This window comes from Erwinia sp. 198, from assembly GCF_003937915.1.
GTDB lineage: Bacteria > Pseudomonadota > Gammaproteobacteria > Enterobacterales > Enterobacteriaceae > Erwinia > Erwinia aeris.
In genome coordinates this window covers 1-55,079 of record NZ_RHUM01000009.1, presented here as the reverse complement: position 1 = coordinate 55,079, position 55,079 = coordinate 1, and the positions used below count along the sequence as shown (strand labels likewise).

General features: G+C 53.0%; 62 protein-coding genes and 5 pseudogenes (1 of these 67 running past the window's edge). 31 read left to right on the top strand and 36 right to left on the bottom strand.

Annotation, left to right across the window (positions count from 1 at the left end):
* A protein-coding gene (emtA, locus tag EGK14_RS13840; protein WP_125289821.1) for a membrane-bound lytic murein transglycosylase EmtA crosses the window boundary here: on the bottom strand, positions 1–463 show its 5' portion. 137 nt of this gene lie to the left of the window's left edge; only the first 463 of its 600 coding nucleotides appear in the window; its start codon is at positions 461–463; its stop codon lies off the left edge, out of view.
* Between the two features lie 314 nt (positions 464–777).
* On the opposite strand from emtA, the gene ldcA reads away from it, so the two are divergent.
* Together ldcA and EGK14_RS13830 are read left to right on the top strand one after the other, a co-directional pair.
* Positions 778–1,698, top strand: a complete 921-nt coding sequence (ldcA, locus tag EGK14_RS13835) for a muramoyltetrapeptide carboxypeptidase (RefSeq protein ID WP_125289679.1) — start codon at positions 778–780, stop codon at positions 1,696–1,698.
* Positions 1,695–2,357 (top strand): MBL fold metallo-hydrolase, encoded by a 663-nt coding sequence (locus tag EGK14_RS13830; RefSeq protein ID WP_125289678.1) that lies wholly within the window; start codon positions 1,695–1,697, stop codon positions 2,355–2,357. Before ldcA ends, EGK14_RS13830 begins: the two co-directional genes overlap by 4 nt.
* Before the next feature lie 14 nt (positions 2,358–2,371).
* Here the strand turns inward: EGK14_RS13830 and EGK14_RS13825 are convergent, their stop codons facing one another.
* The 3 genes from EGK14_RS13825 to EGK14_RS13815 form a co-directional block, all read right to left on the bottom strand.
* On the bottom strand, positions 2,372–2,785 hold the full coding sequence (locus EGK14_RS13825; protein WP_233598503.1) for an N-acetyltransferase: 414 nt from the start codon (positions 2,783–2,785) through the stop codon (positions 2,372–2,374).
* 70 nt (positions 2,786–2,855) lie between these two features.
* Positions 2,856–3,260 (bottom strand): hypothetical protein, encoded by a 405-nt coding sequence (locus tag EGK14_RS13820; RefSeq protein ID WP_233598502.1) that lies wholly within the window; start codon positions 3,258–3,260, stop codon positions 2,856–2,858.
* Between the two features lie 90 nt (positions 3,261–3,350).
* Positions 3,351–3,566, bottom strand: coding sequence for a YgdI/YgdR family lipoprotein (locus EGK14_RS13815; protein WP_125289677.1), 216 nt, complete (start codon positions 3,564–3,566; stop codon positions 3,351–3,353).
* A 193-nt stretch (positions 3,567–3,759) separates the two neighbouring features.
* Between EGK14_RS13815 and EGK14_RS13810 the strand changes: the two genes are divergently transcribed.
* Together EGK14_RS13810 and EGK14_RS13805 are read left to right on the top strand one after the other, a co-directional pair.
* Positions 3,760–4,005, top strand: coding sequence for a DinI-like family protein (locus tag EGK14_RS13810; protein ID WP_125289676.1), 246 nt, complete (start codon positions 3,760–3,762; stop codon positions 4,003–4,005).
* 294 nt (positions 4,006–4,299) lie between these two features.
* Positions 4,300–4,536 carry a hypothetical protein gene (locus tag EGK14_RS13805; RefSeq protein ID WP_125289675.1) on the top strand — a complete coding sequence of 79 codons (237 nt, stop codon included), beginning with the start codon at positions 4,300–4,302 and terminating at the stop codon, positions 4,534–4,536.
* On the opposite strand, the gene EGK14_RS13800 is transcribed toward EGK14_RS13805, so the two are convergent.
* The 3 genes from EGK14_RS13800 to EGK14_RS13790 form a co-directional block, all read right to left on the bottom strand.
* Positions 4,537–4,746, bottom strand: a complete 210-nt coding sequence (locus EGK14_RS13800) for a hypothetical protein (protein ID WP_125289674.1) — start codon at positions 4,744–4,746, stop codon at positions 4,537–4,539.
* 544 nt (positions 4,747–5,290) lie between these two features.
* Entirely contained in the window at positions 5,291–5,578 is a 288-nt protein-coding gene (locus EGK14_RS13795) for a phage holin family protein (protein WP_125289673.1), read from the bottom strand.
* The gene (locus tag EGK14_RS13790; protein ID WP_125289672.1) at positions 5,565–5,945 is read right to left on the bottom strand and encodes a putative holin; all 381 of its coding nucleotides are present in this window, start codon (positions 5,943–5,945) and stop codon (positions 5,565–5,567) included. Before EGK14_RS13790 ends, EGK14_RS13795 begins: the two co-directional genes overlap by 14 nt.
* Before the next feature lie 521 nt (positions 5,946–6,466).
* On the opposite strand from EGK14_RS13790, the gene EGK14_RS13785 reads away from it, so the two are divergent.
* The 5 genes from EGK14_RS13785 (at position 6,467) to EGK14_RS13770 (ending at position 8,744) form a co-directional block, all read left to right on the top strand.
* Positions 6,467–6,850, top strand: a complete 384-nt coding sequence (locus EGK14_RS13785; RefSeq protein ID WP_125289671.1) for a chlorhexidine efflux transporter — start codon at positions 6,467–6,469, stop codon at positions 6,848–6,850.
* 63 nt (positions 6,851–6,913) lie between these two features.
* A complete protein-coding gene (locus EGK14_RS21605) occupies positions 6,914–7,054 on the top strand; it encodes a hypothetical protein (RefSeq protein WP_233598501.1) in 141 nt (46 codons plus the stop codon).
* Positions 7,055–7,133: 79 nt separating this feature from the next.
* Positions 7,134–7,352, top strand: coding sequence for a hypothetical protein (locus EGK14_RS13780; RefSeq protein ID WP_125289670.1), 219 nt, complete (start codon positions 7,134–7,136; stop codon positions 7,350–7,352).
* 10 nt (positions 7,353–7,362) lie between these two features.
* Positions 7,363–7,848 carry a GNAT family N-acetyltransferase gene (locus EGK14_RS13775; RefSeq protein WP_125289669.1) on the top strand — a complete coding sequence of 162 codons (486 nt, stop codon included), beginning with the start codon at positions 7,363–7,365 and terminating at the stop codon, positions 7,846–7,848.
* A 131-nt stretch (positions 7,849–7,979) separates the two neighbouring features.
* A complete protein-coding gene (locus EGK14_RS13770; protein ID WP_125289668.1) occupies positions 7,980–8,744 on the top strand; it encodes an SDR family NAD(P)-dependent oxidoreductase in 765 nt (254 codons plus the stop codon).
* Here the strand turns inward: EGK14_RS13770 and EGK14_RS13765 are convergent.
* Positions 8,731–9,054 (bottom strand): hypothetical protein, encoded by a 324-nt coding sequence (locus EGK14_RS13765; protein WP_125289667.1) that lies wholly within the window; start codon positions 9,052–9,054, stop codon positions 8,731–8,733. The two genes, EGK14_RS13770 and EGK14_RS13765, sit on opposite strands and share 14 nt — an antisense overlap.
* 62 nt (positions 9,055–9,116) lie before the next feature.
* Entirely contained in the window at positions 9,117–9,794 is a 678-nt protein-coding gene (locus EGK14_RS13760; RefSeq protein WP_125289818.1) for an SOS response-associated peptidase family protein, read from the bottom strand.
* Between the two features lie 259 nt (positions 9,795–10,053).
* On the opposite strand from EGK14_RS13760, the gene EGK14_RS21750 reads away from it, so the two are divergent.
* Entirely contained in the window at positions 10,054–10,188 is a 135-nt protein-coding gene (locus tag EGK14_RS21750) for a hypothetical protein (protein WP_255416545.1), read from the top strand.
* A gap of 442 nt (positions 10,189–10,630) precedes the next feature.
* On the opposite strand, the gene EGK14_RS13755 is transcribed toward EGK14_RS21750, so the two are convergent.
* From EGK14_RS13755 to EGK14_RS13730, 6 genes are all read right to left on the bottom strand, one after another.
* Entirely contained in the window at positions 10,631–12,040 is a 1,410-nt protein-coding gene (locus EGK14_RS13755) for a 6-phospho-beta-glucosidase (RefSeq protein WP_125289666.1), read from the bottom strand.
* A 106-nt stretch (positions 12,041–12,146) separates the two neighbouring features.
* The gene (locus EGK14_RS13750; RefSeq protein WP_125289817.1) at positions 12,147–13,022 is read right to left on the bottom strand and encodes an ROK family protein; all 876 of its coding nucleotides are present in this window, start codon (positions 13,020–13,022) and stop codon (positions 12,147–12,149) included.
* Positions 13,023–13,087: 65 nt separating this feature from the next.
* The gene (locus EGK14_RS13745; protein WP_125289665.1) at positions 13,088–14,527 is read right to left on the bottom strand and encodes a 6-phospho-beta-glucosidase; all 1,440 of its coding nucleotides are present in this window, start codon (positions 14,525–14,527) and stop codon (positions 13,088–13,090) included.
* Positions 14,528–14,547: 20 nt separating this feature from the next.
* A complete protein-coding gene (locus EGK14_RS13740; RefSeq protein WP_125289664.1) occupies positions 14,548–14,889 on the bottom strand; it encodes a PTS lactose/cellobiose transporter subunit IIA in 342 nt (113 codons plus the stop codon).
* Positions 14,889–16,208 (bottom strand): PTS sugar transporter subunit IIC, encoded by a 1,320-nt coding sequence (locus EGK14_RS13735; protein ID WP_125289663.1) that lies wholly within the window; start codon positions 16,206–16,208, stop codon positions 14,889–14,891. Before EGK14_RS13735 ends, EGK14_RS13740 begins: the two co-directional genes overlap by 1 nt.
* An 8-nt stretch (positions 16,209–16,216) precedes the next feature.
* Positions 16,217–16,528: a PTS sugar transporter subunit IIB gene (locus tag EGK14_RS13730; protein ID WP_125289662.1), complete on the bottom strand. Its 312-nt coding sequence runs from the start codon at positions 16,526–16,528 to the stop codon at positions 16,217–16,219.
* A 285-nt stretch (positions 16,529–16,813) separates the two neighbouring features.
* Between EGK14_RS13730 and EGK14_RS13725 the strand changes: the two genes are divergently transcribed.
* The gene (locus tag EGK14_RS13725) at positions 16,814–17,842 is read left to right on the top strand and encodes a LacI family DNA-binding transcriptional regulator (RefSeq protein WP_125289661.1); all 1,029 of its coding nucleotides are present in this window, start codon (positions 16,814–16,816) and stop codon (positions 17,840–17,842) included.
* A gap of 91 nt (positions 17,843–17,933) precedes the next feature.
* Positions 17,934–18,703: pseudogene (locus EGK14_RS13720) on the top strand (hypothetical protein); the annotation flags it as partial.
* A 421-nt stretch (positions 18,704–19,124) separates the two neighbouring features.
* Here the strand turns inward: EGK14_RS13720 and EGK14_RS13710 are convergent.
* Positions 19,125–19,484, bottom strand: a complete 360-nt coding sequence (locus EGK14_RS13710) for an antiterminator Q family protein (RefSeq protein ID WP_125289660.1) — start codon at positions 19,482–19,484, stop codon at positions 19,125–19,127.
* Positions 19,485–19,826: 342 nt separating this feature from the next.
* Between EGK14_RS13710 and EGK14_RS13705 the strand changes: the two genes are divergently transcribed.
* Together EGK14_RS13705 and EGK14_RS13700 are read left to right on the top strand one after the other, a co-directional pair.
* On the top strand, positions 19,827–20,195 hold the full coding sequence (locus tag EGK14_RS13705) for a tlde1 domain-containing protein (RefSeq protein ID WP_125289659.1): 369 nt from the start codon (positions 19,827–19,829) through the stop codon (positions 20,193–20,195).
* Entirely contained in the window at positions 20,192–20,629 is a 438-nt protein-coding gene (locus EGK14_RS13700; protein ID WP_125289658.1) for a hypothetical protein, read from the top strand. The genes EGK14_RS13705 and EGK14_RS13700 overlap by 4 nt, the downstream gene beginning before the upstream one ends.
* Before the next feature lie 113 nt (positions 20,630–20,742).
* Here EGK14_RS13700 and EGK14_RS13695 read toward each other — a convergent pair whose 3' ends face one another.
* Entirely contained in the window at positions 20,743–21,303 is a 561-nt protein-coding gene (locus tag EGK14_RS13695; RefSeq protein WP_125289657.1) for a glycoside hydrolase family 19 protein, read from the bottom strand.
* Between the two features lie 18 nt (positions 21,304–21,321).
* Here EGK14_RS13695 and EGK14_RS13690 point away from each other — a divergent pair, with 18 nt between their 5' ends.
* The gene (locus tag EGK14_RS13690) at positions 21,322–21,771 is read left to right on the top strand and encodes a hypothetical protein (RefSeq protein ID WP_125289656.1); all 450 of its coding nucleotides are present in this window, start codon (positions 21,322–21,324) and stop codon (positions 21,769–21,771) included.
* Positions 21,772–21,861: 90 nt separating this feature from the next.
* Here EGK14_RS13690 and EGK14_RS21885 read toward each other — a convergent pair.
* Positions 21,862–22,140: pseudogene (locus tag EGK14_RS21885) on the bottom strand (antitermination protein); the annotation flags it as partial.
* 51 nt (positions 22,141–22,191) lie between these two features.
* A complete protein-coding gene (locus tag EGK14_RS21170) occupies positions 22,192–22,491 on the bottom strand; it encodes an antitermination protein (RefSeq protein WP_255416547.1) in 300 nt (99 codons plus the stop codon).
* A gap of 484 nt (positions 22,492–22,975) precedes the next feature.
* Between EGK14_RS21170 and EGK14_RS13680 the strand changes: the two genes are divergently transcribed.
* Positions 22,976–23,986, top strand: a complete 1,011-nt coding sequence (locus tag EGK14_RS13680; RefSeq protein ID WP_125289655.1) for a hypothetical protein — start codon at positions 22,976–22,978, stop codon at positions 23,984–23,986.
* A 442-nt stretch (positions 23,987–24,428) separates the two neighbouring features.
* Here the strand turns inward: EGK14_RS13680 and EGK14_RS13675 are convergent.
* Together EGK14_RS13675 and EGK14_RS13670 are read right to left on the bottom strand one after the other, a co-directional pair.
* Positions 24,429–24,787 (bottom strand): annotated as a pseudogene (locus EGK14_RS13675) (antiterminator Q family protein).
* Positions 24,788–24,834: 47 nt separating this feature from the next.
* Positions 24,835–25,071, bottom strand: a pseudogene (locus tag EGK14_RS13670) (nuclease domain-containing protein); the annotation flags it as partial.
* A gap of 561 nt (positions 25,072–25,632) precedes the next feature.
* Here EGK14_RS13670 and EGK14_RS13665 point away from each other — a divergent pair.
* Entirely contained in the window at positions 25,633–26,049 is a 417-nt protein-coding gene (locus EGK14_RS13665; protein ID WP_125289654.1) for a hypothetical protein, read from the top strand.
* A gap of 567 nt (positions 26,050–26,616) precedes the next feature.
* On the opposite strand, the gene EGK14_RS13655 is transcribed toward EGK14_RS13665, so the two are convergent.
* A complete protein-coding gene (locus tag EGK14_RS13655) occupies positions 26,617–27,282 on the bottom strand; it encodes an autoinducer binding domain-containing protein (RefSeq protein WP_125289652.1) in 666 nt (221 codons plus the stop codon).
* 432 nt (positions 27,283–27,714) lie between these two features.
* Here EGK14_RS13655 and EGK14_RS21600 point away from each other — a divergent pair.
* A pseudogene (locus EGK14_RS21600) lies at positions 27,715–28,048 on the top strand (integrase); the annotation flags it as partial.
* Between the two features lie 110 nt (positions 28,049–28,158).
* Here EGK14_RS21600 and icd read toward each other — a convergent pair.
* Positions 28,159–29,409 carry an NADP-dependent isocitrate dehydrogenase gene (gene icd, locus EGK14_RS13645; protein ID WP_125289651.1) on the bottom strand — a complete coding sequence of 417 codons (1,251 nt, stop codon included), beginning with the start codon at positions 29,407–29,409 and terminating at the stop codon, positions 28,159–28,161.
* A gap of 131 nt (positions 29,410–29,540) precedes the next feature.
* Here icd and rluE point away from each other — a divergent pair, with 131 nt between their 5' ends.
* The 8 genes from rluE to EGK14_RS13605 all read left to right on the top strand — a co-directional run bounded on the left by rluE (position 29,541) and on the right by EGK14_RS13605 (position 37,405).
* Positions 29,541–30,173, top strand: coding sequence for a 23S rRNA pseudouridine(2457) synthase RluE (gene rluE / locus EGK14_RS13640; protein WP_125289650.1), 633 nt, complete (start codon positions 29,541–29,543; stop codon positions 30,171–30,173).
* Positions 30,174–30,190: 17 nt separating this feature from the next.
* Positions 30,191–30,667: an NUDIX domain-containing protein gene (locus EGK14_RS13635; RefSeq protein WP_125289649.1), complete on the top strand. Its 477-nt coding sequence runs from the start codon at positions 30,191–30,193 to the stop codon at positions 30,665–30,667.
* A gap of 58 nt (positions 30,668–30,725) precedes the next feature.
* On the top strand, positions 30,726–31,823 hold the full coding sequence (gene mnmA, locus EGK14_RS13630) for a tRNA 2-thiouridine(34) synthase MnmA (protein ID WP_125289648.1): 1,098 nt from the start codon (positions 30,726–30,728) through the stop codon (positions 31,821–31,823).
* A 50-nt stretch (positions 31,824–31,873) separates the two neighbouring features.
* Positions 31,874–32,515 (top strand): high frequency lysogenization protein HflD, encoded by a 642-nt coding sequence (gene hflD, locus EGK14_RS13625; protein ID WP_125289647.1) that lies wholly within the window; start codon positions 31,874–31,876, stop codon positions 32,513–32,515.
* A gap of 18 nt (positions 32,516–32,533) precedes the next feature.
* On the top strand, positions 32,534–33,904 hold the full coding sequence (gene purB / locus EGK14_RS13620) for an adenylosuccinate lyase (RefSeq protein WP_125289646.1): 1,371 nt from the start codon (positions 32,534–32,536) through the stop codon (positions 33,902–33,904).
* A 148-nt stretch (positions 33,905–34,052) separates the two neighbouring features.
* Positions 34,053–34,721, top strand: coding sequence for a two-component system response regulator PhoP (gene phoP / locus EGK14_RS13615; protein WP_125289645.1), 669 nt, complete (start codon positions 34,053–34,055; stop codon positions 34,719–34,721).
* Positions 34,721–36,181 carry a two-component system sensor histidine kinase PhoQ gene (phoQ, locus tag EGK14_RS13610; protein WP_125289644.1) on the top strand — a complete coding sequence of 487 codons (1,461 nt, stop codon included), beginning with the start codon at positions 34,721–34,723 and terminating at the stop codon, positions 36,179–36,181. Before phoP ends, phoQ begins: the two co-directional genes overlap by 1 nt.
* Positions 36,182–36,277: 96 nt before the next feature.
* On the top strand, positions 36,278–37,405 hold the full coding sequence (locus tag EGK14_RS13605) for a cupin domain-containing protein (RefSeq protein WP_125289643.1): 1,128 nt from the start codon (positions 36,278–36,280) through the stop codon (positions 37,403–37,405).
* A gap of 37 nt (positions 37,406–37,442) precedes the next feature.
* On the opposite strand, the gene pepT is transcribed toward EGK14_RS13605, so the two are convergent.
* A complete protein-coding gene (pepT, locus tag EGK14_RS13600; RefSeq protein ID WP_125289642.1) occupies positions 37,443–38,678 on the bottom strand; it encodes a peptidase T in 1,236 nt (411 codons plus the stop codon).
* A 68-nt stretch (positions 38,679–38,746) separates the two neighbouring features.
* Complete coding sequence (locus EGK14_RS13595; RefSeq protein ID WP_125289641.1) at positions 38,747–39,352, bottom strand: helix-turn-helix domain-containing protein; 606 nt, start codon at positions 39,350–39,352, stop codon at positions 38,747–38,749.
* Positions 39,353–39,445: 93 nt separating this feature from the next.
* On the opposite strand from EGK14_RS13595, the gene EGK14_RS13590 reads away from it, so the two are divergent.
* Complete coding sequence (locus EGK14_RS13590; RefSeq protein ID WP_125289640.1) at positions 39,446–40,621, top strand: benzoate/H(+) symporter BenE family transporter; 1,176 nt, start codon at positions 39,446–39,448, stop codon at positions 40,619–40,621.
* Between the two features lie 209 nt (positions 40,622–40,830).
* A complete protein-coding gene (locus EGK14_RS13585) occupies positions 40,831–41,139 on the top strand; it encodes an EthD family reductase (RefSeq protein ID WP_125289639.1) in 309 nt (102 codons plus the stop codon).
* A gap of 373 nt (positions 41,140–41,512) precedes the next feature.
* On the opposite strand, the gene cobB is transcribed toward EGK14_RS13585, so the two are convergent.
* The 5 genes from cobB to lolC are packed head-to-tail and all read right to left on the bottom strand — an operon-like array spanning position 41,513 to position 46,407.
* Positions 41,513–42,343, bottom strand: coding sequence for a Sir2 family NAD+-dependent deacetylase (cobB, locus tag EGK14_RS13580; protein WP_125289638.1), 831 nt, complete (start codon positions 42,341–42,343; stop codon positions 41,513–41,515).
* A 10-nt stretch (positions 42,344–42,353) separates the two neighbouring features.
* A complete protein-coding gene (nagK, locus tag EGK14_RS13575; protein ID WP_125289814.1) occupies positions 42,354–43,265 on the bottom strand; it encodes an N-acetylglucosamine kinase in 912 nt (303 codons plus the stop codon).
* A 1-nt stretch (position 43,266) separates the two neighbouring features.
* Positions 43,267–44,511, bottom strand: coding sequence for a lipoprotein-releasing ABC transporter permease subunit LolE (lolE, locus tag EGK14_RS13570; protein WP_125289637.1), 1,245 nt, complete (start codon positions 44,509–44,511; stop codon positions 43,267–43,269).
* Positions 44,511–45,215, bottom strand: coding sequence for a lipoprotein-releasing ABC transporter ATP-binding protein LolD (lolD, locus tag EGK14_RS13565; RefSeq protein ID WP_125289636.1), 705 nt, complete (start codon positions 45,213–45,215; stop codon positions 44,511–44,513). Before lolD ends, lolE begins: the two co-directional genes overlap by 1 nt.
* Entirely contained in the window at positions 45,208–46,407 is a 1,200-nt protein-coding gene (gene lolC / locus EGK14_RS13560) for a lipoprotein-releasing ABC transporter permease subunit LolC (protein WP_125289635.1), read from the bottom strand. Before lolC ends, lolD begins: the two co-directional genes overlap by 8 nt.
* 247 nt (positions 46,408–46,654) lie before the next feature.
* Between lolC and EGK14_RS13555 the strand changes: the two genes are divergently transcribed.
* Both EGK14_RS13555 and mfd read left to right on the top strand, forming a co-directional pair.
* Entirely contained in the window at positions 46,655–46,864 is a 210-nt protein-coding gene (locus EGK14_RS13555) for a hypothetical protein (protein WP_125289634.1), read from the top strand.
* A 77-nt stretch (positions 46,865–46,941) separates the two neighbouring features.
* Positions 46,942–50,385, top strand: coding sequence for a transcription-repair coupling factor (gene mfd, locus EGK14_RS13550; protein ID WP_125289633.1), 3,444 nt, complete (start codon positions 46,942–46,944; stop codon positions 50,383–50,385).
* 127 nt (positions 50,386–50,512) lie between these two features.
* On the opposite strand, the gene gvpU is transcribed toward mfd, so the two are convergent.
* Complete coding sequence (gene gvpU / locus EGK14_RS13545; RefSeq protein ID WP_125289632.1) at positions 50,513–50,941, bottom strand: gas vesicle accessory protein GvpU; 429 nt, start codon at positions 50,939–50,941, stop codon at positions 50,513–50,515.
* 432 nt (positions 50,942–51,373) lie between these two features.
* Between gvpU and EGK14_RS13540 the strand changes: the two genes are divergently transcribed.
* Complete coding sequence (locus EGK14_RS13540; RefSeq protein ID WP_125289631.1) at positions 51,374–51,721, top strand: SymE family type I addiction module toxin; 348 nt, start codon at positions 51,374–51,376, stop codon at positions 51,719–51,721.
* A 105-nt stretch (positions 51,722–51,826) separates the two neighbouring features.
* Here the strand turns inward: EGK14_RS13540 and EGK14_RS13530 are convergent, their stop codons facing one another.
* From EGK14_RS13530 to EGK14_RS13510, 5 genes are all read right to left on the bottom strand, one after another.
* Entirely contained in the window at positions 51,827–52,387 is a 561-nt protein-coding gene (locus EGK14_RS13530) for an immunity 42 family protein (RefSeq protein ID WP_125289630.1), read from the bottom strand.
* A 94-nt stretch (positions 52,388–52,481) separates the two neighbouring features.
* Positions 52,482–53,045 (bottom strand): Ail/Lom family outer membrane beta-barrel protein, encoded by a 564-nt coding sequence (locus tag EGK14_RS13525; protein WP_125289629.1) that lies wholly within the window; start codon positions 53,043–53,045, stop codon positions 52,482–52,484.
* Between the two features lie 398 nt (positions 53,046–53,443).
* Complete coding sequence (locus tag EGK14_RS13520) at positions 53,444–53,863, bottom strand: VENN motif pre-toxin domain-containing protein (RefSeq protein ID WP_158616054.1); 420 nt, start codon at positions 53,861–53,863, stop codon at positions 53,444–53,446.
* Positions 53,864–54,085: 222 nt separating this feature from the next.
* A complete protein-coding gene (locus EGK14_RS13515) occupies positions 54,086–54,334 on the bottom strand; it encodes a hypothetical protein (RefSeq protein ID WP_125289627.1) in 249 nt (82 codons plus the stop codon).
* Positions 54,324–55,079, bottom strand: a 756-nt coding sequence (locus tag EGK14_RS13510; protein WP_199746438.1) for a VENN motif pre-toxin domain-containing protein, incomplete at its 5' end; no start/stop codon positions are given. The genes EGK14_RS13515 and EGK14_RS13510, both read right to left, overlap by 11 nt.

Genomic DNA, 55,079 nt, shown 5'->3' with positions numbered 1-55,079 from the left:
GTGAGAACGTTCTCAGCAGCGCGCCTGCACCATTGGCATAGGAAACAATAGTGGCGTAGCGCAGCGTTTTCGGATCGCGGATCCCCGACAGCGAACTATCCTGCAAAATTTTCAGATAAGCCGTACCGATATCGATATTTTTCACCGGATCGCGCAGCTCCGAGGTGCTTGGCTGCCCGCGACGGCCCTGTACCCGATAGACTTCCCGGCCCGCCGTAGAGGCTTTTATCTGCATCAATCCAATGGCATTCGACTTGCTGACTACCGTTGGATTGCCGCCCGATTCCACAGAAATGATCGCCTCAACCAGCTTCTGATCGACGCCATAGTTATGCGCGGCGTTTTCCGTAAACAGCGACCAGGCCTGAGCGACCTTCCCCGGCGGCGCCTTGGTGAGCGGGGTTTGCCGCTGATGTTCATTCGGTTTATGCGGCTGGCTCGCGCACCCTGCCAGCAGGAGCATACTCACGATCGCCACTGTTTTTATGCTCTTCACGCTATTTTATTCCTCTCAGCTTTAGCTTCGCGTTTTATCATAGCGGCGATTTGCCGGGATAATATTACCGAAACTCTTAATTTAGCGCAGCGGTGGATGACTTCAGCTGCGCTTTTCGTCATTATCAGCCGTATTGGACCCTGTATTGCGTAAAATGATTCATTAACCCTGCGCAAAAAACAGATGTCCCGCCTGAAAGTACAAGGCTAACAGCTTTACCGCGACGAAAAACCGTTGAATAAGGGCCAAAATTTAGCCAATTAAGGATAAAAGTGAAGATTATGTCCGTTACTCCACGCACTTTTCATTTGATCGCGCCTTCCGGCTATTGCCAGAATCAGGCGGCAGCGCAGCTTGCCGTGCGGCGGTTGCAGGAGCAGGGTCATCAGGTGAATAACCTGCAAACGATCGCCCGTCGCAGCCAACGCTTTGCCGGTAGCGACGAGCAACGGCTACAGGATTTGGATTTACGACAGGTCGAAGCGGATATTGTGCTGGCGGTGCGCGGCGGCTACGGCGCGACCCGGCTGCTTCCCGGTTTCGATGCCGCCGCGCTGGCGGCGCGTCTGCGCGAGCGTCCGCTGGCAATTTGCGGCCACAGCGACTTTACCGTGATCCAGATGGCGCTGCTGAAGGCGGGCGGACAAACCTTCAGCGGCCCGATGCTGGCAGGCAATTTTGGCGCGGAGGTCGTTTCTGATTTCACCCTCGATCATTTCTGGCGGGCGCTAACCTCGCCTGAATTCACGCTGGAATGGCCCACTGCGCCACAGGATGTAAAGGTTTCGGGCACGGTTTGGGGCGGAAATCTGGCGATGCTGACTTCGCTGATTGGTACGCCGTGGCTGCCGGATATTGACGGCGGTATCCTGGTGATTGAGGATATTAACGAGCACCCTTTCCGCGTGGAGAGAATGCTGCTGCAGCTGGCGCAGCACGGCGTGCTGGCACGGCAGAAAGCCATTGTCACCGGTAGTTTTACCGGCGTAAAACTCAGCGAGTACGACAACGGCTATGACTTTGACAGCGTGTGGACGCTGATACGCGAGCTGACCGGCCTGCCGGTAGTGACCGGGCTGGAATTTGGCCATCACTGGAACACCGTCACGCTGCCGCTTGGCGCGCATGGCCAGCTGCGGGTCGCAGGCGATGTCGGCAGGCTGACTCTGTCAGGGCATGCGGTACTGCGGGAGCATCCATGAAGCAGCTGTATGACGATCTGTGGATCTCGACGCCGGAGTTTCCGCCGGGCGAACGCGATCCGGAAGTGATGATGCACGGTTTTCTGCTGAAGCTTTCACGTGGCAACGTGCTGATTTCACGCGTCGAGGATCATGAAGACCATAATATTATCAGCGATCTCGGCGGGATTTTTCGCCACTATCTGACCCACTGGCACGAGGCAGGCCCGGGCACGCGACTGCTGCAGCAGCGCTTTAATTCGGCGCTCTATTGCCATAACCGCGCGCTCGGCCCCGTCAGTTCGTTCGCCGAAGCGGACGACACCTTTAATCAGGCGGAAGTACACTGCGGCAGCCTGCACGTGGTGCCCACGCCGGGTCACACGCCGGGCAGCACCACCTACCTTTATGCTTCACCCTATGGCAAAACCTACCTGTTTGTCGGCGATACCATTAGCCTTAGCCACCAGCGCTGGGTAACCGTGCTGGTGCCGGAAAGCAACGAGGCCGATCTGAAAAAAACGCTGGAGTTTTATCGGGCGCTGCGCCCGGACGTGGTGCTGATGGGAACCACAAAAGGCCATCTGTCCTGGCAGGAAGTAACGATGCGGGATTGGCTGGCGCTGCTGGACGAGGCGGAGAACTCGCCGCTGGATCTGCGTCAGCGGCCCGGAGATTAATCGCTTTTTGCTGGCTACAGCGTTTTCGTCAGGTAAAACCGCTGGTGCACGCGCGGATAGTTATCCAGCACCAGCCGGACGACGTAGCCCTGTTTTTCATAGAAAGGCCGGGCCTGGAAGCTGGCGGTATCGACCTGAGCGTAGAGGCAGCCGCGTCGACGCGCCTCTTCTTCCACCGCCTGCATTAGCGCCGTGCCTGTCCCCTGCCCACGCAATGCTTCGCTTACCCAAAGCATATTGATGCGCAACCAGTTGCCCGCCGTTGAACCCGTCAGGCCAGCCAGTTTTTTGCCGCTGGCATCTTCAATAAATGCGCCAATGCTTTTTAACTCGCCGATAGCCATAAACTGCGAGTTATAAGCCCGCAGGCCGGCTTCAATTTCCGCCAGTTCGTCCGCCCCAGGCTGGTGCGTTATTCTGATAGTCACAGGCTCCTCTTTTATACGTAAAAGGTTGCGGCTCGCTCAGGCCCTCCGGCAAGATTGCCCGGCTGACTACTCAGGATTCGACCTTTCCCGACGCATCGGTACGTTGCAGCGTTACCGTACTGTTTTCACGTTCGCCGGTGCGGCTACAGGAAACCAGGGTTTTCCTGCCCTCATACGAGAAAAAAGTCTCGTTAGTGCTTTTGTTCATCACCATCTGGTCACCGTTGCGAAACAGTACGATAGCCACTTTATCGCCGTTATCGGTGCGGGACTGCTGGCTGCCCGACGCAATCTGGAAATTATCACCCGCCCACAGTACCGTGGTCAGACCATACTGGGCGTTGGTGACGGTCATGGTCGGCCTGCCAGGGCAGGTGATCTGATATTCGCTGTTTTGCAACGGCGCCGTGCCTTCAGAGGATTGAGCGAAAAAGGAACAGGCGCAAAGGCCGCCGAGGGCAAGTAAACGAAGCATGAGCATTCTCCGGGCAAGTGTCTGACAGATCTGGCACAGTATCCTGCCCGCATCGTGGTTGGGCCGCAATCGGAAGTGGCCTGGTCTGCGCTACAGGCTGCTCATCTCTTTAATATCCGCCTGGTTTACCGCCTGCTGCCTGCCGGATTCATCGGTATAGATAACCATACCGGTCGCCTTATCGATTTCCGGCTTTCCTTCAACAACCTTTGTGCTGCCGTCGCGCATATGGATGATATGGTCATTTGCACAGCCGCTCAGCAAAGTGGCGGCAGCAATCAGTGGAAAAAGTAACAATTTTTTCATCTTTTCTCTCCTTAAGTTAACCGAGGGAAGTGTAGTCTATGTGCACAGCAATTTTTGATAATTGCTGCGCAGCGGGAGGGGTCGCAAGTCTCGACCAGATAAGGAAAGTTATCGCCGCCATCAACAAATTTCGGTTGAAGCCAGGCAGATTTAACTGTATTTTTATCCAGCACTGATAACCAGGACCCCTCTCATGTTTGTTGAACTGATTTACGATAAGCGCAACGTTGCGGGCTTACCAAACGCGCAGCAGCTGATTTTAGATGAACTGGAAAAGCGCATTAAGCGAGTTTTCCCCGATGCCGATGTCAAAGTAAAACCTATGCAGGCAAACGGCGTGAAAACGGACGCCAGCAAAAGCGACAAATCGGTAATGTTGAGAATTATTGAAGAAATGTTCGATGAAGCGGACCAGTGGCTGATTGCAGAAGAATTTTGATAACCCTCGCACTTCAGGCGTTATTATAACGATTTTTGCCCCTTGACGGTTGCGTTTTACCGTCTTCATGCCACTATTCTTCTATCAAGTTTCCCTGGTGTTGGCCCGTGATTATCCTCTTTGCGGGCATTTTTTTATCCGAAAACTGAAACCGCACTGATATATCCCCCCCCCCTCTTTTATTACTTTAATGAGTTGTTAAAATTTATTTAAATAAATTTAAATTTCGTAACAACCTAAAGTTTTCTCCGGGCGAGCCGACGATCTGAGCAGGCAATTAATTGAGACGCAACTATGGCAGTTATATCGGTTCCTGCGCTGGGAGGGCTACTGGCGAAGGCTGAATGGCGTAAAGGCTCGCCGTTAACGGAAGAAGAAGTGGAAAAGATTCGGGATATCACCACGCTGGTTCAGGTACCGGATAATATAGCCCGCACTCTGGATCCTTTTTGCGGATACGCTAATGTCGATCCGCAAAAATGCTGGGAAACCTGGCAACGCTATCGGGCCGGCTCGCTGGCCCGAAGGTAATTAGCGGTTTTCCTGCGCTTTTTGATGCTCAGCGATTTCGGCGTAAAGCAGATCGTAAACCTGTGCAGCGTAGGCCGAGCTGTCTCGCAACATTTGAATAGCATCCTCAAGCGTTTGCGGCTCCATCTGGCCCACAATTCGCCACCCCAAAGCGATATTCTTCGCTTCTTCCAGCCGTTCCGGATGATAGACATACGCAGCTTCTGACACGAAATTCTCCTGATTTGAGTTTTGGCCCTATTTTACTGAGCAATGGCTTAGCATCTCAACCCTTGATTTAAACAGATTTAACTTTTTTGCCATTTTTACCCCTCTTTTACCGGAAAATGTTTCTTTATCCGGCAAATCTGCAGGGGATTAAAGGGAAAAACAGACTAATCCTGGCAGAAGAAAGTTGTAAACCCAATGAAGATTAGCTACCACGGGTAAATAATGTAAGGAAATCGCTGGTTTTACCATTATTAATGAAACTTTCCCGTAACAGAACATTTCTGGCGGATTTGGCTTTATTCCCATGGCAAAAGGAAACGATTTATTAATAGCGAAGTCGGGGATTGTCGGCCTTTTAATACAGCAAGTTATGTCTGAGAGGAACGTGCAACACATTTGTAGATAAGCGGCAGAGTAAACATGTATTTATTACACTAATTTAGCTTAGGTAAGAATAATATATTAATACCACGTATAACCTTAACAGTGCCGTTCAAAAAAAGAACTCCTGCCAGTAAGACAAGCTGACCGGCAGGCGAAGATTTCATCTACCGGGGCGCAGCACGGCAAGGATCTCCGCTACATTGCCTTTTGAGCGAAATACCGCCGCGCAGAACACCAGATTGATGATGAGAGAGGCCCAGCTGCTGTGATTGTAATCATCGAAGAAATAACGAAACGGAACCGACCCATAGGCCAGCACCAGCAGATAGGCCAGCCATGATGCCCACCATTCATGGTGCGCGCCGGGCTTACGGAAAAACATTAGCCGCAGGGCAATTGCCGAGCAGGTGATCACATTGGTAATCACCATAGGATCATTTGTGACCATGAAAGCCTCCTTTGATGCGGGCCAGCCAGGCGGCCGGATCCTGCTGATTAAAGAATGTTAAGGTTTTAATGGCCAGCGCCGAGAGCAGTACCGCTCCAAGCCCATCCAGCGGCCTGTCGCTATACCCCAACAGGCCAGCCAGTTTGGCGCCGACAACATCGGCGCCGAACACGCCCACGATCCATGAGACAACAAAATAAGCAGCCCGCACGCGCAAAGCGATGTCAGCTGCGCCGGCAACATAAAACACCGCTCCGGCAAAGGAGCCAAACAACACGCTGTAGTTCATGCCACCTAACTGACTCGCCACACTCGCTCCGGCTGAAGATACCACACCAATCCTCACTACCATTTCATGAATGAACATAGAGCCCCCTTTCTGCTTCAGCGTCTTCTCAAATGGACGAGAAAAAATCCCGGTCTGCGCCAGGAATAGAAAATTCGATTTAGCACAGCTGGAGTAGTTGATATTTTTACATTAGTGCGGGAAATGCGTACGCGTGAGGGTCCTGTAAATTTATTTGGTGCTGATTCGGAAAAGCCAGGCAATGAAACGGACGACCCGTGAGTGTTGATAAGGGAACCATGCGGTTCAACGCTATGACGCTGCCTGTAGAGCGATGAGGCCGCAAAGAAAAGGTAGCCAGCGCAGCATTTATCCTGTGAAAGACGTCGCTTCTGCTGTGACCAGCAGTTTATCAAGTTTTTTCCGCTTTTAGTCTCAGAAATGACGCCATAGGGTGCGTCAACCTGTTTTATGCGTTCGGGAGCGCGCGATAAAGACAAGAAATGATGGCAGACAAAGTTTCCGCTAAGCAGGATTGCTACCCTACCGGCCCGTAACCGCCTGCCTGCCGGACGCAGCCGTTGAGATTATCGGAAACTTTAATGGAAACAGTGTTAAACAAAACGTTGAAAGAAAGGGTTTTTCACTCAATACTTTTTGAGGTGGTGGCTAATGCCCCGATTGCGCTCGTGCTGGCGGCGAGATTAGCCGTGCCCGCAACGCAATCCGTCGCGCTGGCGAAGCTGTACGCCATCACGGCAATGCTGAGTAAGGTTATTTTTAATCGCCTGTTTGATGCTGTTCAAATAAAATCGGGTTTCAGGCGGAGCCTGCCCTTCAGGATCCTTCACGCGGTTCTTTTTGAAGCCGGACTGCTTGCCGTTCCGATCCCGATAACGCCCGGTGGTTTACCGCTTATTGTTAAAAGCCTTTATGTTGCAAATAGCGCTGGTTGCCTTCTTTTTGCCTTATATCGTCGTGTTTAACTATGTTTACAACTTTTTCCGGTTCCATTGGGTTTGCCGCTCCAGGGGCGCAGAGAGGTGATAATGCCACGTATTATAACAAGCTGCGTAATTTTACTGATTTTAGCCGTACTGGTTATCAACTGTTCGGTGCCCATCAGGTTCGCCGTAGAAGATCTGCTTTACCATCTGGCGCTGTTTTTAATGCATCTTCGCTCGTCCTGAACGGTTTGCTGTAAAAAGGGCAACGGGCACTTCCGTAGCGCTTGATTTTCCGGCGAATACGCTTGCGCAACGTCAGTGGATGAAACGCATTGTCGAGCAGGCCCGCTGTATGCACATCCTGCATTTCCTGGATGAGCCAGACAGCTTGTGCAAAGCCCGGCTGGCGTTAAGAAATCAGGTCAAAAGTCATGACTTTGCCGTTACAGAGAAAGAATATGAGCTTACCAGCCGCTATTTTGTCGCGCCGGTAAAAGAAGAAGGTTTTAACATCAAACGTTATTCCAGCGACGCTGGCTAAGGTCAAGCCGATGATCAGACGGGCACGCCCGGAAGAAGCGCGGGCGCTATGGCAAATACGTAACCTGGCTATCCGTGCCGGTTGTAGAGCATCCTACGGTGAAGAGAAGGTCATGGCCTGGACGCCAGACAAGATGCCTGCTGGCTATCTTCAGGCCATTGTTCAGCATCCCTTTTTTGTGGCAGACGCGCCGGGATTTCCCGTGGCAACAGGCTTTCTCGACAATAAAACGCACAGCGTGGAGGCCATTTTTACTCTGCCGGGCCATATGGGCAAAGGGTACGCCACGCAAATTTTGACGGCTATAAAAAATGAGGCCCTCTCAAGGGGTATTACCACGCTCACCCTTTCTTCCACGCCGGACGCCATGACATTTTACCAGCGTCATGGCTTCACGCTGCTCAGACAATCGGTTTATCACTCTGCGCTGGCAGGCGATCTGCTCTGCATGGAAATGCAGGCCGATCTGTTACATTCAAAAAAAGTTACATTCTGAATTTACTGAAAAAAAAGATTAATAACAGCAAGTTAAGCTCATACGCTTTTTGCGAGGCTTGCGATCCTTCGCGGGGCTGCCAGGGTTAACGGAGCGTTTTAACAAGAGATTCATTTCAACAGGAGGTTAATATGGCCCGTTTTCAGCAAAAAGTCGTGGTGGTAACCGGTGCAGGTTCCGGTATTGGTCAGGCTGCGGCAGAACGCTTCGCCAGCGAAGGTGCTTCCGTGGTGCTGGTAGGCCGCACGAAAGAAAAGCTGGATAAGACGCTGGCGAAACTGGCTCAGGGTGAGCATCTGGTCGCAGCCTGCGACGTGGGCGAGGCGGAACAGGTAGAACGGCTTGCCAAAAACGTGCTGGATAAATATGGCCGGGTGGACGTCCTGGTGAATAATGCCGGCCAGATCGTTCAGGGCCGAATTCATGAGATCGCGCTGGACGACTGGAAAAATCTGATGAAGGTTGACCTGGACGGCGTGTTTTACTGCGTGCATTACTTTATGCCCGCGCTGCTGAAAAGCAAAGGCAACGTGGTTAACGTCTCTTCCGTGTCCGGGCTGGGTGGCGACTGGGGAATGAGCGTTTATAATGCCGCCAAGGGCGCGGTCACCAATTTTACCCGCTCGCTGGCGCTGGACTATGGTGAAGACGGCGTACGCGTAAACGCCATCTGTCCCGGTTTTACCTTTACCGATCTGACGGAAGAGATGAAAGATAACCAGCAGCTGCTGAATAAGTTCTATGAGCGCATTCCGCTGGCGCGTGCAGGTGAACCGGAGGATATCGCCAGCGCTATTGCCTTTATTGCCAGCGATGACGCCCGCTATATCACCGGCGTTAATCTGCCGGTCGATGGCGGTATCATGGCATCCAACGGTCAGCCTAAACAGGCCTGATGTTTCCGGCGGCACGGCGTGCCGCCTGATCCTCGTTATGGGCTGCTCGCCATTGATTAATCATTTCCGCCGTCACTTCTTTTACATAGCAAATCGGCGCCTCACCGCCCTGTCTGCTCCAGGCGCTTCGTTTACCACAGCGACTGCCGTTTCTGGCTGAATTAAACGGGCAGGCGCAGCTGCCGGAATAATCTGCAATGGACTCGGCTACGATCCGCTGCTGCACCTCCTCGTCCGACAGCCGGGCAGCCAGCGCCGGGCCTGCACAAAAAAATATTACCGCCAGGCTAAGTAACAATTTTAATTTCATAGCGCCTGCCCTTGCGATTTTCTTGCTGTTTGCAGCGGAAAGGGATGTTTTAGGGTGTGAACTCAGGCCGTTTCAACCTCATCAATCAGCCCGGGACGCTGATTTTTGATATTGCCTACGGCCTTACTAACCGGATGCCAGGCGAATTCGTCAATCGGGACGGCCCCCTCTTTTACTATCCCGCTCGCCTGTTCCGGGGTGGTTTTCTCACTCATCCAGGCAAGCGCGGCTTCGGGCGTCAACACCAGCGGCCGACGATCGTGAATATCCAGCAGTCCTTTATCGCTGGCGGCCGTTACGATCAGGAAGCCCTCATGTTCGTCCTCTTTGTTAAAAGGCGCTTTGCCGATGGCCGCAAAAAAAAGCGGCTCGCCGCTCTGATGATAAATAAAGTAAGGCTGCTTGTTACTGCCGTCGCGTTTCCATTCGTACCAGCCGTCGGCCATAACTATCGCCCGCCCGCTGCGCCAGAGCGGCTTAAACATTTTGCCCGTCGCCGCCGTTTCCGATTTAGCGTTAATCAGCGGCTGCTTGTGCCACCATACCGGGCTGTATCCCCAATGAACAGGATCAAGATGAAGCGTCGCGTCACGTTCATTCAGCAACGGTACGCGCGTTCCTGGCGCCACGTTATAACGGCCAAGCGGTTCTGGATCGTAAGCGATATCCCGCTCGATGCCGTTACTCAAGGCTTCCAGATAAGCCTCACGGGATCGGTATTGAGTAAAACGTCCGCACATAATCTCCTCCTTTCCGATAAGCGTAGCAGCGAAAAACGGCAGGCCGCCCATGCCTGTTCCTTTTTTCACGCGCCCCAGGCAGCCATGACCCATCCTTTTATGACGAAACTTTATTAGTTACCGTTGCTTATATTAGCGCCCCAGGCTGAGCCAGACAGCACCAGCTGAAAGAGCATGGCAGTACTGTTTTTTTATCAGGATCCTTATTGCAATTTATAAGCGTATATTATCTTTGCTTCGTTACTTACAGAGAACAGAGATGAAAAAAACGACCCTGCTTTTGCTGGCTTCCCTGCTGGCCGTGCTGTCTGCTTCAGCATTCGCCTGCCCTAAGGGACAACATCCCCATGGCGGTACCGGTTCCCATCATAAAGGCGGCTATTGCTCTTACTGAGTCTTATTTTCAGAGCACCGCCCGGGTGATTTTTATCAAGGCGCAAGCATTTATCAGCATGGCAAAGACCTGACACAGCAACCTTGCGCCTTTTATAACGGTTTCAGATGAACAGGTTCAGCGTTCGCCATCGCCGACCACAAACAGTACTCCCCCACCACAGACCGCCAGGTTCCCTGTCAGCAGTGAATTTAAAAAAGAACAGCATGATTGCCGTCAGAAATCAGAGGACAATAAACCGATAGCGCGCTAAAACCTGTAACGGCGCTGAATAAAGAGCTGATCGGCCTCCGGGGAGAAGGGATCTTTGCGCCTTTGAGCAGGCGTGGCTTCACCTTATTTTAAAAAGGGCAGCGATGGCAGCAGGAGGATATCAGGTATACGGGCTGCCGCCCGACACGGGCGGCAGGTGCTGGCCGACACGGGCGGCAGGTGCTGGCCGTCAGGCATGCGCTTTGCGGTCCGCCAACAGCTGGTCGACAAACGCGACGATTTCCGGCTTATCCCGCTCTATTTGCGCTATTTTTTCGGCAAATTTCGGCAGATATGCCTTATGGGCATACAGCAGCGAATCCAGCAATTTGATGGCCGTATCGCCAGCCGGGATCAGCGGATTGATAGTAAACGCATGCAGCGCCGCGCCATAATCGCCGGTCACGGCCGCTTCGATAGTGGTTTCCTCCATCGCCTTCATCAGCTGGATCATGCCTCGCGCCGCAGGCGGCAGCGCTCCCCAACGCAGCGGCTTCGGGCCATGCGCGGTAATAGCTGCCGTCACTTCCACAATACAGTCGAAAGGCAGATCGGCAATGGCGCCTTTATTGCGCGTTGACACCACCATCTGTTTACCGGTGTTATTCTGGATAGCGGCGATCAGATCGCAGGCCGCATCGCTGTAGTGGGCGCCGCCGCGCTGGCTCAGCTCTTCCGGTTTGTAGTTAAGATTGACATCCTTATAGAGTTCAAACAGCCGCTTTTCGGTTTTTTTCACCACCTCGGCACGCGTTTCATACTGCCTGAATTCTTCAATAGCGTGCGCCAGCATCGGCTCCTGTAAATAGTAATAGCGATGATAGCCGCACGGCAGGATGCCAAGGTGTTTGACCTGCTCATAGTGGAAAGGGATCTGGTGAATATTTTTCAGTCCTTCATCAGAGCGATCGCGCTGTTCCGGCGCATAGATTTTATCGATCAGCTCGGCGGTGCGTTCATTTCCTTTGTTGTCCCAGACGCGGTGCCAGTGAAAATGGTTAAGCCCGGCGAACTTGAAGTTTAGTTCGGCCTCGGGGATCGCCAGCAGCTCGCAGGCCTGGGTGATATGGCTGAAAGGCACGTTGCACAGCCCCACCGTTTTTTCCCATTGTCCGTATTTTATCGCGGCTTCCGTCACCATCCCGGCCGGATTGGTAAAGTCGACCAGCCAGGCGTTGGGGCAAAGCACACGCATATCGTCAATAATTTCCAGAATAACGGGAATGGTGCGGAACGCTTTAAACAGCCCGCCCGCGCCGTTGGTTTCCTGCCCCAGCAGGCCGTTGGCCAGCGGGATAACCTCATCCTTCAGGCGAGCATCCAGCAGCCCTACACGAAACTGCGTGGTCACGTAGTCGGCATCTTTCAGCGCTGCTTTACGATCGAGCGTCAGATGAACCTGCCAGTCCAGTCCGGCCGCCGCAATCATACGCTTCGCCATATTGCCGACGATTTCCATTTTTTCGGCGCCGTCCGCAATATCCACCAGCCAGAATTCCGCTATGGGTAACCGATCCTTGCGCAGGATCAGCCCTTCGATCAGTTCCGGGGTATAGCTGGATCCGCCGCCGATGGTGACAATCTTTATTTTGTTTTGCATACAAAAAGCTCCTTGAATGAGCGGACAGACAGAGAGTGGGCTGAAAGCAGGTAGCCCTGCCCCTCACCGCATGGATGATGAATGACTGAATAAAACCCGCTGGGCTTTATTTATGCTGGCTGTTCAGGTAGTGATACACCGCGCCCGTCAGCCCCGCGCTGTTGCCATGGCTGGCTCTGGCGACACACACCGTCAGGCCATACCAGCCCAGATGCGCTTTGATCTCGTCGATAAAGCCTGGCCGTTCGGTTATGCCTCCGCCCAGGAAGATGCATTGCGGATCGAACAGATGCGCCAGGTTATAAATGCCCGAGCAAAGATCCTGATAAAATTGTGTAACCAGCCGGACGCAAATTTTATTTCCCTGGTCATAGCCGGCGAATATCTCTTCACCCGTGACCGCTTCCAGCGGCCTGTCGCTTACCAGCGCGTAGCGCCTGCGCAGGACCGCCAGCGTGCAGTTTTCATTCATGGTGTAGCTGTTCAGCCGTCCCGCGCCCGGCCGCTCGCTAAGCAGGTAGCCGAATTCTCCCGCCCTGAAACGATGCCCGCGCACCAGCTCGCCGTTGCAAAAAAGCGCGCCGCCAATGCCCGTGCCGATGGTCATCATCAGAAAATCCCGCATCGTCTGCGCGTTGCCCAGCCAGCGTTCGGCCAGCAACGCGCAGTTGGCGTCGTTTTCTACGCTAACGGGCAGGCCTGTTTTATTTTGTAGCCACGCCTGTAAAGCAAAGCCGTCAAAATCGCGCAGGGAGCCGCCCATCGTAATAAAGCCTGTCCAGGGATCGACGTAGCCGGGAACGCTCAGGGCTATTCCTTCGCATTCGGAATGGCTCGCCAGCCATGCCTGAATCGAAGCCAGTATGTGCTCGCCGGAAAAATTCGGGACCGCCGTTTTTTCCTGCGCCAGGATCTCGCCCTTCTCGTTCAGCACGCCCATTTTTAAGGCGGTACCGCCGATATCGTAAGCTGCAATTCTCATCATTCACTCCGGCTTGTTGGCGGGCGGCATCACGCCGCCCGTCAGGCCTTTCCGGTCAGCCGGATTTAAAGGGATGCACCGTCAGAAGCGATAACCTTTTTATACCAGTCAAAGCTTTTCTTTTTGGCGCGGGAGAAATCGCCGCTGCCGTCATCGCTGCGGTTAACGTAAATAAAGCCGTAGCGCTTATCGTACTGTCCCGTACCGAAAGAGACGCAGTCCAGACAGCCCCAGGGCGTAAACCCCATCAGATCGACGCCATCCTCCAGCACGGCTTTTTTCATCTGCACGATATGCTCGCGCAGGTAGCTGATACGGTAGTCGTCGTTGATCTCGCCGTTCTCCTCAACCTTATCAAACGCGCCGAAGCCGTTTTCCACGATAAACAGCGGTTTCTGGTAGCGTTCATAGAGTACGTTAAGCGTGTAGCGCAAGCCGACCGGATCGATCTGCCAGCCCCAGTCGGAAGCTTTTACGTGCGGATTTTTGCGGCTGCCGGGGAACGCCTCCAGCGGTGTATTGTCAGTTTGCTGGGCGGTCGAGTACTCTACGGCATTACTCATGTAGTAGCTGAAACCAAGGTAATCGGTGCAGCCTTCCCGCAGCGTCTGCTCGTCTTCCGGCGCCATATCGATAGTGAATCCGCGCTGCGCCCACTCTTTGCGAACCCAGGCAGGATAAGCTCCCCGCATATGCACATCGCCAAACAGATAGCGCTGCTGCATTGCTTTGTGCGCGTACATTACGTCGTCCGGATGACAGGACCAGGGATAGAGCGGCACCATCGCCAGCATGCAGCCAATTTTAAAATCCGGATTGATGGCATGGCCCAGCTTTACCACTCTGGCGCTGGCGACAAACTGGTGATGCAGCACCTGGTACATCACTTCTTCAGGGTTTTCGTGGTCGGTAAAAATGACGCCGGAGTTGCTGTAGCCATACAGCGACTTGCGCCAGTTGCGCTGATTATTGATCTCGTTAAAGGTCATCCAGTATTTCACTTTGTGCTTATAGCGCTTCAGCACCACTTCGCTGTAGCGCACAAAGAGGTCAATCAGCTCCCGGTTAAGCCAGCCGCCATACTGTTTAACCAGATGCAGCGGCATTTCAAAGTGCGACAGCGTGATCACGGGCTCAATGCCGTGCTTTAACAGTTCGTCAAAAACGTCATCATAAAACTTCAGCCCCGCCTCGTTAGGCTCGGCCTCATCGCCCTGCGGAAAAATACGCGTCCAGGCGATAGAGGTGCGGAAACACTTAAAGCCCATTTCCGCAAATAGCGCGATATCTTCCCTGTAACGATGATAAAAATCCGTAGCGAGGTGATTGGGATAATTTTTACCGGCCATCACGCCGTCGGTGATTTCTCTGTCCACACCGTGCGAACCGCCCGTCAGCACGTCGACAATGCTCGGGCCTTTGCCGCCCTCCTGCCAGCCGCCCTCAACCTGATGAGCAGCGACCGCACCGCCCCATAAAAAATCAGCAGGTAATTTGTCAGACATAAATGGTTCCTTTTCAAAGATTACTGCGTACGAGTTTTGGTCAGCTCCTGCACCTCACGATGCAGATAGATAATCTCTTCCACCAGTTCACGGCACAGCATGGCGTTCATCAGGTGATCCTGCGCATGCACCAGGATCAGGTTGACCGGAATTTTGCCGCAGCCTTCGTCCGCGCCGATCAGTTCAGTCTGGATCCTGTGCGCTTCACGCACGGCTTTTGTCGCCTCCAGCAGCGAGGCCTCCGCCTCTTCCCAGCTATGCTTTCGCGCCGCCTGGAGCGCCTGCATGGCAGCGGAGCGCGCTTCGCCGGCATGGATAATCAGCTCCATCACCGTCGTTTCCATATCCTGTGGTGCATCCATTATTTGGTCTCCTCAGCCAGAACCATGCCGTCAGCCATTTCCGCTTCCTGTTGCAGCAGCTGGCGTTCGTACATTTTGAAGAATGGGTAATAAATCAATGCCGACAGGCCAATCAGAAACGCGACCAGCACCACCGCACGCCAGTCCCAGCCCGTAGACCAGGCTGCACCAATCGGGCCGGGCGTGGTCCATGGCGCCAGGGAAATAGCATGGTTGATCAGATCGGTGCGCGTCGCTGTCCAGGCGATAACCGCGTTGATCAGCGGCGTAGTTACAAAGGGAATAAACAGCAGCGGATTCATTACTACCGGCGAGCCGAAAATAATGGGCTCGTTGATATTGAACATGCCGGGAACCAGACCCAGGCGGCCAATCGAGCGCAGATGGGCGGACTTGCTGCGCAGATAAAGGATCACCAGCCCCATAGTTGCACCGGAGCCGCCTACCGTAATAAAGAACTGCCAGAACGGCTCAACAAAGACTTTGGTCACCTCCTGCCCCGCGTTAAGCGCCTCCTGGTTAATGCCCAGGTTTGCCAGCCAGAACGCCTGGAGCAGCCCGCCGACGATCGCCGCGCCGTGGATGCCGGCAAACCAGAGCAGATGGCACAGCAGCACCGCTATCAGCACAGCGGGCAAAGAGTCCGCAGCGGACAGGATTGGCGCGAACAGGGACATAATCGCCTGCGGCAGGAGTAGCCCGAAATGGCTCTCCATAAGCAGATTTAGCGGATAAAGCGTAAGGAAAATAACCAGGATTGGGATCAGCAGATCGAAAGACTGGCGGATTTTGGGCGGCACCTGTTCGGGAAGCTTAAAGCCGATATTGTACTTCGTCAGCAGATGCATGATTTCGGTACAGTACAGGCTGATAAGAATGGCGGTGAAAATGCCCTCGCCGCCCAGAGAGGCAACCGACAGCGCGCCATCTTTTTGCGGCGCGGCAACCACCAGAAAGGTCATCAGCGAGAGCAGCGCGGCCATCAGGCCGTTGAGCTTATAGCTCTGCGCAAGGTTATAGGCGATAGCGCTGGTGATGAAGACGGCCATAATCCCCATCGTCATATTGTAAGGCATCATCAGCTGGTCGTTATATTGCCTGACGATACCTAACCACCATTTTGCAAAAGCCCACTGGCTGTTTTCGCTGAAAGGTGGATGAGAAAACAACAGCATAAAGGAACCTACAATTAAAAACGGCATCGAAGCAATAAAGCCATCTTTAATAGCGACAACATGTCTTTGTGAAGATAAGCGCGCGGCTACCGGACTGATACGATTTTCAATCACCCCAAACAGCGAATTGGCCAGTGTGCTCATTATGCCCCCTAATGAGATTCAATAAGCGCCAGCGCGGATTGCAGAATTTTTTCGCCGTTAAGCATCCCATAATCCATAGTATTAATAACGGCAACCGGTTTATGGTATTCGGCCGCGCATTTTTGGAAATCATCGAGCTTGTACTTGATTTGCGGGCCCAGCAGGCAGCAGTCAAAATCAGCGATCTTTTCGTTGAACTCTTCCATGCCAACTGCCTGAATTTTCGTATCAATTCCGAGTTTTATGGCGGCCTTTTCCATCCGCTGAACCACCATGCTTGTGGACATGCCTGCAGAGCAACATAATAATATCTTGATCATAACATCCTCCTTTGTTTCCTGAATTTTTACGCGCCATTCGATCAGCCTGCAACCGGTTACAGATCCTCTTTTTACTTTTTGTGATCCATCACCCACTCATTCAGTAATTTATTTATCGCCAGACATAAAATAATGTGAGACCGGTTACAGATTATTTGTTTATGCCGCACCTGAATATATTTACCGTACATCCTTAAATCTTTGCTGGCGTGGTGAAAAAAATGCGGGTTTTAACCGCTACGTTTTTGGTTACAATAAGCGGCCGATAAAGAAAGGAAACTCTCCATGATTACGATGCTGGATGTGGCCAGGCGTGCTGGCGTCTCAAAAGCGACCGTTTCTCGCGTGCTGGCCGGGCGTGGCTACGTGTCGAAAACGGTGCGGGACAAGGTCATGAGCGCCGTGGAGGAAATGGGCTACCGGCCTAATTTGCTGGCGCGTAACCTGGCGACCAACCGCAGCCAGAGCATTGGCCTGATGGTGCCCAATACCCTTTATAACGGCCCCTTTTTTAGTGAGCTGCTCTATCAGGTAGCGACGCTGACCGAGCAGCTGGGGTCGCAGCTGGTGCTGGCCGACGGCAAACACACGGCGGACCAGGAGCGGCAGGCCATCAATTTTTTGATCGACAGCCGCTGCGATGCCCTAATCATTTATCCAAGATCGTTGAGCGTGGAAGAGATCGACACGCTGATCCCGACGATCAGCAAACCGATGCTGATCCTGAACCGCAGTTTAAAAACGTTTCCACACTATGCTGTCTGCGCCGATCATGAAAACGATACGTTCCAGGCTGTAGATTATCTGATCGGCCAGGGACATCGGGACATCGCGTTTATCAAAGGCATGGCGGGATCGCATACCGGTCTCAGCCGACTGAACGGCTATTTATCCGCGCTAAAGCGGCATGAAATTACGCCGCATCAGGCGCTGATGCTGGAAGGCGGCTGGACCAACGAGAGCGGCAGGCTGGCGGCCTGCGAGCTGCTGCGGCGCAACGTCAGGTTTTCCGCTATTGTCGCCAGTAATGACGATATGGCGATAGGCGCCGTCTGCGCGCTGCGCGCCGTGGGGCTGAAAGTGCCGGACGATGTCTCCCTGCTCAGCTTTGATGATATTCCCGTCGCCGCCTATTTGACGCCAGCGCTGACGACCGTACGCGTGCCGGTTGCAAAGATGGTTTCCAGCGCGATGATGCAGCTGGCAAAGATGCTGGATGGTGAGCAGGTCGAGCCGCTGGCGCTGATGCCAGGCGAACTGATCCGCCGGCAGTCTGTAGGGATCGGGCCTTACGGTAAGGCGCAAGAGAGATGAAGCCTGCCACGGATCGGCAAGTCGCTATCTTACTTTTCTCGTTACAAACATTGTGTGGTGGAAAGGCCTGGAATCTTGATTTTCAGGCTGGCAAAAGACCAATACCACTGTTACAGGCAGCAGTGCTGCAGAAGCAAGATTTATGCAAAAACACTACGGAATGATTGCTGCACTGACCTGTGCCGGAGACAAAATTTTCAGCACCGCAGGGGACGCTGGAGAAAAATATTTTAATGCCAAAGAACAGACCCTGAAAAAAATTGAGGCCAGCTACCAGAATCAGTTTCGTACCCAGGGTACACTTATCAGTCAGCAGTTTTTTGTTGAGCGCAATCAGTTACTAAATCAATTAAAGGATCTGGTTAATAAACCGCTGTTAGGATCGCTTGCACGTAATACGGTTAAGTTTCGCCAGTATGAAATATGAAGCGGGCTTTAAACCTGTCAAGCCGTTCAATTGTACATGAATGGACAACCGTAGGGTTGGGTGGGATTCCGGGATATTCTTATTATGTCGGCAATGCGGCCAAGGCAGCTCGTTTCCTCAAGATGGGAGGGTATATTGGCATTGGATTTTCTTTTGCCGGAACCACTAATGATGTGGTTGATGCCTGTACTAAAGGGCGGGAAGGTAAATGTAGTAGAATAGCCTTTAAAGAATGTAGTAAATTCGCAAGCGGTACATTTGCTGGTATGGCTGGAGGCACTTTGGGTGCATCTGCCGGTATTGGCGTTTGCGTTGCAGTAGGCATTGTCACCGCTGGCGCAGGAGGTGTAGCCTGTGCCGCCGTAGGTTCAGTAGCCGGTGGGGCTATTGCAAGTTCAGCAAGTAATCATCTTATGGACCTTTGGTTAAAATAGCATGAATATTCTTTCGCAGGTTGTCATTGGATTTGCCATCGCTCCTTTTTTATTACTTTTTTACAGTTTATTTTTTTGCAATAAACACAAAAAAATATAATACTCTGTTATCTATGTATCACGATAGCGGATTCGAGCCCCCCCTTTATAAATTTCACGGCTCGATGGGTTTTTGGGGATCGTTTGGGATGTCTTATTTTTTTTCAAGACTTAAAAAAGGAAAAAAATAATTTTCAACCCAATAATCACCTTACTGTTTCCACCTTCATAAGGGACATAGATTCAAATCTCACTAAGTGGATAGATGTTTATTATCACCTGTCAGTTTCGGCACTATTTTTGTATGCAATTTTTGTTGTAATGAGCCTGATAAAAATGGTAATTACACAACTTTAAAATCCCAGAATGTGGGCTTACATCGTTAAAAGCTGCCGTCCATTTCCCGCTTCACATCCAGCATCGACAGACAACCTTCTATCAATCCTTCGGCCATTTGAAACTTTATCCTGATCTCTGACAGCTTCAGCCATCTCCCAACCGCTCGTTTTGAAATATCCTTGATGTAGTGATCCACCAGTAGTTCGTACTCATCCGGGCGCTTTTGCTTGAGTCTTCCTACACATGAATCGACTATGAGTGCGTCTGAATCTGTGCATGATGCGTCCGAACGTGTATCAGGCAGTCCCCCTTTAAAACCGGCAGCAACCGGAGAGTAATCCATTTCTAAGCGTTGGCACGACCAGATGCCCCATTGTTCTAAAAACAGCTTAATATCACGCATTATGCCAACCTCCCCTACAAAAAAATTTTGCCATCAATATTTGAGAACTTCACAAAACGCCCTCGTCTCTCAAAATTTTCTGTGTGCATAGCACGCCCTCGGCGTGGAAGCCAGAAAGCAAAAAACCCCGCCGGAGCGAGGTTCATAATTCGTAAGTGGCGTATGCATAAAAATCCCATTTTGGAGAAATATTACTCCAGATTTATGCAAAATCAACCCTTACTTGATGTTAGTTAAGCTGTGTTTAATTTTTATTTTGGCGCACTGGAAAGCGCAAGTAAAATCGGTTAACTGTTTGCGCTAATGGAATGCTTCACTCGTTAAACAACAAGGAGAGTAACAATGGCATGGACTTACAATGTAATGATGAAGACCTTCAAACATAATGGCAAGTATAAGTTCAGCGCGCTTTACGCTGGTGCGCCGGGTTACAAGGATAATCCTGAGTATGAATGCCTGCGCAATAGAGGTCCGTTGCCTCGCGGAAAATACAGGATCGTAGGCGTTCCATTTACACATAAAAAAGCGGGTCGATTCACGCTACGTCTGGAACCCGATAAAGGAAACAGCATGTGTGGCCGCGATAACTTTTTGATTCATGGTGACAGCAGAAAAGATCCAGGTACGGCATCAAATGGCTGCATCATTTTGGCTCCGGAGCATCGGAAAACAATTTGGGAAAGTAAAGACAGGGATATCATAGTCAAATGAAATACTTACTGATGGGTTTGTTAATTTTTAGTGCCTGCTCTGGCGCAGAACAGGTGATTGATGACAATTGCAAATCGCCAATATCCGGTACGGGTATAGTAATGATGGACGAAATGCATAATTTAATGAAAATAGATGTAAGTAGCATTGAAAAAGATAAAACTAAAACTGAATTGCTTTTTAATGAACCAGTCAGCCACGCATTAGCTAATCATTACGCAAATGAAAGCTATAAAAAGATGAAGGGGGAATATTTATATGTTAAGGATTATATTGATACGTACACTGAATATAATGCGAGAAATCTCATCATTAAATTCAACTTTAAAAACAATTTGGGTAAGGAGGATGTTTTCATCGTTTCCTCTCTTGTCAATGATTATGAATGTAGTGTGAGGTTTAACGGATATATTATAGTTAAGCGTGAGTTTTGATTAGTGCCCCTATGCCAAGCATAGGGGTATATTTCACTTAATTTTATATAACACTTATTATTTTAAATATTATTTAACTACACATTTATTTCAAAGAACCGTTTCATGATATATTAAAGCATTGCGGCCTTTATGCGATCTAAAAAGATACGTCGATCAGGTAGTCCATTCTCGCCGCCGTTAATTCTATGTGTTATTGACACAATATCGTCTTTATCTGCCAACTTGTTTAATCCATGCTGAATCCAGAAAAGACCTGCCGATTCAAGCGCAAGGAGGATGTCGCTTGACAGAAGCTCAGGATGATGTATTAGATCTTTGTGTAGATTTCCACCAACCTTATTGTAATTGTAACGGCCTGTGATTTGTATAAATCCTCTTCCCCTGTATAAGTAACCATCGCCCCGCTCGGTATTCCCAAGCTGCTTATTGCCTTCATAAGCGTTATGATTTGGATTTATGCCTTGTTCAGTTAATGACGAAAACCCTTTGCTTTCCTTACAAAGTTGCGCAAGGAAGTGGCAAACTCTTAGATAGGTATTGATCTGGTACTTTGCCAGTACGGTCGGTAGATACTGTGGCATAAGCTGAATGATCTTAGCCTGATTTCGTCCTTTAACGCCTCGAAAATGATAAGAAATTGCGTACAATACTCTGGAATCTATCTTTTTCATTCTTTATACCGGATGCTTATGACTAAAAAAATCGTTTTTACAATGTTGGCTGCGGTTGTTTTTTCAACACAACTGCATGCGGAAGTTAGCTGCCGCGATATCCCTAACTTAAAAGTTGCCAAAGCACAGGAAGTGAAATTTCAAGGTAACGTGTTGAGATACGAGCAAAAATGCTGGTTTCTACCCTTGAAATCGGGACAACGCCTGCATGTCGTTCTTAAAGATAATAATGGTAATTCAGCTTTAACTATCTATAAGCCCGGTGCCACCATAAAATATGGAAGCGGTAATCCGCAAGATGAAGATCCTGCTAATTACTATCATGGTGACACACTCAAAGGTGCACCAGCCTGGGGGGAGACTAGAAAAGTTGATGAAACTATTACAAAATCAGGGAAGTATTTGATGGTAGTTGGACTTTCATCGGGCGCTGGTTCAGAGTTCAATGGGAAAGTAAAAGTCAAATAGTTGTTTCGCATTATCCAAATGCTATTAAAGTCAAATTCAAGCCCTAAAAAATAATAACGGGCTTGAATTAAAACATTTATAAACTAGTTTTTATTTTTGTTTTGTAACCTTCCTGAATTGCGTATCAGCATGGCTTTCCTCAATCTCGCATTTAGTTACCAACATTTCAAAAAACGGCTTCCAGTTGCGGTTCCATGTTCTTTCATGCAGGTTCGGCAGTAACAGTGAAACAGCGCGGTATGCTCGACTGGCTGGCATGCGCTTATAGCCCCTACCAGAGCAGCGCTCGCATTCCCTATCAACCGGCACGCCCTGCCGCGCTGATTCTGCCAGGTCACGTACCCGTCCAGTACCGTTACAGCGGCAGCGCGCCGTTAGCTTGCCCTTTCCCTTGCAGACGCTGCAGTTTTCCCGAACATCCTACAGTTCATAGCGCGGCGGAATCTTCTCTTCGCCGTCAAACGCACTGACATAGCCGGGATATACGACCACCTGCCGCCGTTCCACAAGGTAGCCCTGCCCCCCGCAGTCCCGGCAATCGCTGGTTGTAGCCGCCGAGCGGCAGTACTCTTCAAATGCCAGCTTTGACAGTACCATCAGGCATTTATCCAACTGTCCACCAGCCGCTTTAATCACAAGCTTTGGTGCAGCCCGGTGCGCATAGCCAATCAATGCGGCGGTCGCCCGCGCCCTGTCATCTTTGCTGACGCCTGTTTTTATCAGGAACGCGTCCGGCCATGCCAGATATTCCGCCTCGCTTTACCCTTGCCGATCCCAATCGTGCGCCTTTGCGCGGGATCAGTGACGATTAAATCGACAGCGTTGTCAGGAAGGGTTTTAATAAATTGCAGTGAATCGGCGTTTACAAGCTGAACGTTGGGTAAACATATGGCGTCTTTCATACAGTCAACGATCCTTTATTTGACAGGCTTATTGTGTTCACAAGCCAAAGACCATTGTTCCTTTTAAGCGGCGGGCAGTGCTATCAACCCCCCTAAACAGGCAACCTGTTCCTTCAAAGCCAGAAAGCAAAAAACCCCGCCGGGGCGAGGTTTCGATGATTAAGCAGCGTGTCGCAGTGACCGCTCTTAGCCGGTTACAACACTTTTTGCGTGACACAGTAGGATTATTTATAGTGGTGCAAACTTTTCTACGGCGGTAGGACTGCTGTGCTGTAGTAATCATTGTAAGGGAGAAAGGATGCATGGCGCGTAATATAGCCCCCGGATATTGTGTAGTGGAAAGACCCGGCTATTTGGATTACCAGGCACGGGAACTCTTCAGGGATGTTCGATCACCCGCCGCCAGCCTGTTTATGGAACTCAATGCCGATACGCAGTACCTGAAGCCTGGACAGATTCTGATTGTTGCCGATCCGGACACGCCTGCTCAGCTGACGATGCAAATGCTGAATATGCTCAAAGATGCAAAGAATAAAACCAATGCGGCCTTTATCGGCGTTAGCGGTGACGATGCCAGTTTCATGCAAAAACATTATGGGATAATTGCCGCACTGACCGGAGACGGAGACAAGATATTCAGTACTGCCGGAGACGCCGGAGAAAAATATTTTAATGCCATAGAACAGACCCTGAAAAAAATCGAGGCCAGCTACCAGAATCAGTTTCGTACCCAGGGTACGCTTATCAGTCAGCAGTTTTTTGTTGAGCGCAATCAGTTACTGCGTCAGTTAAAAGAACTGGTCAATAAACCGATGTTAAAATCCCTTGCGCGTTACACTGTGAAATTCCAGCAATATGACAATATGAAGCGGGCGTTAAACCTCTCCAGCCGTTCAATCGTGCATGAGTGGTCAACAGTTGGGATGAGCGGGATTCCGGGATATTCTTATTATGTCGGCAATGCGGCCAAGGCAGCTCGTTTTCTCAAGATGGGAGGGTATATTGGCATTGGATTCGCTTTTGCAGGAACCACTAATGATGTGGTTGATGCATGCACCAAAGGCCGCGAAGGGGAATGCGGAAAATTAGCGTTCAGGGAATACACAAAATCTGGATTATCAACAGCTGCTGATATTGGCGCTGGTGCTATTGGAGCATCGGCGGGGGTAGGCATATGCGCTGCTGTCGGAATTGTAACGGCTGGCATTGGGGGGGTAGCCTGTGCAGCAGTAGGTTCTGTTGCTGCTGGCTATGCTGGAAGCAAGTTTATGAACTGGGGTGTGGATGCGATCTCTAATCGCCAGGGCGTATAAATGATACTTAAATTTACAGGGTACTTTATAATGGCATTATGCCTGGTTAGTTTTATTCTTTCTATCATCATTTATGGTGTAAACAGAAAAAAATATTACCAACTTTTAGGTGAGTTTCAGAAAAATAACTCCTTCCCTGCCCCCTATTCTTTCCACTGCATGACAGGCTTCTTTGGTGCTATGCCTGTTGCACATTTCTTTCTTAATTTAAAGAAAAAAAGAAAATATTTTTCTTAAAACGGAATAGTAACTCCTATGATTTTTTTGATAAGGGAAAATGTGAGTTAGTTACATGGATGCCTGCCTTCTATTACTCATCTATCATCAGCTCTATCTGTTGTGCATTAATAGTTGTACTCGCTGCGTCTCTGGCAGTGAAAGATAAATTCTTTCCATAGATTTAGCCTGAATATAGCCCACTTTGTGGGCATATATCCTACGCTTAATTATCCATCTCTAAATGCACATCCAGCATCGCCGGGCAGCCATCAATGAACCCTTCGGCCATCTGAAACTTTATCCGGATCATGCCCTCTGACAGCTTCAGCTTTCTGCCGAGTGCCCGCTTTGAAATGTCTTTGATGTAGTGATCCACCAGCAGTGCGTACTCATCCGGACGCTTTTGTTTCAGTCGGCCTACACAGGCATCAACAATCATCGCATCCTTGTCCGTGCAACTAACGCCGCTGGCATTCTCAGGCAGCAGCCCTTTAAAACCAGCGGCTATAGGAGAGTAATCCATTTCTAAGCGTTGACGCGACCAGATGCCCATTGTTCTAAAACCCGCTTAATATCACGCATTGCTCTAACCTCTCCTACAGAAATTTCGCTATCAACATTTGAGAACCTCATAAAACGCCCTCGTCTCTCAAAATCCTTTGTGTGCGCAGCACGCCTTCGGCGTGGAATAGCCGCAGTTCGTTACGGGTAAAGGAGGTTTTGGTTCTGCCGTCTATCGCGTCGTGGCATGCGCTGCAGCTGTGGGCGCCCTGCTCGTCGTCGGGTTTGCAGCCGGTGCCGCAGGTTCCCGCCGGACGGTAATGCGCAAGTATGGTTGTTTTCGGTTTAAAATTGCATAGAGCTGGCGGCCCTCGCCATCAGTAAATTCGTAACCCTGGAAATGTTCGATAATTTCCGCAGCCGTAGCACTGGTCACGCCGAACGCCAGCGCGGTGTTGGTATTCGCAGTTATGGCGGCCGTGTCGGTTGTCGCTTTCTCCGCGCCCGGCACCTCGACAGGATTTTACGTGGTCTGCCATATGTTGTCCTCGCTATTAATTTGCAGCGAGGATGGGCGAAGAACGGGCCAAAATCTTGACTATCGGGCGGGACAAACGCGCGCGTGAACATGAGCAGGATTCTCATATGCATTTGAAATAACGGATTAAACGTATGATTCAAAATTGGAAAAATTCATTTATCACCTATGTAATTTTTACGTAAAAATTAAGTTTCAAAGCGTTACCAAAGATGTACTATAACGATACTCAACCTTTCTCACAGTGATCAAAATGTACTTAGTCAAAAGCTGCTTTGAATAATTTAATGTATTCAATCAAAAAAAAATAAAAATTGGCAGTTTAATTGAATACCGAAATGCCGAAGTACAAATTATTGACACAATGGAAGGAACCTACGATCTAGATGTGAAATTAAAAAACATTCATTTACCACATAGATTATTCAGGGAAATATTTGGTCAGAGGCAAAGCATAGCTAGCATGAATATAAAAAGCATGCAAATGATTGGACTAAGTCCAATATTTGAGGGGTGGGATTTCTATAGCGAGATACATGCCTCCGTCGCGCTCATTAACAAAAATAGCTTTATTTTTTGCATCTCCTTGCTTAACTCACCTGAGCTGGCCAATAATATTTTCAAAGACTATAATGATAAGTGGTTTTTTAATGAGCAAGTTACTCATATGGTCGCCTATGAAATGGCAAATCAAATAAAGAAAGAGGTTATAAAAAGACAAGAAAAAAGTACGTCAGTTTTCTTTGATAAATTCAATGAAAAAAAATATAGAAGTCAGATATCAGATACAAAAAATAGAATATAGTCAAAGGTGCTCATTCCTAACAAACGAAGCTATATATAAAGATTATGATTTGCTGCCCAGAATTATGCAAGGCATAAGTTTTATCAAGCCTGCAAGCTTTAGCCATGAAAGAGAAGTAAGGTTTTGCTTTGACGTATTTGAATATGGTGAAATTTTGCACCCCAGAGAGACCAGCATAATAATTAATGCAGAAAAAATATTACCGCTTCTGAAAAGAGCTTAGGTTAAAACCCGCCCACGTAGGCGGGTTTGCACTTTCATCTTAACCTATAACGGTGAGTATCGTAATGCGTGTATGGCAAATCGTCAGCGCTGCGTCGTGTCACCAGCTCCCAAAGCCTGATTAACCGTTCTCCGTCGCAATAGCGCGGCTCGTTGCCCTGTTTCCAGTATGCTACGGTGGATTTAGACGCGATGACGTGACGCGCGATTTTTTGCTGCGTCATGCCAGAGCGTTCGATATCAGTGATTACACGGAACCAGTCTACCTGCATAACTGGCCCCGTGATAAAAAATGCGCCATTCTGTTTCTCCAAAATGGCGCGGCAGGTTACAGGCTGTTCAGACCTATGACGCTATGTTATCAAATTCAGTGTGCGAACCAGAAGCCTGCTTTTTGACTAATTCAGCTAACGTTTCAATCGGCGCGATAATTTCATTATCCATGATCGGCCGCACTACTTTTGCGTCGGCTGTTTCGTAAACATGATAGCGGCGCGCGCCAGGATAAATCACATCGCACTCAACACCACGCATCCGCATGTTTTTTTTATGACACTCACGCAATATTTTTTTAAACGTGTCGCGGTTACATTCGATAGTTTGCTGGAATTCCAGGATAGTGCCGATTTTTCTGATTAACGTCAGCATCGCAACGTTATTTAATTCATCACGCAGCGTAAACGTATGGCCCTGCATTACATCGTAATTTCGGGCATCTTCGAAGATTTCCACGTCCCCCAGGCTTAGTGACATAGCCGCCTGATCCCAGTAAAAATCGCTGACGCCGCTCGTACCTTTAATAATAACCGGATCTGTGCGATGACGCTTATTTGTCTGATAGTCAGATTCAAACCATTCAATCCTGTTGCTCAGGATATAAAAATAATTGGGATTATTTATATTTATCAGTGCATACGTAAAAATAACATCATCAAACATCGTTAGCCGTTGCTGAATGCAGTTGCGCATTTCTATATCAAAATTCTTCTGGTGATTAAATAAGTCCAGCATATTTCGAGCCTCACGGATTAGATTGTTCTATAACAAGATATTATTTAGATATCACCGCTCGTGAATGCCGGATTTTTATTAAATAACAACAGCCCTATTAAATAAGATAGCCGCATCATATCACTCCATGGAAATCAATAAAAATTTATTTAGCATGTCATAAGTGCTGGTTCAATGTTTATTGATACTCGTATCAATTATTTAATATTGACCCTATTTTTTGAACCAACCAGCAACCTGTTGCCGAAGGTATTCAGCGTGCAGCGGCTGCGCTGACGTCGGGCCGGGCCGGGCGGATAATCTGGTTTTTTAGACGCCGAACCGATCTGCGCACAGAAACCCCAGCAGCCAGGTTTTTCGACATTTCGGCCAGCAGGGCTTTTCCTTTTCAATCTGCAGCGTCTCGCATCGAGACGGTACCGCCGTAAGACGCTGGATAGTTCCCTGCGTGAGGTGGTAGCTAAATGCCGTGATGCTGTGATCAGTAAATACCTGGTACATTTCCGGCACAGCACATCACAGGCAACAAGGGGCGATCGGGTTTCTGCTAACGCCATTACAACGACATTCAAAAAAGCCAGGGGGAAAAGCGGAATAAAATGGCCGGAAGGGGCAGCGTTAACTTTTTATGAACAGCGTTCGCTGTCTGAACGCCTGTATTGGGAACAGGGGTGAATACGCAGAGGCTGTTAGGGCATAAATCGCAAAAAATACGGATAAATATAACAATGACCAAGGGAAAGAGTGGATGATTATTACGGTCTGAACCGTACTTTTTTTTGTACAGTTTTGGGGAAATTTTGGGGAAAGGCATTTGGATCTAAAAGCCAACATAAAACTTACATCTTATGTTGGCTGTATGTTGCAAAACTCAGCTTACATGTGGCTAATCATAGCATCGCCAAACTCTGAAGATTTCAGCAGCTTAGCGCCATCCATCAGACGTTCGAAGTCATAGGTAACGGTCTTGGCTGCGATAGCACCTTCCATACCTTTAACAATCAGGTCTGCGGCTTCGAACCAGCCCATGTGACGCAGCATCATTTCTGCGGACAGGATAACGGAACCCGGGTTCACTTTATCCTGACCTGCATATTTAGGCGCCGTACCGTGGGTGGCTTCAAACAGCGCGCATTCGTCGCCGATATTTGCGCCAGGTGCGATACCGATACCGCCAACCTGAGCCGCCAGGGCGTCAGAGATGTAATCGCCGTTCAGGTTCATACAGGCGATAACGTCATATTCTGCCGGACGCAGCAGGATCTGCTGCAGGAACGCATCGGCGATCACGTCTTTGACAACGATCTCTTTGCCGGTGTTCGGGTTTTTGATCTTCATCCACGGGCCGCCATCAATCAGCTCGCCGCCGAACTCGTCTTTCGCCAGCTGGTAACCCCAGTCTTTGAATGCGCCTTCGGTGAACTTCATGATGTTACCTTTGTGCACCAGGGTCACAGAGTCACGATCGTTGGTGATGGCGTAGTCAATCGCCGCGCGCACCAGGCGCTTGGTGCCTTCTTCCGAGCATGGCTTCACGCCGATACCGCACTGCTCAGGGAAGCGAATTTTCTTCACGCCCATTTCGTCGCGCAGGAATTTGATCACCTTATCCGCTTCCGGCGTACCGGCTTTCCACTCGATACCGGCATAGATATCTTCGGAGTTTTCACGGAAGATCACCATATCGGTCTCTTCAGGACGTTTAACCGGGCTTGGCGTACCGGTGTAGTAACGAACCGGACGCAGACAGATATAAAGATCCAGCTGCTGGCGCAGAGCCACGTTCAGAGAACGAATACCGCCGCCAACTGGCGTGGTCAGTGGGCCTTTGATCGCCACACGGTACTCTTTGATTAAATCGAGGGTTTCCTGCGGTAGCCAGACATCCTGGCCGTACAGCTCTACTGATTTCTCACCGGTATAAATTTCCATCCAGGAAATTTTACGCTCACCGTTATAAGCTTTCTGCACGGCGGCATCGACCACCTTGATCATCACGGGAGAAACGTCGACCCCAATACCGTCACCTTCAATAAAAGGGATGATTGGATTGTTTGGGACGTTCAGCTTGCCCTGATCCAGGGTGATTTTCTGACCTTCCGCCGGAACAACTACTTTGCTTTCCATTAACCTCTCCTTCGAGCGCTTTTTTGTTAATGATTTGTAAGATGCGCGTCAATACTACTCGAATATTCACGCCGCGCCAATCTTCACCGCTTTGCGTTATAATGCGCCCATTGTGAACAAGTGCAAAGACTATGCGTAAATCTTCCGTTAATAATCACCGCCTTAAACGATTCAGCCCGGCCCGCAGCGCCAAAGCCGCCGACAAGGGGCCAAGGCGTGTTATCGTTTTTAACAAACCCTTTGACGTCCTGCCGCAGTTCAGCGACGAGGCAGGCCGCAGCACGTTAAAAGATTTTATTCCCGTTAGCGGCGTTTATGCTGCCGGCCGTCTGGACCGCGACAGCGAAGGCCTGATGGTGCTGACCAACGACGGCGCGCTGCAGGCTAAGCTGACGCAGCCGGGCAAACGCACCGGAAAAATCTATTATGTTCAGGTGGAAGGCGCACCGGGCGAGCGTGATATTCAGCCGCTGCGCGATGGCGTTAATCTGAAAGATGGCCCTACGCTGCCCGCTGGCGTAGAAATCGTCGAGGAGCCGGAGTGGATTTGGCCGCGCAACCCGTCGGTACGCGAGCGCAAGGCTATTCCCACCAGCTGGCTGAAAATCACTTTATTCGAGGGTCGGAACCGTCAGGTGCGGCGCATGACCGCCCATATCGGCTTCCCTACCCTGCGTCTGATCCGCTTTGCTATGGGCAATACGGAGCTGCAAAACTTATCGCCCGGCGAATGGCGCGACGTCACCGGCGACTTTCCCCTCTAAGCCTGCAAGGAGTCAGCATGTTTAAACCGCACGTTACCGTAGCCACCGTCGTTCAGGCGGAAGGCCAGTTTTTGGTGGTTGAGGAAATGGTGCGCGGCCGCGCCACCTGGAACCAGCCCGCAGGCCACCTGGAAGCCAACGAGACCCTGCTGCAGGCCGCCGCGCGCGAGCTGTACGAGGAGACGGGCCTGGAGGCCGTTCCTCAGGTTTTTCTGCGGCTTCATCAATGGATCGCGCCCGACAATACGCCGTTTCTGCGTTTTTTGTTCGCGCTGGATTTACCGAAAATGCTGCCGACCAGCCCTCAGGATCGCGATATCGATCGCGCATTATGGTTGCCGCCGGAGGCGATTATCGGTGCGAAAAAGCTCCGTTCGCCGCTGGTTGCCGAAAGTTTGCGGATTTATCAGCAGGGCGTACGCTATCCGCTTGAGGTGCTGAGCGCGTTCCAGTGGCCCTTTAGCGAGGATGCGCCCGCCGCCGACGCGTGGTAGAATATGCCGCAATTTTAAAGTGCAGCCTTTAACTGCAACTCAAAGTCGGGTATTTCTCATGTCATTAGGTAAAAAAGTGATCGTCGGTATGTCCGGCGGCGTGGACTCCTCCGTTTCCGCCTGGTTACTGCAACAGCAGGGCTATCAGGTTGAAGGCCTGTTTATGAAAAACTGGGAAGAGGACGACGGTGAGGAATACTGTACCGCAGCGGAAGACCTGGCGGATGCGCAGGCGGTCTGCGACAAGCTGGGCATCCACCTGCATACGGTGAACTTTGCGGCGGAATACTGGGACAACGTGTTCGAGCATTTCCTCGAAGAGTATAAGGCTGGCCGCACGCCTAACCCGGATATTCTCTGCAACAAAGAGATCAAATTCAAAGCCTTCCTGGAGTTCGCGGCCGAAGATCTGGGCGCGGATTTTATCGCTACCGGTCACTACGTGCGTCGCCGCGACGTTGACGGCAAAAGCCAGCTTTTGCGCGGTCTGGACGACAACAAAGATCAAAGCTACTTCCTCTATACGCTGGGCCATGAGCAAATTGCGCAGAGCCTCTTTCCGGTTGGTGAACTGACCAAGCCAGAAGTGCGCCGCATTGCCGAAGATCTGGAACTGGTGACGGCGAAGAAGAAAGACTCTACCGGCATCTGCTTTATCGGCGAACGCAAGTTCCGCGATTTCCTGGGGCGCTATCTGCCCGCTCAGCCCGGCGCTATCGTCAGTACGGAAGGCGACGTGGTGGGCGAGCATCAGGGGCTGATGTATCACACGCTGGGCCAGCGCAAAGGACTGGGGATCGGCGGCACCAAAGAAGGCAGCGAAGAGCCGTGGTACGTGGTGGATAAAGACGTGGCGAACAATCTGCTGGTGGTTGCGCAGGGTCACGACCATCCGCGCCTGATGTCGGTCGGACTGATCGCCCAGCAGCTGCATCTGGTCGACCGCGAAATTATCGCCGCGCCAATGCGCTGCACGGTGAAAACCCGCTATCGCCAGAGCGATATTCCCTGTACGGTAACGCCGCTGGGTGCCGATCGGCTGGAAGTGCGTTTTGACGAGCCGGTCGCGGCGGTCACGCCGGGCCAGTCCGCCGTGTTCTATCAGGGTGAAATCTGTCTGGGCGGCGGCATTATCGAAGAGCGTCTGCCGCTTTAAAAAGGTTATGCCGGGCGGGCCTCTGTCCGGCGGCGCATACAGGAGTTACCGTGGCGAAAAATTATTACGACATTACGCTGGCCCTCGCGGGCATCTGCCAGGGCGCGCACCTGGTGCAGCAGCTGGCGCATCAGGGACACTGCCCGCCCGAGTCGCTAAAGGTGTCGCTGTCGAGCGTGGTCGATCTCAACCCCTCCTCGACGCTCGCCGTTTACGGTGGCAAAGAAGAGAACCTGCGCTTCGGGCTGGAGACGCTGATTGCCGTGCTGAACAGCAGCAGCCGTCACGGCGCGGGCGCGGAGCTGACGCGCTACACCCTGAGCATGATGGTGCTGGAGCGCAAGCTGAGCGCCAGTAAAACCGCGCTGGACGAACTCTCAAAACGCATTGCGCAGCTGGATCGCCAGCTGGCGCATTACGACCTGGAATCCGATACGCTGCTGAGCGCTATGGCCGCCATCTATGTGGATGTGATTAGCCCGCTTGGCCCGCGTATCCAGGTCACCGGCTCGCCCGCCGTGCTGCAAAACTCGCAAATTCAGAGCAAAGTCCGCGCCGCGCTGCTGGCCGGTATTCGCTCCGCCGTACTCTGGCATCAGGTAGGCGGCGGCCGCCTGCAGCTGATGTTTTCACGCAATCGCCTTGTGAAAGAGGCGAAACAAATTTTATCCCGTTGTCCCCAACCTCTTTAATCTTCAGGAGTTACACTGATGGAATTATCCTCTCTGACTGCCGTCTCCCCTATTGATGGCCGTTATGGCGACAAAGTCAGCCCGCTGCGCGCTATTTTCAGCGAATTTGGCCTGCTGAAATTCCGCGTTGAGGTTGAAGTACGCTGGTTACAGAAACTGGCCGCCTGCGCAGAGATCAAGGAAGTTCCTGCATTTGACGCTGACGCAAACGCTTACCTTGATGCCATTGTCGCTAATTTCAACGAAGAAGACGCCGCGCGTATTAAAACCATCGAGCGTACCACCAACCATGATGTCAAAGCGGTTGAGTATTTCCTGAAAGAGAAAGTAGAGCCGGTTGCCGCGCTGCACGCCGTATCTGAATTTATTCACTTCGCCTGTACTTCTGAAGATATCAACAACCTCTCGCATGCGCTGATGCTTAACACTGCGCGTCGTGAAGTCATCGTGCCCTACTGGAACAAAATTATCGCGGCGGTTAAAGACCTGGCGGTACAGTATCGCGATATTCCGCTGCTTTCCCGTACGCACGGCCAGCCCGCCACGCCTTCCACGCTCGGCAAGGAGATGGCGAACGTCGCCTACCGCTTTGAGCGCCAGCTGCGTCAGCTGGAGCGCATCGAGGTGCTGGGTAAACTCAACGGCGCGGTCGGCAACTACAACGCCCACATCGCCGCCTACCCGGAAGTGGACTGGCACCAGATGAGCGAAAGCTTCGTCACCTCGCTGGGCATTACCTGGAACCCCTACACCACCCAGATCGAGCCGCACGACTACATTGCCGAAATGTTTGACTGCATCGCGCGCTTCAATACCATTCTGATCGACTTCGATCGCGACGTGTGGGGCTATATCGCGCTGAATCATTTCAAACAGAAAACCATTGCGGGCGAAATTGGTTCCTCCACCATGCCGCACAAGGTCAACCCGATCGACTTTGAAAACTCCGAGGGCAACCTGGGTCTGGCTAACGCCGTGATGCAGCACCTGGCAAGCAAGCTGCCGGTTTCCCGCTGGCAGCGCGATCTGACCGACTCCACGGTGTTGCGTAATCTGGGCGTCGGCATGGGCTATGCGCTGATCGCCTATCAGGCGACGCTGAAAGGCGTGTCCAAACTGGAAGTGAACCGCGATCGCCTTCTGGACGAGCTGGATCACAACTGGGAAGTGCTGGCGGAACCAATCCAGACCGTGATGCGCCGTTACGGTATTGAAAAGCCTTACGAAAAACTGAAAGAGCTGACTCGCGGCAAGCGCGTGGATGCCGCAGGCATGAAAGCCTTTATCGATGGTCTGGCGCTGCCGGAAGAAGAGAAAACCCGCCTGAAGCTTATGACGCCCGCCAACTATCTGGGCCGCGCGGTGCAGATGGTCGACGAGCTGCCGTAATTTTCCGCGCGCCGTCTGGTTCGCGCTACATCAGAAGGCCGACGCAAGTCGGCCTGTGTTAATCTATTGTTTATCTGCTTTAACCTATACTTTCCTCAGATCGTAATCGGCCCCGGTCTTTGACCGAATCTACTGAAAGGATAATGTTATGCGCGTATTGATTGTGGAAGATAATCCCTTACTGCGTCATCATCTGGCCGTGCAGCTGCGCGAAATGGGCCATCAGGTAGATGCGGCGGAAGATGCCAAAGAAGCTGACTATTTTCTTACCGAACATACCCCCGATATTACCCTGGTCGATTTAGGCCTGCCGGATGAAGACGGCATGACGATGATCCGCCGCTGGCGCGGTCTGGAAGTCAAACAGCCGATCCTGGTGCTGACGGCTCGCGAAGGCTGGCAGGCTAAGGTAGAAGCGCTGGAAGCCGGTGCCGACGACTACGTGACCAAGCCTTTTCATATTGAAGAAGTGGTGGCCCGTATGCAGGCGCTGATGCGGCGCAACAGCGGCCTGGCTTCACAAATCATCTCGCTGGCGCCTTTTCAGGTCGATCTGTCGCGGCGCGAGCTGAGCGTCAACGAGCAACAAATTAAGCTGACCGCTTTTGAATACACCATTATCGAAACGCTGATCCGCAATGCCGGTAAGGTCGTCAGCAAAGATTCGCTAATGCTCCAGCTTTATCCCGACGCTGAACTGCGTGAGAGCCACACCATCGACGTATTGATGGGGCGCCTGCGTAAAAAAATTCAGGCCGTCTGGCCGCAGGATGTGATCACCACCGTCCGCGGGCAGGGTTATCGGTTCGATCTTTAATGACGTTACTTCGTCCTGATACGCCTTTTTCACTGCGCGCCCGCTTTCTGTTAGCTACGGCGGCGGTCGTTCTGATCCTGTCGCTCTCTTATGGCATGGTGGCCGTTGTCGGCTACGTGGTCAGTTTTGATAAAAACACCTACCGGGTAATGCGCGCGGAGAGCAATCTCTTTTTTACGCTGGCGCAGTGGCAGAATAACCAGTTAACCATTGCCCAGCCCGAGCGGGTATCGCTTAACTTCCCTACCCTGGTTTTTATCTATAACGAGGACGGCAAGCTGCTGTGGCAGCTGCGCGACGTGCCGGAGATCCGTTCTCGCATCAAGCGAGAATGGCTTAAGCGCGCTGATTTCTATGAAATTGATGCCGATAACAACATCAGTCGCCAGGCGCTGGGCGATAATAAGGAAGCGCAAAATAAGCTGACCGCCTATGACGACGATAACAACGACACTTTTACCCACTCGGTAGCGGTAAACCGCTATGCGGCGACGCCGACCCTTCCGGCGTTGACCGTGGTCGTGGTGGATTCTATTCCTCAGGAGCTGCAGCATTCCGACGTGGTATGGTCGTGGTTCAGCTATGTGCTGCTGGTTAACCTGCTGCTGGTCATTCCTTTGCTGTGGCTGGCCGCGCACTGGAGCCTGCGGCCGATAGGCCTGCTGGCCGCACAGCTGCGCGAGCTGGAGCACGGCACGCGCGAAACCCTGGCCGACGAAACGCCGCAGGAGCTGCAAAGCCTGGTGCGCAACCTGAATTTTCTGCTGGATAACGAGCGTCAGCGCTACACCCGCTATCGCACCACGCTCAGCGATCTGACCCACAGCCTGAAAACACCGCTGGCGGTGCTGCAAACCACGCTGCGTTCGCTGCGCGGCGGCCGCAACCTTTCCGTCGAGCAGGCCGAACCTATTATGCTGGAGCAGATCAGCCGTATCTCGCAGCAGATCGGCTACTATCTGCACCGTGCCAGCATGCAGGCCGATCACAACGTGCTGAAGCGCGAGCTGCATTCCGTGCCGGCGCTGCTGGACAGCCTCTGTTCGGCACTGAACAAGGTTTATCAGCTGAAAGGCGTGGAGCTGACGCTGGATATCTCGCCGGAAATTACCTTTGTCGGCGAGCAAAATGACTTTATGGAAGTGCTGGGTAACGTGCTGGATAATGCCTGCAAGTACTGCCTGGAATTTGTGGAAATCCGCGGGCGCCAGACCGACGATGAGCTGCATTTGATCGTGGAAGACGACGGGCCGGGCATTCCGGAAAGCAAACGCGATATGATTTTTATTCGCGGTCAGCGCGCCGACACGTTGCGTCCCGGCCAGGGCATTGGTCTGGCCGTGGCGCGCGATATCGTGGAGCAGTATGCCGGCGATATCATCGCCACCACCAGCGAACTGGGCGGCGCCCGAATGGAAGTCATCTTCCGCCGTCAGGAAGTGGTCGGCGAAAAACCCTGAAGGCGGCTATTTACGGCGGCGGCCGCAAATGCTTTTCCCTGCCATCCTTTCCGACTGTTATAATCGATGAAATTCAGCGTTTCAGGAAGACCCATTATGGATTATCAGCTCGATCTCAACTGGCCCGATTTTATCCAGCGCTATTGGCAAAAGCGTCCCGTCGTGCTCAAGCGCGGCTTTAAAAATTTTGTCGATCCTATTTCGCCGGACGAGCTGGCCGGTCTTGCGATGGAAAACGAGGTCGACAGCCGCCTGGTCAGTCATGACAACGACAAGTGGCAGGTCGCGCACGGGCCGTTTGAAAGCTTTGACCACCTTGGCGAAAACAACTGGTCGCTGCTGGTGCAGGCGGTCGACCACTGGCACGAGCCTTCGGCCGCGCTGATGCGCCCTTTTCGCTTCCTGCCGGACTGGCGCACCGACGATCTGATGATCTCCTTCTCTGTGCCCGGCGGCGGCGTTGGTCCGCATCTGGATCAGTACGATGTCTTTATCATTCAGGGGACCGGCCGCCGCCGCTGGCGCGTGGGTGAAAAAGTCGCCATGAAACAGCACTGTCCGCATCCGGACCTGCTACAGGTCGAGCCGTTCGACGCGATTATTGATGAGGAAATGGAACCGGGCGATATCCTTTATATTCCGCCAGGATTCCCACACGAAGGCTACTCGCTGGAAAGCGCGATTAACTATTCCGTTGGCTTCCGCGCGCCAAGCGGCCGCGAGCTGATCAGCGGCTTTGCGGACTATGTGCTGTCGCGCGAGCTGGGCAGCCGTCGCTTTACCGATCCGGACGTGCCGCCGCGTGAAAACACCGCAGAAATTCTGCCACAGGAGCTGGACGGCATCCGCGACATGATGCTGGAGGTGATTAACCAGCCGGAACACTTTAACCAGTGGTTTGGCGAGTTCATCTCTCAGTCCCGTCACGAGCTGGATGTGGCGCCGCCGGAACCCCCTTACCAGCCGGATGAGATTTACGACGCGCTGCAACAGGGCGACAGCCTGCAACGTCTGGGCGGCCTGCGCGTGCTGTCTATTGGCGAGGCTGTGTTTGTTAACGGCGAACGGCTTGAATCGCAGCGGCCGGACGCATTGCGGGTGTTAGCGAATCAGCATTCAGTGAATGCAGCGGATTTGGGCGAGGCGCTGGACGATCCGTCTTTCCTGGCGCAGCTGGCGGCATTGGTTAACAGCGGCTACTGGTATTTTAGCGAAGAAGAATAACCGTAACGGCCCTGATTTCAGGGCCGTTTTTATCTGCTCAGGATTTTCTCGCTTTTTCCGCCGTCAGCGCCGCGATGCGCATAATCACCGTCACCGTTTTTTCCATAATATCCAGCGAGGCGAACTCGTGCTTGCCATGATAGTTATAGCCGCCGGTAAAAATATTCGGGCAAGGCAGCCCCTTGAATGACAGCGCCGCGCCGTCAGTCCCGCCGCGTATCGGCTTCGTCACCGGCTCCACGCCACTTTCCCGCATCGCCTGCAGCGCCAACTCAATAATATGCGCATGCACTTCGACCTTTTCGCGCATGTTGTAATAGCTGTCTTCCGTCTGCACCTCAATGCTGACGCCCGGCTGTTTGCCCTCGCTCAGCGTGGCGGCGATATCTTTCATCACCTGTTTTCTGGCTTCAAAGCTGTCGCGGTCAAAATCGCGGATAATGTAGTGCAGCTCCGCTTTATCCACGCTGCCTTTGATACCGTGCAGATGGTAGAAGCCCTCATAGCCTTCAGTCTGCTCCGGCACCTCTTTTTCCGGCATGGCGGCGTGAAAACGCATCGCCAGATCCAGCGCGTTGACCATTACGCCTTTAGCGCTGCCGGGATGCACGTTGTTGCCGACAATCTTTACGGTAGCGGAAGCGGCATTGAAGTTTTCATATTCAAACTCGCCCAGATCGCTACCGTCGATGGTATAGGCCCATTCGGCACCAAAAGCCGCCACGTCGAAACAGCTGGTGCCTTTGCCTATTTCTTCGTCCGGGGTAAAAGCGATGCGGATATCGCCATGCGGCACGTTCTCGCTTTTCAGCCGGGCGATGGCCGTCATGATCTCCGCCACGCCCGCTTTATCATCCGCGCCCAGCAGCGTTTTACCATCGGTGGTGATCAGCGTGTGGCCCGTCAGGCGGTGCATCACGGGGAACATCACCGGCGACAGCACCTCATCACCGCTGCCCAGCGCGATGTCGCCGCCGCGATAGTTCTCAACGATCTGCGGATTAACATTTTTACCGGTAAAGTCCGGCGATGTGTCCATATGGGCGATAAACCCGATAGTTGGTACAGGCCAGGCAACGTTCGCAGGCAGGGTCGCCATGACGATGGCGTGCCCGCTAAGCGTGACGTCGCTCAGCCCCAGCGCTTCCAGCTCCTGTTTTAACTCACGAGCCAGCCGCCATTGCCCTTCCGTACTGGGAACCTGCCGAACATGTGCTTTAGACTGCGTGTCGAATGAAACATAGTGCAAGAAGCGTTCGAGTAAATTTGTCATCTGCCTTCCCTCTGAGTGCGGACGGTTATTATCTGTTATTTTGCCCGACGTTTATTGCGTCAGGTCAGTTACCTGCTCGGATACTGCGGCTTCGCCCCGCCGCCGCCCTGAAGGCTAAAGGCGGACGGATAGTGGATCAGGCTGTAAAAACGCACCGGCTCTGAGCCATCGTTGCGGTAGCTGTGCGGCGCATCGGCTTGAAAACGCAGCCCTTCGCCTGCCTTAAGCGTATGCCATTGCGCGCCGGTCGCCAGCCGGAGTTCGCCTTCAATAACGACAACGTGTTCAATTACGCCGCGTTCATGGGAAGAAGACTCGCTGAGTGCGCCTGCGGCCATCTCAACCACCAGCATGTCAAAACCCAGCTGGCGATCGAAGGGAAACAGCGGGCTGGCCTGCATGGTCGTACGCTGCTGTCGCCAGCGATCGGTCTCTACGCTGCGAAGAAAGGCGCTCTCAGGTGCGGGATCGGCAATAAAATGCGAAAAAGGTACGTTAAAACCGGTTGCTATCTTCCATAGCGTAGCCACGGTTGGGCTGGATTCGCCGCGTTCAACCTGGCCAAGCATGGCTTTGCTGACGCCTGTCTGCGCGGCGGCTTCCGTCAGGCTCCAGCCGCGCGCCAGGCGCAGCGCTCTCAGAATACGACCAGGTTCCGGTAGTGTTTGTGACATCAAAACTCCCCCGTTTTTTACTCAGCATAACACTTGTACGTTATAGCGCACAGTGCTAGCTTGTGCGTTATAACGGTCAATCGGGAGGGGATCATGCGTCCTGCCTTTTCTTTACGTCACCTGACTTTTCCCGCCGTGGTGGCGGGGTTTGTCGCGGTGCTGGTGGGCTACACCAGCTCTGCCGCCATTATTTTCCAGGCCGCCGGAGCCGCCGGCGCAACGGCAACGCAGGCTGGCGGCTGGCTAAGCATGTTGGGCTTGGCAATGGGCGTGACCTCAATTGGGCTGTCGATCTATTATCGCGCGCCCGTGCTGACGGCCTGGTCCACGCCGGGCGCAGCGCTGCTGGTCACCAGCCTGCCCGGCACTCCCATGCCGGAAACCATCGGCGTATTTATCTTTGCTTCCGGGCTGATTTTTCTCTGCGGCGTGACCGGCCTGTTTGCGCGCCTGATGAACCATATTCCGCAGGCGATTTCCGCCGCCATGCTGGCGGGCATTTTATTGCGCTTTGGCCTTGATGCTTTCGCCTCGCTGCGACCTGATTTTACGCTGACGGCCAGCATGTTCCTGGCTTACCTGTTAGCGCGCCGCTTTCTGCCGCGCTATGCCATTGTGCTGACGCTGCTGGTGGGGCTGGCCGTCGCGGTGATAAAGGGAGAGATCCACCTTTCGCAGCAGCCGCTGATCTTTGCCGTGCCGGCATTTATCGCGCCGCATTTTAGCTGGCCAACGCTGCTCGGCATCGGCGTTCCCTTTTTTGTGGTGACGATGGCTTCCCAAAATGCGCCCGGCATCGCCACGCTGCAGGCCGCAGGCTATCCGGTGCCCGTTTCGCCGCTGATAAGCTGGACCGGGCTGGCTTCGCTGCTGCTTTCGCCTTTCGGTGGTTTTTCCGTCTGTATCGCGGCCATTACGGCGGCAATCTGTATGGGGCCGGACGTACATACCGATCCGCAGCGTCGCTACTGGGGCGCGATCTGCGCGGGCCTCTTCTATCTGCTGGCGGGCCTGTTTGGCGGCGCGATCGGTCAGCTGTTCAGCGCATTGCCGCCTGCGCTTATTCATATCCTCGCCGGACTGGCGCTGCTGGGAACGATAGCGGGCAGCCTGCAGCGCGCGCTGGCGGAGGATAAACAACGTGACGCGGCGGTGATTACCTTTCTGATCACGGCGTCTGGTGTGACGCTGATGGGGATTGGCGCGGCGTTCTGGGGGTTGGTAGGTGGGATAGCGGCGCATCTGGTTTTTTGTTTGCCGCGCCGCTAAGACAAGTGGCCATTTTGAGCGCTATTTTACCGGCTGGCCTGACTACCGTTGCGCCAGAAACCAGGCGCGCGGCCTGCTGTATCAGCCACGTTGCCAAAGGAAAGCACAGACACAGCCGTGCCTCAGAGCGCTAATCACCTCGCTGGCCTCCCCGCTATACTGAGGATTACCCGGCGTGCTGCGCGTCGGTGCAACCAAAGAGGTGAAATTTGATAAAATATAGCGTGTTATATCCGAACGTTGAAAACGGTGAATTCGATCACGACTACTATCGCGATGTGCATCTGCCGCTGATCAAAGCAAGGATGGGCGACTATCTGGTGTCCTTCTCCATCGACAAAATCATTGGCACACCTGAAGGTACGCCAGCACCCTATGTTGCCGCCTGCCATCTGGTGTGCCGCTCTGTCGACGATCTGCAAAAAGGCATGGCAGGTCATATCGATGAGATTGTGGATGATGTGGCAAACTTTACCAATATCACGTCAGTGAAGTGGATTTCTGAAGTCGTGGCGTAACACGAGCGAAAAAGGCGGGAAAAATCCCGCCTGAGCCTTATTCCTGCCGGGGCCCGGCAATCAGTACAGGGCGCCATGCCGCAAGCCGTAGCATTTGTTATGAATGTTTATTACGGCCTTTCAATGGCCTGCCGCAGAGAAAACGCTAAAATAATCCCCCTGAAATCCGCAGCAATTACTGGCTTCCCCGGGCCCATTGCCGTAATAAAAAGCCCGCACGCGGCGGGCTTTGACCTCAGATTTAAGCTGGTACAGCTGCGTCACGCGATAGTCATACATGCACGTCATGAGGATGTGTAAACAGGCAGTCATTTCTTTGATAAGCTGTCCCCGCCCATGCTGGTTGACGCTAACAATGTTAAGAACGGCAGGCTTACTTGATCTTCGCCAGCAGCCGTTGCACAAACTCCGGCACCACCTCGCTTGCCAGTCCGTACTGTTTCTCTTCAAACTCGCTGCCGACCTGGCTTGGCTCCAGGTTCAGCTCCACGGTATGGGCGCCCTGCAGTTTCGCCTCATGCACAAAGCCCGCCGCCGGATAGACGTGGCCGGAAGTGCCGATAGCGATAAAATAGTCCGCCTGCGCCAGCGCCTGATAGATCTCATCCATCTGGAGCGGCATTTCGCCAAACCACACCACGTGCGGGCGAAGCACCGACGGGAACTGACAGCAGTGACAGCGATCGTCTTCCTTAACGTCTTCCTGCCAGTGCAGCACCTGACCGCTGGAGACGCAGCGCACCTTCAGCAGCTCGCCGTGCATATGGATAACGTTACGGCTGCCCGCGCGTTCGTGCAGGTTATCAATATTTTGCGTCACCAGCAGGAAGTGGTCACCCAGCGCGGCTTCCAGCTCGGCCAACGCCGTATGCGCCGCATTGGGCTGAATATTGCCGCTGGTCAGCTGACGACGGCGGGCGTTATAAAACGCCTGAACTTTTTGCGGATCGCGCGCGAAGCCTTCCGGCGTCGCCACGTCTTCCACCTTGTGCTCCTCCCACAGGCCGTCGGCAGCCCGGAAAGTACGGATCCCCGACTCGGCAGAGATACCTGCGCCGGTCAGGACAACAACTCGCGGTAAAGGATGCATGGCGATCTCCAGATTGCGGTCGCGTTCGAAAATTCGCTGACGCAAACGCTGCTGCACCTTGCGTCGGGTTTTCTTGTAGCGAGCCAGTCTCAGCCGGCGACGGGGTGTACGCATGTTAAATCCTCTAATCCTTAATGTGCAAAAAAGCGGCGCCGCGCGTGCCGCCTGCATCGCCATGGCGGGCTTTGGCAAAACGCGGCGGCTTTGCTCGCGGCAACAGATGCTTTGCCACCTGCTGCTCCAGCCCGTCGTAAAGCGCGTTAAAACCAGACAGCCCGCCGCCCACCACCACCAGATGCGGATCCACCAGCGTCAGCCAGTTTGCCAGGCAAACGGCCAACAGCGCCTGATAGCGGGCAGTATGGGCTATGGCCTGCTCGTCCCGTTGATAATAACGGCTGGCGATTTCAGGCGCACTGAGATCTGACTGATTATGTAGACGCCACAGGCGGGCAAAGCCCGGCCCGGAAAGCCACGGCTCAATACAGCCGCGCTTGCCGCAGCCGCAGAGAGGCTGCGCCACGTCTCGGCCCAGCACTTCCAGCGCATCCAGCGGCAGCCGCATATGACCGAACTCGCCCGCGACGAAGTTGCGTCCGGTCAGCGGTTTGCCTTCCACTATCAGCCCGCCGCCCACGCCGGTGCCCAGGATCAGCCCCAGCACCACCGGATAGGCTTTGAACTCGTCGTCCCAGGCTTCCGACAGCGCAAAACAGTTGGCGTCATTATCGATACGCACTTCCCGCCCCAGCCGCTGGCTCAGATCCGCCTGCAGGCGCTGCCCCTGCGCCGCCGGCACGTTGGCGGTAAAGACCGTGCCGTCATCCGGCACGGGCAGCCCGGGGATGCCCATACCGACGCTGCCCCGCGTGCCGCAGAACTTATCGGCTTCGTTCGTCATCGCCGCCAGCCTGTCGAGCAGCTGCGCGTAATCATGCGTGGGCGTGACGGCGCGCTGGCTCCAGATAAGCTGGCGCTGCTCGTTATAGACGCCAAGCGCGATTTTGCTGCCGCCGACGTCAAAGCCGTAATACATGCTACTGCCCACTCAGCACGCGCGCCGGATCGATGCGGCTGGCGCGTCTGGCCGGATACCAGCTGGCGATCAGGCTCAGCAGCAGCGAGGTAAGCAGCACGATACCCACATCCTGCCAGTGCACTTCCGACGGCAGAAAGTCGATAAAATAGATATCGCCGGACAGGAAATGATAGCCGGTTAAGGTTTCGATACCGTGGATAATCGGCGTCAGGTTAAAGGCCGCCAGCACGCCGACCACCACGCCGCTGACGCTGCCCAGCAGGCCAGCCATCAGCCCATACCAGACAAAAATAGCGCGGATCAGTCCGTCCCTGGCGCCCAGCGTGCGCAGCACCGCGATATCGCCGCTCTTGTCCTTCACCGCCATGACCAGCGTGGAGACAATGTTAAAACAGGCCACGCCGATCACCAGCACCATTGCCAGATACATAATGGCGCGGATCATCTGAATGTCGCGGTACATATAGCCGTAGGTGCCAATCCAGCTGCGGATATAGACATAGGCGTGCGTTACTTCGCCCGCGTCCCGCACCAGCTTCTGCGCGGCAAACGGATTGGTCATCTTCAGCGCGATACCTGTGACACTGTCACGCATCGCCAGATAATTTTGCGCATCCTGCAACGGCACCAGCGCCAGGCTGTGATCCAACATCCCGCTCAGCGCCAGAATGCCGCTGACCTGGAGGCGCACGCGTTTCGGCTGGAGCAGCTTATGTTCAGGATCGCTGTTGGGGATCATAATGGTCAGCCAGTCGCCCTGCTTTACCTTCAGAGTATTGGCGACGCCCTGACCTAAGATAATCTGCTGCCTGCCCGCGCCGAAGCTTTGCCAGGCATTGTTCTGCACGTAAGCAGGCAGCGCGCTCAGTTTAGTTTCCTGCTGCGGATCGACGCCTTTTACCTGAATCGCCTGCAGCTTTGCGCCGCTCTCAATCAGGCCGGTGAAATTGATATAGGGTGCAGCCGCCGCGATGCCCGGAACCTGCTCCACCTTCGGCAGCAGCGACTGCCAGCCGGTAAAGGGCTGGTTGACCGGTTCGATTTCACCGTGCGGCACCACGGCCAGGATGCGGTTATTCAGCTCGCGTTCGAAGCCGTTCATGGCGCTGAGGCCGATAATCAGCACCGCCACGCCCAGCGCGATGCCAACCGTAGAGATCGCTGAAATCAGCGATACCATGCCGCCGCGACGGCGCCCACGGCTGAAGCGCAGGCCCAGGAGCAGAGAAAGAGAACTTGCCATTACGCCATGCCCGCCAGCGTCAGTTCTTCGCTGAGCACGCCGTCACGCATCTCCATCTGGCGGTTAAGCCGCTTTGCCAGATGCAGATCGTGCGTCACCACCAGAAAAGCGGTGCCCTGACGCACGTTCAGTTCGCCCAGCAGATCGAAAATGGCGTCGGCGTTGCGCGCGTCCAGGTTCCCGGTCGGCTCATCCGCCAGCACCAGGCGCGGATTGTTTACCAGCGCGCGGGCAATCGCCACGCGCTGACGTTCTCCGCCGGAAAGCTCGGAAGGCCGGTGTGCCGCCCGCTTCTCCAGACCAACCGCACGCAGCATATCAATGGCTTTCGCCTCGGCCTGCGCCTTGCTGGCCTTGCCAATCAGCAGCGGCATGGCGACGTTTTCCAGCGCGCTGAAATCGGGCAGCAGATGATGAAACTGATAGATAAAGCCCAGCTCGCGGTTGCGCAGCTCCGCCTTTGCCGACGAAGACATGCCGTTCAGCGATTTGCCGTTAAACACCACGTCGCCGGAGGTGGGCGTATCCAGCCCGCCCAGCAGGTGCATCAGGGTGCTTTTGCCGGAGCCGGAGCTGCCGACAATCGCCATCATTTCGCCAGGCGCTACGCTGAAAGAAACATTGCGCAGGACGTCCGTCTGGACGCTGCCTTCCTGGTAGCGTTTGCACAGGTTGTCGCACTGCAACAGAATCGGGTTACTCATAACGTAAAGCCTCAGCGGGTTGAACGGCGGCGGCGCGCCAGGATGGATAGAGCGTGGAAAGCAACGCCACGGCCATCGCGATAAGAACAATGGTGGCTACCTGAACGGCGGAAATTTCAACGGGCAGCGCCGCACCATCCAGGAAGATGCCGATCAGCGGCATCAGATTATTCAGCTGGCTGGCAAGCAGCACGCCCAGCAGCGCGCCGACCAGCGAGCCAACGATGCCGGCGGTTGCGCCCTGCACCATAAATACCAGCACAATTTGCCGGCGGGTCAGCCCCTGAGTTTGCAGGATCGCCACTTCGCCCTGCTTTTCCATAATCAGCAGGCCCAGCGAGGTGATGATATTAAACGCGGCGACGGCGACAATCAGGCTGAGCAGCAGCCCCATCATGTTTTTCTCCATCTTCACCGCCTGGAACAGCTCGCCCTTCCGCTCGCGCCAGTCTTTCCAGACCAGGCCGTCCGGCAGCTTCTGCTCGCTGAGCGTATCCACCTGTAGAGGTTTATCCAGCCACAGCCGCCAGCCGGTGATATGGCCAGCCGGATAGCGCATCAGGCGCGAGGCGTCCTGCTGGTTGACCAGGATCTGATAGCCGTCCACCTCGCTGTTGGCAGCGAACGTGCCGATAACGGTAAACAGGCGCTGGCTGGGCAGCCGCCCCATCGGTGTAAACTGGCTGGCAGACGGCACCATCAGCCGCAGCTGGTCACCGCGCTTCAGGCCAAGCTGCTCTGCCAGCTGTTCGCCAACGATAATGCGGTACTGATTGGGCTGTAGATCGCTCTGCTTCACGTTGGCGAGATAGGGCGTCAGCGGATCCGGCTCGTCAGGGTTGATGCCCAGCATAACGCCGACGCCGACGCTGCGGGCGCTTTGCAGCACCACGTCGCCGGTGGTCAGCGGCGTGACGCGACTGACCCCTTTCAGCTGTAGCGAATCCGCCGGCACCTGCTGCGGGTCGATCGAGCCTTTCTCGCTGCTAATCAGCGCCTGGGGCATCAGGTTTAAGGTGCTTTTTTCCAGCTCGTGTTCAAAGCCGTTCATCACCGACAGCACGGTGACCAGCGCCAGCACCCCCAGCGTGATGCCGATGGCGGAAAGCCAGGATACAAACCGCCCGAAGCGGTCTGATGCTCGCCCGCGCATATAACGCAGGCCGATAAATAACGCGACAGGTTGATACATGTAATCCGTCTTCTGGCGGTAATAAGGCAAAAAGTGATCGAAGATGATAAAGGTTAGCCCGGCGTTATGGAACCTCTAAGCCGCTGACTCTTTTGCTAAGTTTTGTTATCTCTTACGACACGCCCTTTTTTTGGCGAAATATCACACTAAAAACGACCGTTAATTACTCAATTATTACGCAAAAAAGGGCATAGACTTAATTATCCCTTAAAGGGAGCAGCGTAGAGTAAAGGCGGGAGTGGTGATAATGTCAAAGTATGAAAAAGGCAGTATTGTCCGGCATAAAACGGGCGAAATTAAAGGACTGGTTGTCAACGTATTTGAACAGGGCGATGCGCCCGCGGGCTATTACGTGAAGTGGGACGATGGCAATCACAGCTATCACGGTGAAAAAGAACTCATTTGGGCAAACATTGACCGACCCAGAATGCACTACACCCAACAATCGCCGAAATAGAGGTATACTCGGTTAGCCGAACAGGAAACGCGTCGTTTTCTGCTCTCCCTTTATGTGAAGAGACCGACTAACTGACTATGCCTGAACAAGCCCGATATACCCTGCCAGCAAAAGCAGGTGACCAGCGCCAGCTGGGACAATTAACCGGTGCCGCCTGCGCGGTAGAATGTGCTGAAATCCTGGCGCGACACGGCGGCCCCGTGATGCTTATCGCACCGGATATGCAAACCTCGCTGCGGCTGCAGGATGAAATCCGCCAGTTTACCGATGAGCCGGTATTAACGCTGGCCGACTGGGAAACGCTGCCTTTCGACAGCTTTTCGCCGCATCAGGAAATCATCTCTTCCCGTCTCTCCACGCTTTATAATCTGCCCTCGCTGGAAAAAGGCGTGCTGATCCTGCCGGTTAACACGCTGATGCAGCGCGTCTGTCCGCACAGTTTTCTGCATGGCCATGCGCTGGTGATGCGCAAGGGCCAGCGCCTGTCGCGGGATACGCTGCGTTCCCAGCTGGAGCAGGCCGGCTATCGTCACGTCGATCAGGTGATGGAGCACGGCGAATACGCCACGCGCGGCGCGCTGCTGGATCTCTATCCGATGGGCAGCGAGCAGCCTTACCGCATCGACTTTTTCGATGATGAAATCGACAGCCTGCGCCTGTTCGACGTCGACAGCCAGCGCACGCTGGAAGAGGTCGAGGCGATCAATCTTTTGCCCGCGCACGAGTTTCCCACGGACAAAGCGGCCATTGAGCTGTTCCGCACCCAGTGGCGCGAGCACTTTGACGTCCGGCGCGAGGCCGAGCATATTTATCAGCAGGTCAGCAAAGGCACGCTGCCGTCCGGTATCGAATACTGGCAGCCGCTCTTTTTTGAGCAGTCGCTGCCCGCGCTGTTCAGCTATCTTCCGGCCAATACGCTGCTGATTAACACCGGCGATCTGGAAGGCGCGGCGGAACGCTTCTGGCAGGAAGTGATGGCGCGGTTTGAAAACCGTCGCGTCGATCCGATGCGTCCGCTGCTGCCGCCGGAAAAACTGTGGCTGCGCACCAACGAACTGTTCAGCGAGCTGAAAAACTGGCCGCGCGTGCAGCTGAAAAACGAGGCGCTGCCGGAAAAAGCCGTCAACGCTAACCTGGGCTATCAGCCGCTGCCCGACCTGGCCGTCCAGGCGCAGGCAAAAGCGCCGCTGGATGCGCTGCGTCGTTTTCTGGAATCGTTCAGCGGCCCGGTGATTTTTTCGGTAGAGAGCGAAGGCCGCCGCGAGGCGCTTCAGGAGCTGCTGGCCCGCATTAAGCTGGTGCCGAAGACCGTTCATGCGCTGCATGAGGCGGAGCAGCCCGGCGCTTACCTGATCGTCGGCGCCAGCGAGCACGGCTTTATCGACAGCCTGCGCAACCGCGCGCTGATTTGCGAAAGCGATCTGCTGGGCGAGCGCGTCAGCCGCCGCCGTCAGGACACGCGCCGCTCCATCAACCCGGACGTGCTGATCCGCAACCTGGCCGAGCTGCATCCCGGCCAGCCGGTGGTGCATCTGGAGCACGGCGTCGGCCGCTATATTGGCCTGACCACGCTGGAAACCGGCGGCATCACGGCGGAATACCTGATGCTGACCTATGCCGGAGACGCCAAACTCTACGTGCCGGTCTCTTCGCTGCATCTGATTAGCCGCTACGCCGGCGGCGCGGACGAAAATGCGCCGCTGCACAAGCTAGGCAGCGATGCCTGGTCGCGCGCGCGGCAGAAAGCAGCGGAAAAAGTCCGCGACGTGGCCGCCGAGCTGCTGGATATCTATGCTCAGCGAGCGGCCAAAGCGGGCTTTGCCTTTAAGCACGATCGCGAGCAGTATCAGCTTTTTTGCGACAGCTTCCCGTTTGAAACCACGCCGGATCAGGCGCAGGCGATTAACGCGGTGCTCAGCGATATGTGCCAGCCGCTGGCGATGGATCGTCTGGTGTGCGGCGACGTCGGCTTTGGTAAAACCGAAGTGGCGATGCGCGCCGCTTTCCTCGCGGTAGAGAACCATAAGCAGGTTGCGGTGCTGGTGCCGACCACCCTGCTCGCCCAACAGCATTACGATAACTTCCGCGATCGCTTCGCCAACTGGCCGGTGCGCATTGAAATGCTTTCCCGTTTCCGCAGCGCGAAAGAGCAGTCGCAGATCCTGGAAGAAGCGCGTGAAGGCAAAATTGATATTCTGATCGGCACCCATAAGCTGCTGCAGAGCGAAATCAAATGGCGCGATCTGGGGCTGCTGATTGTGGATGAAGAGCACCGCTTCGGCGTGCGCCATAAAGAGCGCATCAAGGCGATGCGGGCCGATGTTGATATTCTGACGCTGACCGCGACGCCTATCCCCCGCACGCTGAATATGGCGATGAGCGGCATGCGCGACCTGTCGATTATCGCCACGCCGCCTGCCCGTCGTCTGGCGGTGAAAACCTTTGTCCGCGAGTTCGATAACCTGGTGGTACGCGAAGCTATCCTGCGTGAAGTGCTGCGCGGCGGCCAGGTTTATTACCTCTATAACGACGTGGAGAACATTGAAAAAGCCGCTCATCGCATTGCGGAGCTGGTGCCGGAGGCGCGCGTCGCCGTGGGTCACGGCCAGATGCGCGAGCGCGATCTGGAACGGGTGATGAACGATTTCCATCATCAGCGTTTTAACGTGCTGGTCTGCACCACGATTATTGAAACCGGCATCGATATCCCGACCGCGAATACCATTATTATCGAGCGCGCCGACCATTTTGGCCTGGCGCAGCTGCATCAGCTACGCGGCCGCGTGGGCCGTTCGCATCATCAGGCCTATGCGTGGCTGCTGACACCGCATCCAAAAGCGATGACCACCGACGCGCACAAGCGTCTGGAGGCGATCGCCTCGCTGGAGGATCTGGGCGCCGGTTTTGCGCTGGCAACGCACGATCTGGAAATTCGCGGCGCGGGCGAGCTGCTGGGCGAGGATCAGAGCGGCCAGATGGAGACGATTGGCTTCTCGCTGTATATGGAGCTGCTGGAAAACGCCGTGGACGCGCTGAAGGAAGGCCGCGAGCCGTCGCTGGAAGATCTGACCAACAGCCAGACCGATATCGAACTGCGGATGCCGTCGCTGCTGCCGGACGATTATATTCCGGATGTAAATACCCGCCTGTCGTTCTATAAGCGCATCGCCAGCGCGCAGCAGGAAGGCGAGCTGGACGATTTGAAAGTGGAGCTTATTGACCGCTTCGGCCAGCTGCCGGACCCGGCGCGCAACCTGCTGGATATCGCCACGCTGCGCCTGCTGGCGAAGAAAATTGGCATCCGGCGCGTTGAAGCGAGCGAGAAAGGCGGTTTTATAGAGTTTGCGGAGAAAAACAAAGCCGACCCGTCCTGGCTGATTGGCCTGTTGCAAAAAGAGCCGCAGAACTGGCGGCTTGACGGCCCAACGAAGCTGAAGTTTGTGCGCGACCTCGCCGAGCGCAAGCTGCGGGTGAAATGGGTGCGCGACTTTATGACGCAGGTGCTGGAAAACGCCGCCTGATGCGTCTGCTGCCGTTGCCGCCTGCCCTCAGCAGGCGGCAACGGCGTGCTTTACCGAACAGGTGCACGGTTAGCCTGAGCATAACAGGCTAACACGATTATTCTCTGCTAAAACTCTGCACGCCGCGCTATTCTTCGTTCGACGAAATGCCCAACATAAAGCCATCTATCTCTTCTATTTTAATCCTTAACAGCCCGTTTTTATGATGCGAGAACTTTTCCGATCCTAACCGGAAGGCGACATCTTTCAGATGCAGAAAATTAAGCGGCACTGACGCATCGTCATCTTCCGGCGTGTAGTAGGCCTCGCCGGTGCGTTTAAAATAATTCGCTATTGCCTGCTCTACCGTGCCTTCCTGCGCGTCGCCAAAAAACTCGGCGATTTTCTCGTAATATTCCTTACCGGAAATGGTGTTGCCCGTTACCAGCGCGCCTTTTACAAACAGCGTAACGCCCAGGCCGACGCCCAATTTACTGGCGATATTAGCGATAAAGTTCAGATCGGCGTCGCGCATTTTACTGGCGAACACGTTAGTCATTTCACTTTGTTCAGACATGCCGTTCTCCTTGCCGTTATAAAAGGGATCTATCAACTACCTTAATGAGTTTAGTGGATAACGGGTCGCTGACCAGTCGGACGCCGATCGCCGGTTTTCCGCCGCTGGCCGTCTGGCAAGGATTGCCTGTCCGCCCCGATTTGCCGTTATTTATCGTTGAATAGCCTGTCGTCCGGCACAGAGCTCGGTTTCAGCAATGGTAAAAAAAGATATTAACCAGGCGAGGTACGTCAGAGAAAAACATTAATGCAGTTTGTGGAACTGCCTCGCATTTTATCGTTGCGTTTTCAGCGAGTTTGCACAGGAGAAGGCGTATATTTAAGCAATGAGGGAAGACAGGAAGAAGGAGAAGAGAGGTGTTTTTAGCGCGGTAATAACGGGGTAGGAACCCGCTATCACCGCTAACCACAACTAACTGTTTGGGAGTTAATCATGGCTAAGACGGATTGTAAGTCAGAACCGCGCGTAACTGAAGTACCGCAGCCGACCACTCGCTGCGAGTTTTACAGCCGCGCCGCGCACCGAGCGATATTTTTACGCGGCGAGTGGATAGAACAGGCAGGCTTTGCCGAAGGGATGCCGCTGAAAGTGCGCGTGATGCCGGAATGTATTGTGATCACGGCGCAAAACGGCCGCGAGCTGTGGGGCTGTGTTGAGGGATTGAGCGTAGCGCATATCAATCATAAAAAGGTGAAGCAGTGGATAAAGGATTTCCCCGGCGCGTTGCAGGATAGCGACGATGCACCAGTGTTCAGGCGGAGTAACGGGGGCTTTGTGTAAGCCATCCTGGCTTGCTGGCTTGCTGGCTTGCTGGCTTGCTGGCTTGCTGGCTTGCTGGCTTGCTGGCTTGCTGGCTTGCTGGCTTGCTGGCTTGTCAGGACAAGCTTATTCAGGTAATGGCGTAAGGGAAGAATAATAATTTTTTATTTTATCCAGAATTGCCGCTATTTCACTGCTGGCAAGGGTGATTTCAGCAATGTTCAGTGCCTTTTCATCGACCCATTCATAGCGGTCGCTATCCTTTTTTTGCACAAGTCGCTGCGTTCTGGCTGCCAGGATCCTGACCATCTTGCCATCGGAAACAGCAAAAACAGAGGCGCCGCTTTCGGAAATATTTTCTGTATCTGCACGGTAAACAGGATCCCCTTCCGGGTACTCCTCCTCTGCCGTGCTTTCTGGCCAGGTCAGATTATATAAATATTTGAAAGCGTCAGGCGCGGGCATAGCGAACACCTCTGCATTTACCGGCGGCGTGTATAGGGCATTAGCGGGATCCAGGAGTGTATTAACATCCACACAGAGCGTTGCCGTTCTTAAATCCTGCGGGAAAAAGTTGCCGTCAATACTGTAGTAGAAAAGCCCATTGTAGAAAGAGCCTGAAGGAGGATTCCAGTCAGGAATACATTCAGCAAAAATGGCAAAACGATAAGGATCACCAAAAAACATTTTCTACGCTCATTGTTAATTGAATCATTCTGTTTTAATAGCTATTAGACGTAATAAACCCCGACAGTTTAGCCGGGATTCATACAGGGAGAAATCAGAAACGATACCCAAGACCGATATTAAAACCGTTTATCGCTACGTCATCATTGAATTTAACGCGCGTGCCTTCATAACCGATATTTACGGAAAGATAGTCTGTCGGATTAATAGCCACGCCAGCACCATAAGCAAACGACGTTTTGCTTGCATTATCCTCTTCTGAATACGCAGCAAGATAGGTTGTTTTGTCTTCTACTTTTGTATGCGCCATACCGGCAAGGGCATAGAGGCTGACGTAGTCGTTAATACGCCAGGCCGGGCCAGCCATAAACGAGTAATATTTCACATCTATTTTGCCATCATAACCGCTAATATCGTCAAAAGCCTCAACCCTTTCAGAATAGCTGTCATCGCCTTTCATATAGCTAAAGGAACCGATAATGCTGACGGGTGAATCCCATTCATAGCGGTACTGAACGTTGACGCCGCGAATATTTTTAAAATCTTCGACCTTGCTCTGTGCATAGCCAACCGACAAAGTATGGCTGTCAGCCAATACGCCGGTGCTGACCAACAGGCCACTACAAACTAATGCCAATGCGGTAATTTTTACTTTCATTACTCATTCCCTTTTTTACTGAGTTGATTAAATCCCTTTGTTTGAGATGGGATTGTACTAAATTTCTTGCCGATACGTCATTAAAAATTGTTTTTATCACTCGCCGTGAAGATGAGGCTGCCGCCCGCGCTGGTTATCTGCTGGCGCAGCGGTCGTTGTCCTTTGAAACTTGCGTCAGTTTACAGCTTATATCTATCCACACATCATCGCCCTTAGGGCTTTTTTCCTGTCGGTGCGTTCGCTATTATGTACGAATAGTTCATTGCCCCTATAGATATAAACATGGCTAAAAAACCAAGGCTGACAACCATGTTTTACTTACTCTTTAAGGCTGTTGTAAAAATCAAAGACACTTTTTACATCAGTGCTCCACTCTGATATTTTACATCCATCTTCAACTACCGTCTGGTTTTCCCGGACAGGTTATTCAATGCTTGCGGGCAGTAGCCGTTACCCGTTGCACACGAAGCCAGCATCATTGCCGCATCGGCAACATAATCCGCTGAACCTGTTGCCGTATCGCCGCTATCCGCAATAGCATTAATAATGCTGTTTGCTGTAGCTGATGTCGTGCCTTTACCCAGCTTGTCGCGTGCCTGTTTCTTCCACCATTCCGCACTTTCTTTGACTGGCTGACGGGCGTTATCTCCACTCAGCGCATTATTCTCAACAGCATTTTCCCTGGCCAGCGCCCCGGTCACCACGCTGTCCGGATAGAGCTGCTGCGCAATATACTTGCCCGTCGCCCCGCCTGATGCTCCCGCCAGCGCCGCACCCGGTACCGCGTGCACTATCAGGTTGGTCTCCACTTTAACCACCTTTTGCCTTCCAGGCCTTTCGTGGGTGCCATATCGTGAATGACTTTCACCCGATAAGGTACAGCCGCCCCTCTGGCTGACGCTGGCCAATCTCTGCACTATTGCCTCTCAACCCGTTTTCTCTAAACGACTTGTCACAAAGGGCTGGCAGGCCTGTAACTAACCAAGCATCAATCGTCAGTTAAAAAACATCCTGTATCGATTGGCCAGCATTAGCATATTTTACTTGTAGTCTGTTGGTGAGGCTGATTTCTCTTTCGACATGAGAAACTGCCCCACACCAATAATAACCCCGCATCCGATTGATATTTCCAATCCTCTAATCAAGTCATTTCTATCAAAATCAAAATCATCAACTAAGCAATAGGATACTAAAGATATAAGCAATCGACCACCTACAAGAAAAGTAAAAAGGCCAACCACCCATAAAACCACTAACAATAATAAAATTTTAATTTTATTATTTTGCATTACTACTTCTCTCCAGTTTTCTTTGAACTTTTTCAGCAAGATTTTGTGCGGAACTTCCGAGATATTCAGAACCTGCAGATTCAGCGACTGCCCCTGTTATTTTAGGTATTGTAAACTGAGGGATTGTGGCCTGCACCTTCTCCACTCCTTTACCTATCGCTGCGCCCCCCAGTGTCCCTAAACCTGCTCCAATCATCGGTGCTAAAGTATTTTTACCCTGCAGCCTGGCTCCCGCATACGCACCGGCAACGCTCGCTGCTTCAGTGAACCAAAATCCTTTACCCTGCGTTAAAGAACTGACACCGGTTGCAATCAGTGCATCCGTGGCGCTGAACGGCTCTCCACTACTTAGTTGGTTAAACACGTTAGCTGTGCCGCCTATCGCACCTGCGCCCATTACCGCCTCAGCTGTCGCAGTGGCTGGCAGTAACACCGGCGCCACAAACGTCGTCACCCCTGCCCCCCAGGCCGTTAAAAATCCTGTTGCCGGATTCTGACCGGCAGGCAGGTTGCCTTTAGCCATATCTGCCGAAAGAACTGCTTTATCTTGCAATGTCATGCCCGGGAGTGCTTTCCCATTTTCATCGACCTGATTATCTGTATTTGTCATTAAGCTACCCTGTGCAAGGCCGTAATTATTCAGGCCTGAGGGCAAATTAAACAATTCATTATTCTCAACCGCATTCTTCCCGGCCTGCGCGCCCGTCACCGCACTACCCGCACTGTCCCCGGCAAGCCCGCCCGC

Excerpts from the sequence above, each read along its gene's own strand:
- ldcA (WP_125289679.1), top strand. The coding sequence starts at position 778 with ATGTCCGTTACTCCACGCACTTTTCATTTGATCGCGCCTTCCGGCTAT.
- EGK14_RS13830 (WP_125289678.1), top strand. The coding sequence starts at position 1,695 with ATGAAGCAGCTGTATGACGATCTGTGGATCTCGACGCCGGAGTTTCCG.
- EGK14_RS13820 (WP_233598502.1), bottom strand. The coding sequence starts at position 3,260 with ATGCTTCGTTTACTTGCCCTCGGCGGCCTTTGCGCCTGTTCCTTTTTC.
- EGK14_RS13815 (WP_125289677.1), bottom strand. The coding sequence starts at position 3,566 with ATGAAAAAATTGTTACTTTTTCCACTGATTGCTGCCGCCACTTTGCTG.
- EGK14_RS13810 (WP_125289676.1), top strand. The coding sequence starts at position 3,760 with ATGTTTGTTGAACTGATTTACGATAAGCGCAACGTTGCGGGCTTACCA.
- EGK14_RS13805 (WP_125289675.1), top strand. The coding sequence starts at position 4,300 with ATGGCAGTTATATCGGTTCCTGCGCTGGGAGGGCTACTGGCGAAGGCT.
- EGK14_RS13795 (WP_125289673.1), bottom strand. The coding sequence starts at position 5,578 with ATGGTCACAAATGATCCTATGGTGATTACCAATGTGATCACCTGCTCG.
- EGK14_RS13790 (WP_125289672.1), bottom strand. The coding sequence starts at position 5,945 with ATGTTCATTCATGAAATGGTAGTGAGGATTGGTGTGGTATCTTCAGCC.
- EGK14_RS13785 (WP_125289671.1), top strand. The coding sequence starts at position 6,467 with ATGGAAACAGTGTTAAACAAAACGTTGAAAGAAAGGGTTTTTCACTCA.
- EGK14_RS21605 (WP_233598501.1), top strand. The coding sequence starts at position 6,914 with ATGCCACGTATTATAACAAGCTGCGTAATTTTACTGATTTTAGCCGTA.
- EGK14_RS13780 (WP_125289670.1), top strand. The coding sequence starts at position 7,134 with ATGAAACGCATTGTCGAGCAGGCCCGCTGTATGCACATCCTGCATTTC.
- EGK14_RS13775 (WP_125289669.1), top strand. The coding sequence starts at position 7,363 with ATGATCAGACGGGCACGCCCGGAAGAAGCGCGGGCGCTATGGCAAATA.
- EGK14_RS13770 (WP_125289668.1), top strand. The coding sequence starts at position 7,980 with ATGGCCCGTTTTCAGCAAAAAGTCGTGGTGGTAACCGGTGCAGGTTCC.
- EGK14_RS13765 (WP_125289667.1), bottom strand. The coding sequence starts at position 9,054 with ATGAAATTAAAATTGTTACTTAGCCTGGCGGTAATATTTTTTTGTGCA.
- EGK14_RS13760 (WP_125289818.1), bottom strand. The coding sequence starts at position 9,794 with ATGTGCGGACGTTTTACTCAATACCGATCCCGTGAGGCTTATCTGGAA.
- EGK14_RS21750 (WP_255416545.1), top strand. The coding sequence starts at position 10,054 with ATGAAAAAAACGACCCTGCTTTTGCTGGCTTCCCTGCTGGCCGTGCTG.
- EGK14_RS13755 (WP_125289666.1), bottom strand. The coding sequence starts at position 12,040 with ATGCAAAACAAAATAAAGATTGTCACCATCGGCGGCGGATCCAGCTAT.
- EGK14_RS13750 (WP_125289817.1), bottom strand. The coding sequence starts at position 13,022 with ATGAGAATTGCAGCTTACGATATCGGCGGTACCGCCTTAAAAATGGGC.
- EGK14_RS13745 (WP_125289665.1), bottom strand. The coding sequence starts at position 14,527 with ATGTCTGACAAATTACCTGCTGATTTTTTATGGGGCGGTGCGGTCGCT.
- EGK14_RS13740 (WP_125289664.1), bottom strand. The coding sequence starts at position 14,889 with ATGGATGCACCACAGGATATGGAAACGACGGTGATGGAGCTGATTATC.
- EGK14_RS13735 (WP_125289663.1), bottom strand. The coding sequence starts at position 16,208 with ATGAGCACACTGGCCAATTCGCTGTTTGGGGTGATTGAAAATCGTATC.
- EGK14_RS13730 (WP_125289662.1), bottom strand. The coding sequence starts at position 16,528 with ATGATCAAGATATTATTATGTTGCTCTGCAGGCATGTCCACAAGCATG.
- EGK14_RS13725 (WP_125289661.1), top strand. The coding sequence starts at position 16,814 with ATGATTACGATGCTGGATGTGGCCAGGCGTGCTGGCGTCTCAAAAGCG.
- EGK14_RS13710 (WP_125289660.1), bottom strand. The coding sequence starts at position 19,484 with ATGCGTGATATTAAGCTGTTTTTAGAACAATGGGGCATCTGGTCGTGC.
- EGK14_RS13705 (WP_125289659.1), top strand. The coding sequence starts at position 19,827 with ATGGCATGGACTTACAATGTAATGATGAAGACCTTCAAACATAATGGC.
- EGK14_RS13700 (WP_125289658.1), top strand. The coding sequence starts at position 20,192 with ATGAAATACTTACTGATGGGTTTGTTAATTTTTAGTGCCTGCTCTGGC.
- EGK14_RS13695 (WP_125289657.1), bottom strand. The coding sequence starts at position 21,303 with ATGAAAAAGATAGATTCCAGAGTATTGTACGCAATTTCTTATCATTTT.
- EGK14_RS13690 (WP_125289656.1), top strand. The coding sequence starts at position 21,322 with ATGACTAAAAAAATCGTTTTTACAATGTTGGCTGCGGTTGTTTTTTCA.
- EGK14_RS13680 (WP_125289655.1), top strand. The coding sequence starts at position 22,976 with ATGGCGCGTAATATAGCCCCCGGATATTGTGTAGTGGAAAGACCCGGC.
- EGK14_RS13655 (WP_125289652.1), bottom strand. The coding sequence starts at position 27,282 with ATGCTGGACTTATTTAATCACCAGAAGAATTTTGATATAGAAATGCGC.
- icd (WP_125289651.1), bottom strand. The coding sequence starts at position 29,409 with ATGGAAAGCAAAGTAGTTGTTCCGGCGGAAGGTCAGAAAATCACCCTG.
- rluE (WP_125289650.1), top strand. The coding sequence starts at position 29,541 with ATGCGTAAATCTTCCGTTAATAATCACCGCCTTAAACGATTCAGCCCG.
- EGK14_RS13635 (WP_125289649.1), top strand. The coding sequence starts at position 30,191 with ATGTTTAAACCGCACGTTACCGTAGCCACCGTCGTTCAGGCGGAAGGC.
- mnmA (WP_125289648.1), top strand. The coding sequence starts at position 30,726 with ATGTCATTAGGTAAAAAAGTGATCGTCGGTATGTCCGGCGGCGTGGAC.
- purB (WP_125289646.1), top strand. The coding sequence starts at position 32,534 with ATGGAATTATCCTCTCTGACTGCCGTCTCCCCTATTGATGGCCGTTAT.
- phoP (WP_125289645.1), top strand. The coding sequence starts at position 34,053 with ATGCGCGTATTGATTGTGGAAGATAATCCCTTACTGCGTCATCATCTG.
- phoQ (WP_125289644.1), top strand. The coding sequence starts at position 34,721 with ATGACGTTACTTCGTCCTGATACGCCTTTTTCACTGCGCGCCCGCTTT.
- EGK14_RS13605 (WP_125289643.1), top strand. The coding sequence starts at position 36,278 with ATGGATTATCAGCTCGATCTCAACTGGCCCGATTTTATCCAGCGCTAT.
- pepT (WP_125289642.1), bottom strand. The coding sequence starts at position 38,678 with ATGACAAATTTACTCGAACGCTTCTTGCACTATGTTTCATTCGACACG.
- EGK14_RS13595 (WP_125289641.1), bottom strand. The coding sequence starts at position 39,352 with ATGTCACAAACACTACCGGAACCTGGTCGTATTCTGAGAGCGCTGCGC.
- EGK14_RS13590 (WP_125289640.1), top strand. The coding sequence starts at position 39,446 with ATGCGTCCTGCCTTTTCTTTACGTCACCTGACTTTTCCCGCCGTGGTG.
- cobB (WP_125289638.1), bottom strand. The coding sequence starts at position 42,343 with ATGCGTACACCCCGTCGCCGGCTGAGACTGGCTCGCTACAAGAAAACC.
- nagK (WP_125289814.1), bottom strand. The coding sequence starts at position 43,265 with ATGTATTACGGCTTTGACGTCGGCGGCAGCAAAATCGCGCTTGGCGTC.
- lolE (WP_125289637.1), bottom strand. The coding sequence starts at position 44,511 with ATGGCAAGTTCTCTTTCTCTGCTCCTGGGCCTGCGCTTCAGCCGTGGG.
- lolD (WP_125289636.1), bottom strand. The coding sequence starts at position 45,215 with ATGAGTAACCCGATTCTGTTGCAGTGCGACAACCTGTGCAAACGCTAC.
- lolC (WP_125289635.1), bottom strand. The coding sequence starts at position 46,407 with ATGTATCAACCTGTCGCGTTATTTATCGGCCTGCGTTATATGCGCGGG.
- EGK14_RS13555 (WP_125289634.1), top strand. The coding sequence starts at position 46,655 with ATGTCAAAGTATGAAAAAGGCAGTATTGTCCGGCATAAAACGGGCGAA.
- mfd (WP_125289633.1), top strand. The coding sequence starts at position 46,942 with ATGCCTGAACAAGCCCGATATACCCTGCCAGCAAAAGCAGGTGACCAG.
- gvpU (WP_125289632.1), bottom strand. The coding sequence starts at position 50,941 with ATGTCTGAACAAAGTGAAATGACTAACGTGTTCGCCAGTAAAATGCGC.
- EGK14_RS13540 (WP_125289631.1), top strand. The coding sequence starts at position 51,374 with ATGGCTAAGACGGATTGTAAGTCAGAACCGCGCGTAACTGAAGTACCG.
- EGK14_RS13530 (WP_125289630.1), bottom strand. The coding sequence starts at position 52,387 with ATGTTTTTTGGTGATCCTTATCGTTTTGCCATTTTTGCTGAATGTATT.
- EGK14_RS13525 (WP_125289629.1), bottom strand. The coding sequence starts at position 53,045 with ATGAAAGTAAAAATTACCGCATTGGCATTAGTTTGTAGTGGCCTGTTG.
- EGK14_RS13515 (WP_125289627.1), bottom strand. The coding sequence starts at position 54,334 with ATGCAAAATAATAAAATTAAAATTTTATTATTGTTAGTGGTTTTATGG.